This is a genomic window from Mediterraneibacter gnavus ATCC 29149 (assembly GCF_008121495.1).
Classification (GTDB): Bacteria; Bacillota; Clostridia; order Lachnospirales; family Lachnospiraceae; genus Mediterraneibacter; species Mediterraneibacter gnavus.
This window is the reverse complement of sequence record NZ_CP043051.1, coordinates 3,162,688-3,218,814: the sequence shown is the minus strand read 5'-3', so window position 1 is coordinate 3,218,814 and position 56,127 is coordinate 3,162,688. Positions and strand designations below refer to the sequence as shown.

The window sequence follows — 56,127 nt, the reverse complement described above, 5'->3', positions numbered from 1 at the left end:
CAAATCCAGCGTTTTCAAAGGTTTACAGTGAATTTAATAACAAAATATAACAGTTATTAAATTTCCTAAAACAGGTGAAATCTCAATCGGAATTTACGGAGGAAGACCAGTATGGAAGAGATTTATAGAAGTTGTCCTGAATTTGAGAATAATGACTATATTTTGAGAATGGTCAGACAGGAGGATAGACTGGATTTACTAAAAGTTTATTCAGATAAAGAGGCTGTCTCTTTCTTTAATAGTGATAATTGTGGCGGAGATGATTTTTATTATACAACTGAAAACAGAATGCAGCAGGCTATTGATTATTGGCTTTTTGAGTATAATCGACAGGGATTTGTCCGGTGGACGATTATATCAAAAGAAACGCATGAAGCAATAGGGACAATAGAACTTTTTCACAGAGATGCCGCAGATTATTTTACAGATTGTGGATTGCTTAGGCTTGATATTCGGAGCGACTATGAAATGTCTGATAAGATTATAAAAATATTAAGTTTGATTATCGCGCCTGCATATCGTTTATTCCATTGTAGTAAAATTGCCACAAAAGCAATTCCAGCAGCTACGGAATGTATTCAAGCGTTGAAAAATCTGGGGTTTGAGCTTTCGGCGGAAAAACTGGTAGGGCATGATGGAACAAAGTATGATTCGTATTTTGTGTTGAATCCTTAAAATAACAGTCAACGCATATAGCTATACGATTATTACAGCGCATATTATGCAATGATTTTAGATCTTTTCATGAGAATGACAAGAAGGGAGTGTCACTATGGGAACCATTTTTCAAAAAAATACAATAACAGAACCGGCACTTTTTACGCCTTTTGATACCACGAAAAAAATAGAGGGTTTTCCGGAAATCTGTGTTTCCACATTTTCGGAAAATATTATTCAGAAGTTTGCTTCCTTGAAAAGTGTAGAGAAGATTGCAGAACTATATACGGCCAATGGAGCTTTGCCTGTTTATAAAACTTATTACAAAAATCAGGATATTGCATTTTATTTATCCAGAGTAGGGGCACCGGCGTGTGTGGCAGGATTTGAGGAAGTTGTTGCCATGGGTGCAAAGAAGTTTGTAATGTTTGGTTCCTGCGGTGTGTTGGATGATGAGAAAGTGAAGGATAACATGATTATTCCGGTTTCTGCAGTCCGTGATGAAGGAACAAGCTATCATTACATAGCTCCATCAGAGGAAATTAAAGCGTCGGAACATTCCATTCGGGTACTGCAGAATGTATTGGAATTCTGTGGGTATTCCTATGTAAAAGGAAAAACATGGACCTCGGATGCAATTTACAGAGAAACCATTCCAGCGATTGAGGAACGCAGGCAGGAAGGCTGTCTTGCGGTTGAAATGGAATGTGCATCTATGCTGGCAGTTTCACAATACCGGCAGATTCCATTTATACAATTTCTGTATGGGGCGGATAGTCTCAGTTCGGAAAAATGGGAAATTCGAGATCTGGAATTGTATGGACTTACGAATGCTGAGAAATACATGCTGTTAGCGTTTGAGTGTGGATTAGCCTTGTAGATGTGAAAAAACAGATGGAAGCTGCTGAATCCGGTAAAAGCGACTCCTGATGTGTGATTACAAGAACTTCTTAGCAACTGCAGGTTGCTTGTTAAAACCATAGAGAGGCTTCATAATAGAGATAAGATATTACACAAAGGAGGGAACTAATATGGAAATGAAAGATGTGCTTAAAAAGCTGCGCGAGAAAAATAGTCTCACACAGGAGCAAATGGCGAAACGTGTGATGGTTACCAGACAGGCTGTCAGTCGTTGGGAAACAGGAGAGACACAACCTAATACAGATACATTAAAACTGTTATCACAGGAGTTTGAAGTTTCCGTCAATACGCTTCTGGGCTCTCCTCGTCAGCTCATTTGTCAATGCTGTGGAATGCCCTTAAATGAAGATGCATTCATCAGCCGGGAGAAAGATGGAAGCTACAACGAAGATTATTGTAAGTGGTGTTATGCAGAGGGGAAGTTTGTATATCAGTCAAGAGAGTCTTTATTGGATTATCTTGTGGAACATATGCCGAATCCTGATAATCTGGGAGTGGATGACAGACGAGCTCAATTTAATATATATCTTTCACAGTTAAAGCACTGGAAATGAATAAGCATTACATAGAGCCATTATGGAGAAAATCCGGAGTTTTTGGACTTTTTATAAACGGAGTTTATAAATGCTTTATCCAATTGTTTTTATTATAGGATTTTTATTAAGTGGAATATGGTTTTCCTTCCACATATATGTATCTCAAAAATTGAAGAATACAAAGAAGGCATTGATGTTTTCGCCCTTGCTTACCGCAATCATACCGACGATCATTATATGGCTGCTGATGGGTGATTATCCGTTTCATTTTGAAAAGTTGATTGATTATAAAGTCTGGGTTATCGCCGCTGTTACGTTAGTGGCAACATGTGCCATGGTAATGTTCGGATCACGAACAAAAGAAGCTTATAAACCGACTGAACTGATAGGAATGTGTATTGAAGCTGCCTGCATGGAAATACCGCAAAGAGCTATGATGCAGGCCATCGTCTTATGGTTGCTGTTGAAGTGGAACCTTAATTTGCTGAGTTGCATTCTGATCAATGCATTGATCTGGTGCGGAGACATCATTTTTCAAGCAGTTGTCATTCAAAAGCAGGTTTCTGTAAAGAAACTGCTGATTGAGGTGATATCATCCTTTGTGTTTTCCATCGGAATCGGATATGTTTTTTACGCTGCAAGATGCATCATTCTTCCAATGGCATTGCATTCATTAGAAAGGTTTGTGACAAACTATCACAGAAAGGCAAATTACAGTTTTTCGAACGAGTGATCTGACAGATCAAGAAAATCCCATTTCTGACCAATGTGGACAGAAATGGGATTTTAAAGTTCATGCCAAGAATGATTGTAAAAAGAACACATTTGGGGTGGGAGTGATATCACCCCACCCGATGGATGTTTCCGTCATCTGTCACGAAAATAGCTTCGATTTCGTCCAGTGATTTGATCAGTTTTGATCCCTCTTCCAGACCAAGTGCAAAACAAGTGGTACTTAAGGCGTCTCCATCTACAGAAGCATCCGAGATGATCGTAACCTGCTGCAGATGAGTCTCGTAAGGATATCCGGTAAACGGATTTAAAATGTGATGGTAAATTTTTCCGTCTTTTTCAAAATAGCGCTCGTAGGTTCCGGAAGAAACCACAGATTGATTTCTGATATCAAGACTTGTAAGGATATCATTTTGCTCGGCAAAGGGTTTTTGAACGCCGATCTTAAAAGGTGACCCATCCGGCTTTTCCCCGATTGCCACGGTATTTCCGCCAAGGGAAATCAGTCCGTGTTTAATCCCGGCGCTTTCCAGATACTCTTTCAGCTGATCTGCAATATAGCCCTTTGCAATCGCTCCAAGATCGATGGCAGCCTTTGGATCCAGAAGCTGAACGGTAGTACCGTCCACTTTGACGTTTTTGTAATTCACATGACTTCTGGCTTCCTCAATGGCAGCTGGATCTGGAATCTGTCCGTCATTATGTCCGAAATTCCAGAGCTCACTTAACGGAGCAATGGTGATATCAAATTTCCCATCTGATAAATCCCCATAGTGCAGTGCGGTTTTGATCAGATCAGCTGTTTCCTGATCTACAGTCACAGGCTGTCCGTTTGCCTGATTGATCCTGGAAACATCACTGGTATCAATGGTCCGGCTGAACAGATTTTCATATTTTTGACAAAGCTTTTCGCATTCTTCCAGAACAGAGCGATCGGAAGTATCCCATATGCGGATCGTAACGATTGTATCAAAATACATCCCGTTCATCTGGAGCGGTTCTGCAGATGAGGCACAGCCACTGAGAGAAAAAAGAAGCAGAAAGAGCAGCGGAATAAAGCATAATTTTCTAATCGATTTGATCTGGTTCATAAAGAAATCTCCTTGTGTTTGAGTGTTTCGCTTATTATAACGAAATTTCCCGTAAAATACAACAAAATAGCGTACTTGACTTTTGGGCAGGAGCGAACTATACTACCTCTTAACTATGGGGAAACAGAGAGGTGGCAGAGGTGAGAACATACGATTTAAAAACAGGAAAGAAAAAAATACGCTGGGGAAGATTTTGTCTGATCGCAGTTCTTTTGTATATCGCAGCACTGACGATTCCTTATGTTCAGCATAAAAAAGTATCGGATCATTATAAGAAACAGTTTGATCCACAGGAATGTTATTCTGAGGAGCCGGGAAAAGAACGGGCGGCTTACATTACGGATAATACAGAAGCTTTGGAATATCGATTGAAAATGATCCGGGAAGCGAAAGAAGAAGTGATCGTATCGACTTTTGATTTTAATGCGGATACCGGAGGAAAAGATGTGATGAGTGCGCTGATCGAGGCAGCACACAGGAATGTGCATGTTCGTCTGATCGTAGATGGAATCAGTGGATTTTTAGATATGCTGGGAGATCCGTATTTTCAGGCACTCGCCTCTACAGAAAATATAGAAGTGAAAGTGTACAATCCGGTTAATCTGTTGAAGCCGTGGACGATGCAGGCAAGACTCCATGATAAATACGTGATTACAGATTCTTCGATGTACCTTTTGGGCGGAAGAAATACGACCAATCTGTTTTTGGGAGATTATGGAAAGCATCAGAATATTGACAAAGAGATTTTTATCTATGCAAAGGAAGGAGAAAGTGCCTCTTTAAAACAGCTGAAGGCATATTTTGAACGCGTGTGGGAGCTTTCGGACAGTAAAGAATACCGCTGTAAAAAGAAGACTGACCGTGTACAGAACAGTCTGAAAGAACTGGAAGAACGATATCCGAAACTTGAAGCGTTATATCCGGACATTTTAAAAACCTGGGATTGGGAAGCGCGGACGGTAGAGACTGCAAAGGTAACCCTTCTTTCCAATCCGATTGAAGCAAAAAACAAAGAGCCTCATATGTGGTATTCTGTCAACCAGCTGCTTCAGACAGGGAAAAATACAGTCATTTGCACGCCTTATATTATCTGCGGAAAAGAGATGTATGCAGATCTGAAAAATACTTGTGAACAGGGAACGAATGTGGAGATTATTACCAATGATGTGTCAAGCGGAGCCAATCCGTGGGGGTGTACAGATTATTTGAACCAAAAAGAAAAAATCTGGGCAACCGGTGTGCAGGTGCACGAATATCTGGGGCCTCATTCCAATCATACCAAAGCAGTGCTCATTGATGACAGACTCAGTATCGTAGGTTCCTACAACCTGGATATGCGCAGTACGTATCAGGATACGGAATTGATGCTTGCGATTGATTCAGAAGCACTGTCAGCAGAATTAAGAGAAGAAATCGATCGCGACAAAACCTATAGCAGAACAATGACGGACAGCGGAGAATATCATTATGAAGAGAATTATCATCCGCGTGAAATGTCCACCGAGAAAAAGATTTTTTATGCAGTGCTCCGGGTGATTACCATCCCGATCCGGAGATTTTTGTAAAAGAATGCAACCCGAACATATGGTCGAATGAATGGTTGCATTCCTGAGTGCAGTGTGCTATGATAAAACTCTGAAAGGATACAACTATGAAAAAACGAGATTATATTTTGATTGGATGCATACTTTTGGTAGCAGCAGTGTGTGCGGGATTTTTTTTGCTGACAGGAAAAGAGGCACAGGAGGCAGTTGTCACCGTAGACGGAGAAGTGTATGGTACGTATTCACTGGCAAAGGATCAGACGATAGAGATTCAGGATGGGAATCGTCTGCGTATTCAGAATGGACAGGCGAAGATGGAGTGGGCAGACTGTCCGGATCAGCTCTGCGTACACCAGAAGGCAATCTCCAGGACGGGAGAGAGTATCATCTGTCTTCCGAATCAGGTCGTGGTGAGTGTACAGGGCAGTAAAGAGAGTGAACTGGATGGAATCGTGAATTAACATTTTAAAACAGGAGAGGACAGATGAAGAATAAGACAGCATATTTTGGTGTATTTACTTCGCTGGCGCTCATTTTGAGCTATGTGGAGACCTTGATTCCGATTTCTTTTGGAATCCCTGGGATAAAACTGGGGCTGGCAAATCTGGTAATCGTCATTGTTTTGTATACATATGGAGGAAAAGAAGCGTTTCTTTTATCTGTAACCAGAATTCTGCTGTCCGGATTTTTGTTTGGGAATCTGAGTATGATTCTCTACAGTATGGCAGGGGGCGTTTTCAGTCTCGCCATCATGGTGTTGCTTCGTAGGACCGGTGGTTTCAGTATCCAGGGAGTCAGCATCGCAGGAGGTGTATTTCATAACATCGGGCAGCTGTTGCTCGCGATGATGATCGTAGAGACCTATCAGGTCGGGTATTATTTCCCGGTTTTGCTCATATCGGGGCTGGTAACGGGGCTTCTGATTGGAATTGTATCCAGTGAAGTACTCAAAAGGACTGCTTTTTTGAAAAAAGCAGAATAAGTATAGAAGAAAAGGAAACAGAAGCTATGATTTCATATATTAGAGGGGAACTGGCAGGCTTGGAACGGGACAAGGCAATCGTAGATGTACAGGGAGTAGGATACGGAATTTATATGCCGGAGCAGTCCCTGAGCCTTTTGGGGCCGATTGGATGTGAAGTAAAGATTCACACGTATCTGAATGTGCGGGAAGATGCGATGCAGCTGTTTGGATTTCTGACAAGAGACGATCTTGAAGTGTTCAGGCTGGTCATCGGCGTGAGCGGAATCGGGCCAAAAGGCGGACTGAACATCTTATCCTGTCTCTCGGCGGATGAACTCAAGTTTGCGGTATTGTCAGGTGACGCCAAGGCAATCTGTGCAGCACCCGGGATTGGAAAGAAGACAGCCGAGAAGCTGATCATCGAATTGAAAGACAAGCTGGATCTTAAGGAGATGTTAGAGCCGCGAAGCGCAGCCGCCGCAGAGATTCCATCAGATGGGCGAAACGGTGATATCCAGACAGAGGCAGTACAGGCTTTAGTGGCTCTTGGATATGGCAATGCCGAGAGTCTGAAGGCAGTACGCCAGGTGACAGAGTATACCTCTGTGGAAGACGTACTCAAAGAAGCATTGAAAAAAATGTTATAGATATAGTAGAGGAAGCATATGGGAAGACGAATTATCACAACAGAAAATCTGGAAGAAGATGCGAAGATAGAGAATCATCTGCGGCCGCAGCTTCTTTCGGACTACATAGGACAGGCAAAAGCGAAGAAGATGCTGGAAGTTTATATCCGGGCGGCAAAAGAAAGAGACGAGGCGTTAGACCATGTATTGTTCTATGGACCGCCGGGACTCGGAAAGACGACGCTTGCAGGAATCATCGCCAATGAAATGGGGGTGAATCTCAAGGTGACTTCCGGGCCGGCGATTGAAAAGCCGGGAGAGATGGCTGCTATTTTGAATAATCTGCAGGAGCATGATGTGCTGTTTGTGGATGAGATTCACCGATTGAACCGGCAGGTGGAGGAAGTGCTGTATCCGGCGATGGAAGACTATGCGATTGATATTATGATCGGAAAGGGCGCGACCGCACGTTCGATCCGTCTGGATCTTCCGAAGTTTACCCTGGTGGGAGCGACTACGAGAGCAGGGATGCTCACCGCACCCCTGCGGGATCGTTTTGGAGTTGTGAATCGTCTTGAGTTTTATACAGAAGAAGAGTTGATGACGATCATCAAGCGTTCGGCCAGAGTGCTCAATGTCGAGATTGATACAAAAGGAGCGCTTGAGCTTGCCAAACGCTCCAGAGGAACTCCGCGGCTTGCCAACCGTCTGCTAAAGCGGGTGCGTGATTTTGCACAGGTCAAATATGACGGTGTGATCACGGAAGAAGTAGCAAATTATGCACTGGATCTTCTGGATGTGGACCGTTATGGACTGGACCACGGAGACCGGATGATCCTGCAGGTCATGATTGAAAAGTTTCAGGGAGGTCCGGTGGGGCTGGATACGCTTGCAGCCAGCATTTCAGAAGATTCCGGAACACTGGAGGATGTATACGAACCATATCTGCTGAAGTGTGGATTTATCCAGCGTACACCGAGAGGAAGAGTTGTGACAGATCTGGCATACCGGCATCTTGGAATTCTTCCTCCGGTTTCAAGGTGAGCGGTCACACAGAAACTTCAAAAAATAGTTGGTTTTTGTTTGCAGATAGTTTATAATAACAGATAAGAAATGCCAAGGAGGATGCTATGAGTTCAGCAAAACATTTTACAGAAGTTTTAATTGGAGGAAAAGTCTATACGCTAAGTGGATTTGAGGGTGAAGAGTATCTGCAGAAAGTATCTTCCTATCTGAACCATAAGATAACAGAATGTGCCAACAGCGAAGGTTACCGCAAGCAGAGTGCAGACACCAGAAATGTACTTTTGGCACTGAATATTGCAGATGATTATTTTAAGGCAAAGAAGCAGGGAGATTCACTGGAGAGTGACATCGAACTGAAAGATAAAGAGATGTATGACTTAAAGCATGAATTAATTTCCGTACAGATCAAGTTGGAGAATGCGGAAAAAGAGCTCGCTAAGATGAAAGAGGAAAACAACGATCTTCAGATGCAGATCGTGAAGCTGGAAACAGAGATGAAGAATCGCAGAAAGTAAAAGAATGAGGGTGCCCAAGAGACTGCAGAAGCAAGCAGCTTTTGTTTGGCCCTCTTTTTATGTAAATAGAAAAAGGAGTTATTGATTGATAGAAGAAAAGAAAAAACCACAGATAGAGATTTTATCTCCGGCAGGATCCTATGAGAGCTTTCTGGCTGCGATCCATGCGGGTGCGGATGCCGTCTATGCAGGAGGTCCCAGATTCGGAGCTCGCGCATTCGCAGACAATTTTACAGAAGAGACATTAAAGCAGGCCATTGATTATGCACACTTCCATGGAAGAAAAGTGTATCTTACAGTCAATACACTTCTGAAAGACCGGGAGATCGAGACACTTCATGACTATTTGGAACCCTTGTATCTGCATGGCTTAGATGCGGTGATCGTACAGGATGTCGGAGTGCTTGAATTAATCCGGCATGATTTTCCGGATCTGGAGATTCATGCAAGTACACAGATGTCCTCAGTTAATGTCAAGGCAGCGCAGTTTTTACAAAGTCAGGGAGTGACAAGAGTGGTCCCGGCAAGGGAGATTTCTCTGGAAGAGATTCAGGAGATTTATCGTGCAACAGGGATGGAGATTGAGTGCTTTGTCCATGGGGCGTTGTGTTACTGCTATTCCGGACAGTGCCTGCTCAGCAGCCTGATCGGAGGACGCAGTGGAAACAGAGGGCAGTGTGCCCAGCCGTGCCGTCTCCCGTACAGTGTGGATCAGAGCAGCAAAAAAGAATACGTGCTCAGTCCAAAAGACATTTGTACTCTGGATTTGATTCCGGAGCTGATCGAGGCGGGCGTCTATTCATTTAAGATTGAGGGAAGAATGAAGCGGCCCGAGTATGTAGCGGCCGTGACATCGATTTACCGGAAGTATACAGATTTGTATCTAAAAAAGGGAAAAAGTGGATATCGGGTAGAACAGGCAGACCGGGAAGCGCTGATGGATCTGTATAATCGGGGCGGATTCAGCCAGGGTTATTATAAAGAACGAAACGGCCGGGATATGATCGCCATTTCCCGCCCGAACCATGCAGGAGTACCTGCGGCACGTGTGCTCTCACAGAAAGGAAGAGAACTGACGGTGGAGACTTTAGCAGATATCCACAAGGGAGATCTCCTGGAGTTGAATCTGCAGCGTGAGAATTACTCTTTTGGAAAAGAGATTCCAAAGGGAACAAAGACTGTGATTCTGGTTCCCAAAAAGGAACAATATCAAAAAGGACAGATTCTAAATCGAATCCGTAACCAGAAACTGATGACAGAGATGAAAGAACAGTATCTGGAAGGGGCAACGAAAGAGCAGATATCCGGATACCTGCGTGCGGCAGTGGGAGAACCGGCAATGCTGACAGTCTGGACAGAAGATATAAGCGTTACCGTTTATTCCGAGCAGACTGTGCAGGAGGCACAGAATCAGCCGATGGAGGTGTCCAGAATCCAAAAGCAACTTTCTAAGACGGGAGCCACAGAATTTGTATTTGAACATCTGGAGATTGATCTGGAAGGAAAGGTGTTTCTTCCAATGCAGCAGCTCAATGAATTAAGAAGGCAGGCATTAGAAAAATTAGAACTGGAGATATGCGGGAAATTCCGGCGGACATCCACGGAACAACCTCTTCTGAAACAAAACTCAGAAGAAAAGAAAACGGAAGGTGTACTGCTGAGTGTTCTGACAGAGACTTTGGAACAGCTGGAAAGTGTGCTGGATTCAGAGGCAGCAGAACGGATTTATATTGACAGTAATATAGTACAGGATTTATTTGAAGATGCGAGACTGCAGCACCTCTGTAAAAAAGTGAAAAGAAGCAGTGCCAAGATTTTTCTGGCGATGCCCCATATTTTCCGGGCTGATGCAGTTCGAAAATTTGAACAACATTATGATCGGTTTCTGGAAATCGCACAGGACGGTGTATTGATCAGAAACTGTGAGAGTTTTCAGTTTTTAAAACAACACGGATTTGACAGGACGATCCTTCTGGATCATAATCTGTATGTATTCAATCAATACAGCCGGCAATTCTGGAAAAGGAACGGTGTAGAACTGTTTACAGCTCCGATGGAATTAAATGCAGAGGAGCTGAATGTTCTGGGACTTGAGGAAAGTGAACTTGTGATCTATGGAAGAATTCCGGTTATGACATCTGCGCAGTGTGTGGTGAAGACAACAAATGGCTGTACACACCACCCGGTCACGACAACACTGACGGATCGCAGAGGAAAACAGTTCCCGGTGAAAAATCACTGCGGATTTTGCTATAATATTGTTTACAATTCCGCTCCTTTATCGTTGTTTGATGAAAGAGAAGAGTGGATGAGGATGCATCCAAGAAGCATCCGTGTGCAGTTTTCGACAGAGACAGGCAGCGAGGTGACTCGCATCTTGAATGCGGCTCTTGCTGTGAATACCCGGAATGCGGTATCGGGAATGTCAGGAGAAGAATTTACGCGCGGTCATTTCAGACGCGGAATAACATAAAAGCAGGTGAAATTGTGGTTAACATCATAGTAGAATTATCAAAATATCTTATGATCCTTTTAATGGGAATTTACACGTTTTCGTGTTTCTCTATTTTCGCACATAATTATGAGAGCGAGCAGAAATGGATCCTGATCCGGCAGAATGTGCTGATGTTTTTACTTCAGCTGACAGCATATGTGGTCATGTATCTGAAGAAGGATGATCCCAAAATACTGACTCTTTATGCAGCCAGCGCGGGTTTTCTTCTGGCTGTGATTCTGTTGTACCGGATTTTATATCCGAAGGTGTCCAAGCTGATCGTTAATAATATGTGCATGCTTCTTTGTATCGGGATGATCATGCTGACCAGACTGGAAGAAGAAAATGCGATCAAGCAGCTGATCTTCGCCGCAGTAGGAGTTGTGATCGGTTTGGTGGTACCGGTTGCGATCCGTAAGCTGGATCGTTTAAAAGACTGGGGCTATATGTATGCAGGAGCCGGGATTCTGGCGTTGGTTCTGGTTTCCGTTCTGGCAGAGGTTTCCGGTGGAGCAAAGCTTGGATTTACGATCGCCGGATTCGGAATACAGCCGTCCGAGTTTGTGAAAATTTTATTTGTATTTTTTGTAGCGGCAAATTTAAACCGTTCTTTGGAGTTTAAGAACATTGTGATTACAACAGCACTGGCAGCAGCTCATGTGCTGATCCTCGTGCTTTCTACAGACCTTGGTACGGCATTGATTTTATTCGTAGTGTATCTGGTCATGCTGTACACGGCAACGAGACAGCCTCTTTATGTGGCAGCCGGTCTCGGAGGCGGTTCGGTCGCTGCCGTACTGGCATACCATTTATTTGCGCACATTCAGGTACGTGTAGCTGCATGGAAAGATCCGTTTGCAACCTATAGTGACGGCGGATATCAGGTAGCGCAGTCTTTGTTTGCCATTGGCACAGGAAGCTGGTTTGGAATGGGGCTGTTTCAGGGACTTCCGGATGAGATTCCTGTAGCTGATACAGACTTTATCTTTGCTGCGATTTCGGAAGAAATGGGACTGATTCTTTCCCTGTGTCTGATTCTGGTGTGTGTCAGTTGTTATGTGATGTTTTTAAACATTGCTCTGGCACTCCGCAATCAGTTCTACAAACTGGTAGCACTGGGACTTGGAACCTGTTATATTTTCCAGGTATTCTTAAATATCGGCGGAGTGACAAAATTTATACCTTCTACAGGCGTAACTCTTCCTCTTGTCAGCTACGGAGGAAGCTCAATTTTAAGTACGATGATCATGTTCGGCATCATACAGGGTCTGTATATTTTAAGAGAAGATGAGGAAGAAAATCTGGAAAGAAAGAGAGAAAGAGAGTTAAGAAATGGCACGAAGAGAAGAACCACAAAGAAGAAAAAGACAACCAAAGAGCCAGGCTTCGAAGAAGTTCCAAAACAAAGAGTTCGCTAAGATGACCTATTTGTTTGTTACGCTGTTTCTTGCCCTGATCTCCTATATTGTCTATTTTAATGTGTTCCGGGCAAAGACAATCGTCAACAGTCCGTATAATGTAAGACAGGATGCCTTTGCAGACCGGATCATCCGGGGAAGCATTACGGACAGAGACGGAGAAGTTCTTGCCGAGACACAGGTCGGAGAGGACGGAACAGAAAACAGAGTCTATCCGTACGGGGCAGCATTTGCCCATGTTGTTGGCTACAGCAATGAGACCGCAGGAAAAAGCGGACTGGAATCCATCGAAAACTCAGAACTTCTGACGTCCAATGCATTTTTTGCGGAAAAATTTCTCAACGAATTTAAGGATGAAAAAAATCATGGCGATACGGTCGTAACTACATTGGATGCGGGGCTTCAGCAGGCGGCATACAATGCATTGGGAGAAAATCGGGGCGCGATCATGGTTATGGAGGCCAGCACCGGAAAAATTCTTGCCATGGTGTCCGGACCGTCCTATGATCCGAATACAATCGCGCAGGATTGGGAAGCCTTAAATGCAGACAGTGCTTACAGTCCGCTTCTGAACCGGGTGACTCAAGGGGCATATGCTCCGGGATCTACCTTTAAGATCGTGACTGCACTGGAATATATGAGAGAACATCCGGACTATCAAAATTACAGCTATAATTGTGAAGGATCGATCACTTATGAAGACATCACGATCCGATGTTTTGACAGTACGGTACATGGATTGGAAGACTTGCGCAGTTCTTTTGCAAACTCCTGCAACTCTTCCTTTGCAAACATTGGTCTGATGCTGGATCGGAATTCTTACCGTGCGACGGCCGAAGAGCTTCTGTTTAACAAAAAACTGCCATCCGTGCTGGATTATTCAAAAAGCTCGTTTGTAGTGGATGAGAATACCAGTGACGGAGAGATGATGATGACAGCTATGGGACAGGGAAACACATTGGTCAGCCCGTATCACATGGCACTGATCACACAGGCGATCGCAAATGGCGGAACTTTAATGGAACCATATCTGGTTGATAAAGTCACAAACTATAAAGGAACCGAGATTCGGAAAAATGTACCGAAAAGTTATAAAAAACTGATGACATCGGAGGAAGCATCACAGTTGAAAGACTATATGCGGGCAGTTGTGGATGAAGGAACTGCCACGATGCTTTCCGGACAGTCTTATTCCGTGGCGGGAAAAACAGGAACTGCAGAATACAGCATGACAGATGGGGAAAAAACACATTCCTGGTTCGTAGGCTTTACGAATGTGGACAACCCGGAACTGGTCATCAGTGTGATCATCGAGGGCTATGACGGAAATGCCGGTGCAAAAGCAGTTCCAATTGCAAAGCAGGTGTTGGATTCTTATTATTATCAATAGAAAAGAACAAGCATAAAGGGGATGACAGACTGCATGAATATGGAGTTTTATAGAGAATTGTATGTAAGCCGTTCTCTGAAAAAACGTGAAAAAAGGATTATTGAGGGCTTGAAAAAGAAACGGTTTCGAAAGGATCTTTATCTGATCGTGTTAGCCCAGGGAAAACAAAATCCACTGGAATTTTTCTCTGTATTGTTGCTGAAGCAGCATATTTTTGAGGACGCTGGGCTGTTCGTAGTCGGTCTCGCGGATGGATACGAAGGGGCACTGGAGCTGACAGAAGAAATCGTGCAGGATGTGTACCAAAAAACAAATGATGTCAGACTAAGAGAGTTCATCTTAAATAATCAGAAACAATCTGGGGAAGGCAGTGTGTAGAATCATATGATACATATACTTCTGTTGATTTTAAAAATCATAGGCTGGATATTACTGGTAATATTGGGAATACTGATCCTGTTGGCAGGTATCTTTCTGTTTGTACCGGTCAGATATCGGGGAGATGTCCTGGGGGAAGGTGAATGGGAAAACCTGTTCGCCTTACTGAAGTTTTCCTGGCTGTGTTCCCTTGTAAAAGGAGAGGTGTCGTACCAAGGCGGAGCGTTAAAATGGAAGTTTCGAATCGCATGGAAGCGGTTTCTGGCGGATCAGCCCGAACAGGCGGCCCTACCTGTTTCCCGGGCAGAAGAGAAGAACTCTCAGAGTAGAGAAACGCTGAAGTCTCCGCCTTCTGAAAAAAGTATACAGAAAAAAGAGCCTTCAGAACAACTTAAAAAACAGCCGGAACCAATACAAAAGAAAATAACAGAACATAAGAAAACCGAAAACAAAAAGAAACAGGATTCAAGACCGGGACTTGGAGAGCGGATTTCTCAAAAAGCGGAACAGATAAAATGTACTTTTCATAAAATTTGTGATATGCTCAAATCACTGGCAGAAAAAAAGGAAAGATTGATGGAGTTTCTTACGGATGAAATTCATCGGTCAGCTTTTATGAAATGCCTCACAGAGCTTCGACGTTTGTTTTGCTTTTTGAAGCCGTCAAAGTGTGAGGCAGATCTGGAATTCGGGTTTTCAGACCCTTCTGTCACAGGATATGTTCTGGCGGGAGCGAGTCTTATCTATCCGTTTATCGGAGAATGTGTGGAGATCACTCCGAATTTTGACGAGAAAGTGCTCAAAGGAAAGGCCATGATCAAGGGGAGGGTGCATGCCGTTTATTTTGTGATTGTTCTATGGAATCTGCTGTGGAACAAGAATATCCGCACGACGATTTCCCATATCAGAAAATTACGCTTTTAGAATACAACCAAAAAGCCAAAGGAGGAAAACAGCAAATGGCAGAGAATAACAACAATTTTAAATCGACTGTGGAAGCATTGTTTCAGGGAATGGATGGAGTGATCTCATCTAAGACGGTTGTCGGTGACGCAATTCATGTGGGTGATACGATCATTCTTCCGCTTGTAGATGTTTCCTTTGGAATCGGAGCCGGTTCTTTTCGTGCTGAAAAACGCGAAAAAGGAATGGGTGGAATCGGTGGAAAGATTACCCCGAGTGCAGTTCTTGTGATCAAGAATGGAACGACCAAGCTTGTAAATGTGAGAAATCAGGATACGATGACAAAAATTCTGGATATGGTACCGGATCTGGTGGACCGTTTTACAGAGAAAAAAGAAGATAAAGTAACAGAAGCAGATGTGGCAGAGATTTTAGATTCTGCTGAAAAAGAAGAAAACGTATAAAATCAGAGTATTATTTTGAAATATCTGTCATATATTTGCAGTAAGAGGGCCGGTGGGTGTGATGTATTTTGAAACGGGTGATCGGATTTGCGCTGATTTTCGTCGCAGTGGGAATGCTGATCATGCTCCTGTTATCGAGTATTCCATGGGGGATTGCGATCATTACTGCGTTGCTTTTAATAGGATATTGTCTGTTTTGTAAATGAAGAGCAGGTGTCCGGCTGGGCATCTGTTTTTTCTGGCGAGTAAAGCATGAAAAAAAGACTCCATATTTACAAAGTAAATATCAAGCCTTTTTATTCCGTGTCGTCATATAACAGATTATGCACGCTCAACGCATCCTGATTTTAAACAAGAAGTACAAACGTACATTTTCTTAGCTCCGCCTTCTGTTTTCACTCTAACGGATTTCACATTTGATTTCCACATTTTTGGTGTTTTTCTATGAGAGTGACTTACGTTGTTTCCGAAGTGAGCACCCTTTTCACAAATAGCACATTTAGCCATCATTGCACCTCCTAACAATCTGAAATAGTCTTATACAGACTCACAACACTGTTATTTTAGCAGAAACCCCCTCTGAATGCAAGTCTTTTTTTGAAATTCTTTTTTGTAAAGATCAATATATGGGATTTTTTGTGAATTCTATCGGGTTTTTTGTTCACATCAATTTCATTTCATGATAAAATTAAAGTAACTTCAAATAACTTCAAACGCCTTGATGACAGGCAGAAAGCGGGGAATGATTATGAGCAGACGTATCATTACAATCGGAAGACAGTATGGCAGCAACGGACGCAGAATTGCAAAGAAGTTATCCGAAAAGCTGGGAATTCATTATTATGACAAAGAACTGATCAAGCTTGCCAGTGAACAGAATGATATTTCTTATGATGAGCTGGTTAAAGTAGATGAAAAAAGAGCGAATCCATGGCGTTACCCGGTAGAAGATCCGGCGCAGATGGAAAGCCGTTTTCGGTTTGAACCGATGAACGATGTGCTGTTCTACACACAGGCACAGATCATCACACGTCTGGCAGATACGGAGGATTGTATCATTGTAGGACGATGCGCCAATGATATCCTGAAATCCCGCCCGACATCCCGGAGTATTTTTATTCATGCACCATTGGACTACAGGCTTCAGACAGTGATGGAGCGTACCTCTCTGGAAGAAAAAGAGGCGCTTTCTCTGATCAAAAAGGTCGATAAACAGCGAAAATTCTATTATAACTACTATACAGACAAGAAGTGGGAAGAGATGTCCCAGTACGATCTGTGCCTGGACAGTTCGGCCATGTCAGAGGACGAGATTTTGAATGTTTTGACAGCACTTTATGAATCGATATTGTAAAATCCGGATAATGAGAGTATAATACGAATGTTAATTGTGCGAAGATCCATTAAGAATTGGAGGTAATATATGATGAAAGGTAGTATGAGTACAGAGCTTGGGATTATCACAATTAGCCCGGAAGTTATTGCTAAATACGCAGGCTCTGTTGCTGTAGAATGTTTTGGAATTGTAGGTATGGCTGCCGTGAACATGAAAGATGGTCTTGTGCGGCTGTTAAAAAGAGAAAGTCTGACCCATGGGATCCATGTGGATATTTCAGATGACAATATCCTGGTTCTGGATTTCCATGTGATCGTTGCATATGGAGTAAATATTCTTTCTGTTTCTGATAATTTGATGAACAACGTCAAATATAAAGTGGAAGAATTCACCGGGATGACCGTAGATAAGATCAACATCTTCGTTGAAGGTGTCAGAGTGATAGATTAAGGAGGATATTTGCTGTGGCAACAAAAACGATCAATGCAGAGCTGCTCGCAAAAATGTTTCTGGCGGGAGCGGCAAATCTGGAGGCAAAAAAAGAATTCATCAATGAACTGAATGTATTCCCTGTACCGGATGGAGATACAGGAACGAATATGACTTTGACGATCATGTCAGCTGCAAAGGAAGTCAGCGCCATGGAGAGACCGGATATGGAATCTCTGGCAAAAGCGATTTCTTCCGGTTCTCTTCGAGGAGCCAGAGGAAACTCGGGAGTAATCCTTTCTCAGCTTCTGAGAGGATTTACAAAGACGATCCGGGAAGAAAAAGAGATCGATACGATTGTACTTGCACAGGCATGTGAGCGTGCAAGAGCAACTGCTTACAAGGCGGTCATGAAACCGAAAGAAGGTACGATCCTGACAGTTGCAAAAGGAATCGCTCAGAAAGCAGCTGAGATGGCAGAGGTGACAGATGATCTGGAAGAGTTTTTGCCGGCAGTTCTGGCATATGCCAAAGAAGTGCTGGATCAGACACCGGAGATGCTTCCTGTACTGAAAGAAGCCGGCGTAGTGGATTCCGGCGGACAGGGACTTCTGGAAGTGTTACATGGCGCCTATGATGCATTTCTTGGCAAAGAGATCGATTACAGTGCGATCGAAGCAAGTGCAGGAACAAAGATGACCAAAGCAGGTGCGCAGGCTGAAGCGGACATCAAGTTCGGATATTGTACAGAATTTATCATTATGACAGATAAGGCCTTTACAGAAGCAGATGAAATGGAGTTTAAATCCTACCTGGAGTCCATTGGAGATTCCATCGTATGTGTGGCGGATGAAGACATTGTGAAGATCCACGTTCATACAAATCATCCGGGACTGGCCTTTGAAAAAGGACTCACATACGGACAGTTGTCCCGTATGAAGGTTGACAACATGAGAGAAGAGCATCAGGAAAAGCTGATCCGTGATGCGGAAAAAGTTGCAGCAGAACAGGCGAAAAAAGCGCCTCGCAAGCCGGTTGGGTTTATTGCAGTATCCATCGGAGAAGGGATGAACGAGATTTTCAGAGAACTTGGTGTGGATTATCTGATCGAAGGAGGTCAGACGATGAACCCAAGTACAGAGGATATGCTCACTGCGATCGATGCGGTCAATGCAGATCACATCTTCATTCTGCCAAACAACAAGAACATTGTCCTGGCAGCAAATCAGGCAAAAGATCTGACAAAGGACAAGGATATCATCGTGATTCCGACAAAGACAGTTCCACAGGGAATTACAGCGATCATCAACTATATGCCGGAAGAGGACGTCGATACCAACATGGAGACCATGCTGGAAGAGATCAAGAATGTAAAGACAGGACAGGTTACGTACGCTGTGCGTGATACCCATATTGACGATAAAGAAATCCATGAAGGAGATATCATGGGAATCGGTGATGCCGGAATCCTTTCTGTCGGTCAGTCTGTAGAGCAGACGACAAAAGAGATGCTTTCTCAGCTTGTGGATGATGATACAGAACTGATCAGTCTGTATTACGGACAGGATGTTCTGGAAGAAGATGCAGAGCGTTTTGCAGGCGAGATTGAAGAGATCTATCCGGATGTAGATGTTGATTTCCACTGCGGCGGACAGCCGATCTACTACTACGTATTATCTGTAGAATAGGAAGTTGTTTCATTTATGAGAGAATCTGAAAGAATCAGCGTCTTAAAAGGCGTTGGTGAAAAAACAGAACAATTATTTATAAAAGCAGGTGTCCATACCATTGGGGACCTGCTTGCGTATTATCCGAGGACCTATGATATCTATGAAGATCCGATTTCCATTGGAGAGATCCAGGAGGGAAAGACAGTCACTGTCATCGGCGCGATCTTCGGGAGGATCCAGGTCAGTCAGAATAAAAAAATGCAGATCACCACACTCTATCTGAAAGACATGACCGGCACTTTGAAAGTGATCTGGTTTCGGATGCCGTTTCTTCGCAACACACTGGGGCGGGGCGGCGTGATCACTCTGCGCGGAAGGATTGTGCGCAAAAAGGACGCACTGGTGATGGAGCATCCGGAGATTTTCTATCCCAGTGCCTCTTACGAGGAAAAAAGAAATACAATGCAGCCCGTTTATGCCCTGACGGCAGGACTGACCAATAATGCAGTAAAAAAAGCGGTCGCTCAGGCATTGGAGCAGGTGGAAGGAATCCGGGAATTTCTTCCGGAAGAGCTGATCTGCCGATATCACCTTCTGGATCGAAGAACTGCAATGGAAGGAATCCATTTTCCAGAGACAAAAGAAGAATTCTATGAAGCAAGAAAGCGCTTTGTATTTGAAGAATTTTTGATTTTCGTGCTTTCCCTGCGAATGATCAAGGAACGGGAAGACCGTGCCAAGAATCATTATGGATTCTGTGATCAGCCGAAGGTGGACGAATTTCTTTACGCACTTCCCTATGAACTGACAGGCGCACAGAAGAAAGTATGGCAGGAGATTTTGCGGGATATCTCCGGAGAATCTGTCATGTCAAGGCTGGTACAGGGTGATGTGGGATCCGGAAAAACGATTGTGGCACTTCTTGCTTTGATGTATACCGGCTTAAATGGATATCAGAGCGCGATGATGGCACCCACAGAAGTGCTTGCCAGACAACATTATGAAAATATCAGCGGAATGCTGGAAGCATACGGAATCCCGTTGAAAACGGAGCTCCTTACCGGTTCCATGACAGCAAAGGCAAAACGGGAGGCTTATGCCAGAATTGAAGCGGGAGAGGCAGATATTGTGATCGGAACTCATGCACTGATTCAAGAAAAAGTGCAGTATCAGAATCTGGCGCTGGTGGTAACAGATGAGCAGCATCGTTTTGGAGTCAAACAAAGAGAGACGCTGGCAGGAAAAGGAGTGTTGCCTCACATTCTGGTCATGAGCGCCACCCCGATCCCGCGGACACTGGCAATCATCCTCTACGGAGATCTGGATATTTCAGTCATCGATGAATTGCCGAAAAACAGACTTCCGATCAAAAATTGTGTGGTGGATACCGGATATCGGAATACAGCGTATACATTTATGAAAAAGCAAGTGCAATCAGGCAGACAGTGTTATGTGATCTGTCCGATGGTCGAGGAGAGTGAAGCGCTGGAAGCAGAAAATGTAACCGATTATTCCCAGATGCTTCAGGATATCATGGGTGAGTCTGTCAAAGTAGGGTGTCTTCACGGAAAAATGAAGCAGGCACAAAAAGATGAGATCATGGAAGCATTCGGGAAAAATGAGATCCAGATCCTTGTATCCACGACGGTGATCGAAGTCGGGATTGATGTTCCGAATGCAACAGTTATGATGATCGAAAATGCAGAACGTTTTGGCCTCGCTCAGCTTCATCAGCTCCGCGGCCGGGTAGGAAGAGGAGGACATCAGTCCTACTGTATTTTTATAAGTCCTTCCAAATCAAAAGAAACAAAAGAGCGTCTGGGTATCCTCAATCAGTCCAATGACGGATTTTTTATCGCGGGAGAAGATTTAAGACTTCGGGGACCGGGCGATCTCTTTGGAATCCGGCAGAGCGGTCTGATGGATTTTAAACTGGGAGATGTGTTCCAGGATTCTCTGATCCTAAAACAAGCTGCCGAAGCTGCAGGAGAACTGCTGCGGACGGATCCCGGACTGAAATCAGAAAGAAACCGGCGGCTGGCCGATCGCTTAAAACACTATCTGTCAGATGTGATGTTAGAAATGACACTTTAAAAATACCAGAACTTACCAGATTAAAAATAAAATTCCTCCATATACTATGGATGTAACACAAGCGAACGGAATGCAGACACATGAGACGAGCCGCATCACAATGCAGCAACTTTCATGTCGATGCGGCCCGGGCTTAGGTTATAAAACTACAAAAAGAGGTAACAAAAGAAGTTACGAAAAGGAGGAAATTATCATGGCAAGTCGTTCATCTAATCGAGCAGCAGTACCAGAAGCAAAGGGAGCACTGGACAAATTCAAATACGAGGTAGCAAGCGAGCTTGGAGTACCGCTGTCAGACGGTTACAACGGAGACTTAACTTCCAAACAGAACGGATCTGTAGGTGGTTATATGGTAAAGAAAATGATCGAGCAGCAGGAAAAACAGATGGCCGGTAAATAAGCAGTCACTGTTGCCAATGCGAAATCAGGCGGAAAAAAGCACTTGGGATTGACCTGAGTGCTTTTTTCTGCTAAAATTCAGCATAGTTGAGAAAGTGGAGGTGCGCAATGAGAGTGATCGCAGGAACTGCAAAGAGACTGCAGTTAAAAACTTTGGACGGAATGGAGACCAGACCAACAACAGACAGGATCAAAGAGACACTGTTCAATATGATCGCGCCGTCTGTTTTCGGAAGCGTTTTTCTGGACTTGTTTGCCGGAAGTGGCGGAATTGGCATCGAGGCATTGAGCAGAGGCGCCAAAGAGGCTGTTTTTGTCGAAAAGAATCCAAAAGCGATGGCCTGTGTCAAAGAAAATTTAAACTATACAAAGCTTTCTGAGAAAGCGATGACCATGACGAAAGATGTTCTGACAGCTCTGTATCAGCTGGAAGGCGAGAAAGTGTTTGATTTTGTATTTATGGATCCTCCGTATGATCAGGATCTGGAGAGACAGGTTCTTACGTATCTGTCCGGTTCCGAACTGATTTATGAGGATACCGTGATCATTGTGGAAGCATCAAAGCATACGGACTTTTCTTATCTGGAAGATTTGGGCTTCACACTGATCAAAGAGAAAGAATACAAGACGAACAAGCATGTTTTCATTGAGAAAGCTGGAAAGGAAATGATATGTTAAGAGCCATTTATCCGGGCAGTTTTGACCCTGTTACATACGGACATTTAGATATTATCCGCAGATCCTGTAAAATTGTGGATGAACTGGTTGTCGGTGTGCTGAATAATAATGCGAAAATGCCGTTGTTTTCTGTAGAAGAACGTGTTAAAATGTTAGAGGAAGCGACCAAAGATCTGACAAATGTCAGAATTGTTCCATTTCACGGACTTTTGATAGATTTTGCCCGTCAGATGGATGCCTTTGTGATCATCAGAGGACTTCGGGCAATTACAGATTTTGAATATGAATTGCAGATGTCGCAGACGAACCATAAACTGGAGCCGGATCTGGAGACGATGTTTCTGACTACCAGTATCGAATATTCTTACTTAAGCTCTACAACCGTCAGGGAGATTGCCGCTTATGGGGGAGATGTATCACAGTTTGTGCCAGAAGCGGTAGCAGGAGAGTTGGAAGCGAAGATGAAAGCAAAAAGGAGAGTGTAACTATGAGCAGCCGTATTGAACAGATTATTGAGGAGATTGAAGAGTACATTGACAAAGATTGTAAGTTTCAGCCGTTATCCTCGACAAAGATTATTGTAAATAAAGAACATCTGGATGAGCTTTTGAGAGAACTCAGAATGAAGACTCCGGATGAGATCAAGAGATATCAGAAGATCATCAGCAACCGGGATGCGATCCTTGCGGATGCAAAAGCAAAAGCCGATGCGATGATCGAAGAAGCACAGGTACAGACAACAGAGCTTGTCAGTGAGCATGAGATCATGCAGCAGGCATATGCACAGGCAAATGAGATCGTGACACAGGCGACTGCACAGGCTCAGGAGATCATCGACAATGCAACAATGGATGCAAATGAGATCCGTATGGGTGCGATTCAGTATACCGATGATCTGCTTGCCAATGCAGAGAGTATTATCGGTCATACATTAGACAGCTATACGACAAAATATGACGGACTGATCAACTCCCTTCAGGAGTGTTATGATGTTGTCCGCACGAATCGTGCAGAATTAGAGTCTCCGACTCCGGAAGAAGGACAGGAGTTCTCAGGCGAAGCATAAAAGATATAAGATGCCAAGCAGGCTGGTTACCAGAGTGGTAGCCAGCTTTTGTGTTATGTAGGAAAAGATTGAAAAACCGGCTTTTTGTATCATGCACTGTGTCTGGGCGGCGGCGCATATGCCTCCGAATGCTGTCAGAGAGAGCGCCAAAATGTATTTTACAGGAAAAGAAACGGCAGACATTCCAATCAGCTGAATCCCGTTTGTGATTTCCAAAACCGGCAGAAGAATTTGGACCGCCGGAAAGCAGGATGCCAGGTTTTCTGACAGTGCGATCAACACGGAGAAAAGAATCATATAGCCCCCCACTTTTGTGATTGCTTCAAAGCTGTCCATAATGCAGTGATCCAAAATGTCAAAGGACCAGAACGTATTTTTCTGCCAGCCTGAATCCGGAGCCTGAAATGCCTGTTTTCCCTTCAAATACGTTCTTCTCGTAAAAAAGCTGACCAGAATGGGCGCAGCTGTCAGGATCAGGATGGACGGAATCATCAGTTCGTTTTTTCCCAGTGTTTTCCAGACTACAAAATTGAAAATAAAGACCGGACTTGTATTGTTGCAAAAGGAGAGCAGATACGCTCCTTCCTGCGGTGAAATCTGTTTTGTATGTGTCAGGTCTGCGGAAATTTTGGCGCCCATAGGATATCCGCAGAGAAAGCCTGCAATGATCGCAAAGCTCCCGTTTGGAGAGACCCGGAAGATTTTGTTCAGAAGAGGGCCGAACAGGCGGGCAATCAGACGGATGCAGTTGGTGGACATCAGCAGGTTTGTGATGATCAAAAAGGGAAACAGTGTGGGAAAGACCGTATGAAACCATAGCAGCAGACCTTTGCTGGCTCCATTAAATACATCTTTTGGAAATAAAAGCATAAAGGCAAAACAGATCAGAACTCCGATTCCGGCCAGATTTTTTCTCATAGGAAAACTCCGATTCACTTGTTGTTATATGTATATGACGATATGGGACATTTATCAGTGGAAAGTTTTAGAAGAAACCGGCATACGATAATTTGAAACATCCAACGGGAGAAAGTTCTATGCGTCACAGATATATCAGCTATTTTGCGGGAATTTTTCTTCTGGCATTTTTTGCCGTATTAAATACCGGGGTTTTGATTTCTGTCAGTGGATTTCAGAGACTTCAAAAACCGGTGGTATCTCAGCCTGATTTTCGCAGGCAGCCTGTTTCTGAAACCATGCAGGTTTATTTGAAACAGGCTGCAGATCCGGGACGGGACGTGGGACTCTACTGGATGGCAACAGACTTTGAAAACCGCAGATTTCCAGGAAAAGTCTCACCTTCCGGATTTCAGAAGCTGTACCGCCAATGGCGAAACCAAACGGGCTGGGATGCTTATGTGCAATCATGCAGGGCAATCTGGAATGATGTAAAATATTTCCCCATCCCGCAGTCTCTGGATGATACCGAGGATAAGATTTCTTATGTTGATTCCTGGATGTTTGAACGAAATTACGGAGGAAAACGGGGGCATGAGGGAACAGATATTATGGCAGAGAAAAATACGCCCGGGTATTATCCTGTTGTAAGCATGACGGATGGTGTCGTAACCGAAAAAGGCTGGCTGGAAAAGGGCGGCTGGAGGATTGGGATCACGGCACCGACGGGAGCGTATTTTTATTATGCACATCTGGATTCTTATGCGGAGCTTGAGAAGGGAGATCCGGTAAAGGCAGGAGATCTGCTCGGCTATATGGGGGACAGCGGATATGGAGAGGAGGGAACAACGGGGGAGTTTCCGGTGCATCTCCACCTTGGAATTTATCTGAAAGAAGGAACGGAAGAAATCAGTGTAAATCCGTATCCGGTGCTGCGGTATGCAGAAAATGCCAGAATAAAATGTGTGTATTCCAGGTAGTCTTACTATAGGAATTATGGTATAATCATGTTCATGTGGAGGAATGAATATGAATTTACCAAATACATTTGAAGAAAAGATGAAACACCTTTTGGGTGAAGAATATGAGGATTATTTAAAATGCTATGAGGAGCCGCGTCATTACGGACTCCGTGTTAATACAAACAAAATTTCCGTGGAGGATTTCTTGAAAATCGCTCCATGGCCGCTGCGTCCGGTTCCATGGATCTCAAATGGATTTTATTATGACGGAGATCAGATCCAGCCGGCAAAGCATCCGTACTATTTTGCAGGACTGTATTATCTGCAGGAGCCAAGCGCGATGACACCGGCAGACCGGCTTTTGATCGAGCCGGGAGACCGGGTGCTGGATGTATGTGCCGCTCCCGGAGGAAAGGCGACAGAGCTTGGGGCAAAGTTACAGGGAAAAGGAGTTCTGATGGCAAATGACATCAGCAATTCCAGAGCCAAAGGTCTGCTGAAGAATATTGAATTATTCGGAATCGGAAATATGCTGGTGCTCAGCGAAGAGCCGGGCAAGCTGACCGAGTATTTTCCGGAATATTTTGACAAGATCCTGATCGATGCTCCGTGTTCCGGAGAAGGAATGTTTCGAAAAGATAAAAAGATGGTCAAAGCATGGGAAGAGCATGGTCCGGAGTTTTTCTCAAAAATTCAGCGAAGTATCATCACGCAGGCGGCATCCATGCTGCGTCCGGGTGGAATGATGCTGTACTCTACCTGTACCTTTGATCCGTCAGAGAATGAGCAGACCATCGAATATCTGCTGGAAGAATATCCGGAGTTTGAGATTTGTGAGATGGCAGGATATGAAGGCTTTGCACCGGGAATGCCGGAAGTGACAGACAGCAAAAACCCAAATCTTGCAAAGACAGTCCGGATTTTTCCGCATCGAATGGAAGGGGAAGGACATTATCTTGCACTGTTGAAAAAGGGGGAAGGCTCTCCGATTGCTCTGAAAGAAAAGGATTCTAAAAAAGGCGGAAAACTGCCGGAAGAGCTGGAAGAGTTTTTCCGGAACGTTTCCTGGAAACCGGAAGCATCAAGACTGGATATCCATGGAGAGAGAGTCTACTATATGCCGAAGGGACTTCCAAAGCTGAACGGTGTCCGCTTTTTAAGAACCGGATTGCTGCTCGGAGAACTTAAGAAAAAGCGGTTTGAACCGAGTCAGGCGTTTGCAATGTCACTGAAAAAAGAAGAGTATGCCAATATTCTGGATTTGTCCGTACAGGATGAACGTGTGATCAAATATTTAAAAGGAGAGACTCTGGATGTAGAAGATCTTGTCTCCCGCAAGGAGAAAGGATGGTATCTGGTCTGTGTGGACGGATATCCGCTCGGATTCGGAAAACTGGCAAACCAGACGCTGAAAAACAAATATCTGCCGGGCTGGCGCTGGCAGTCATAAGGATGAAAAGAGATGAAGATAAGACTGGATAAATATCTCGCAGATATGGGAGTGGGCACAAGAACAGAAGTAAAGCGGGCGATTTCCAAAGGCAGAGTGTCTGTGGATGGCGCTTGTGTGAAAAAGCCGGAAACAAAGATCGATACCGAAGAGACAACCGTTGTATTCGACGGTCAGATCGTCGAATACACAAAAAAAGAATATTATATGCTGCACAAGCCTGCAGGGGTGATTTCGGCAACAGAGGATGCCAGAGAAAAGACCGTGATCGACCTGATTGTTTCCCGCAAAAGAAAAGATCTGTTTCCGGTAGGACGTCTGGATAAAGATACTGAAGGGTTGCTGCTGATCACCAATGACGGGGAACTGGCGCATCGGCTGCTTTCCCCGAAAAAGCATGTAGATAAGACGTATTATGCGAAAGTGCAGGGGATCGTTACGCAGGAAGATGTCCGTAAATTTGCAGAAGGCGTGGATATCCATGAGAAAAAGCTGACTGCTCCTGCAGTGTTGGAGGTAGTAAAGTCGGGAGAAGTTTCAGAGATTCTTCTGACGATCTGCGAAGGAAAGTTTCATCAGGTGAAGCGGATGTTTGAAGCAGTCGGTAAGAAAGTCATTTATCTGAAGAGGCTCAGTATGGGACCGCTTCAGCTGGATGAAACTTTGATGCCCGGCGAATACCGAGAATTGACAGAGAAAGAGAAGGATACACTATGCTCAGTGGAAAAAAAGCAGTAATTTTTGATATGGATGGGACGCTGACGGATTCCATGTGGATCTGGCCGGAAGTGGACCGGATCTTTTTAAAGAAATACCATCTGACCCCGCCGCCCGGATTCGCCAAGGCATTGGAGGGAAAAAGCTATACAGAGACCGCACAGTATTTTCTGGATGTATTTCCAGAGCTCTCCTGTTCGCTGGAAGATGTGCAAAAGGAGTGGATCGATATGACACTGCATCTGTATCAGACCCAAGTGGAGCTAAAGCCAGGGGCAAAAGAATTTCTGGAATTTTTAAAACAGGAGCAGATTCTGATGGGAATTGCTACGAGCAATGCAAAGGAGCTGGCGCTTGCCGCCCTGGATGCGCTGCAGATCTGGGAGTATTTTTCTTCTGTACGCACCGGATGTGAAGTGAAAAAAGGAAAGCCTGCACCGGATGTTTATCTGAAAGTGGCAGAGGACCTCGGTGTACGGCCGGAAGAGTGTCTGGTATTTGAAGACGTTCCAAAGGGGATCGAAGCCGGGCGCAATGCGGGAATGACAGTGTGTGCAGTGGATGATGCATTCTCGGCAAGTGATGAAAAAGAGAAAAAAGAAAAGGCGGACTATTTTATCCGCAGTTATGATGAAATCCAAGCAAAAACATATGAAAGATGTGGAGTATAAATACATGAGAGAAAGGTTTTTACCAATTTGCAGACAGGATATGAAAGACAGAGGATGGGACCGGGTTGATTTTGTCTATATTACCGGAGATGCGTATGTCGATCATCCGTCTTTTGGTCCTGCCGTGATCACAAGACTTCTGGAATCCAGAGGCTATCGGATCGGGATCATTTCCCAGCCGGACTGGAAGGACAAAGACAGTGTGACCATATACGGAGAGCCAAGGCTTGCATTTTTAGTATCTGCCGGCAATATGGATTCCATGGTGAATCACTATTCTGTCTCCAAAAAGCGCAGAAAATCCGATGCCTATACGCCCGGAGGCGTGATGGGCAGGCGTCCGGATTATGCAACCGTGGTCTATGGAAACCTGATCCGTCAGACCTACAAACAGACGCCGGTTATTCTCGGCGGAATTGAAGCGAGCCTTCGAAGGCTTGCACACTATGATTACTGGTCTGACCGGCTGAAACGTTCCGTCCTTCTGGATTCCGGAGCAGATATGATTTCCTACGGGATGGGTGAACACTCGATCGTAGAGATTGCGGAAGCCCTGGATGCAGGAATTGCCGTGTCAGATATCACTTACATCAGCGGGACAACAGTCAAGACAAAATCTCTGGATTCGGTTTATGATGCCGTGATGCTTCCGTCTTTTGAAGAATTAAAAGCGGACAGGCTTTCTTATGCCAGAAGTTTTTACACCCAGTACTGTAATACGGATCCATTTTCCGGAAAACGTCTGGTCGAACCGTATTCCGAACATTTATATGTGGTACAGAACCCTCCGGCAAAACCGCTGACACAGATGGAGATGGATGATGTCTATGCACTGCCGTTTACCCGCTGTGCCCATCCGGATTATGAAAAACTGGGAGGAGTTCCGGCGACCGCAGAGATCAAGTTCAGTCTGATCAGCAACAGGGGCTGTTTTGGCGGATGCAGCTTCTGCGCACTGACCTTCCACCAGGGGCGGATCGTACAGACACGAAGTCACGAATCTCTGCTGCAGGAGGCAAAGGAGATCACGCAGGATCCTGATTTTAAGGGATATATCCATGATGTGGGCGGACCGACTGCAAATTTCCGGCATCCATCCTGTGAAAAGCAGATGACCAAAGGCGTGTGTAAGACAAAGCAGTGTCTGTTCCCGACACCTTGCAAAAACCTGAATGCAGATCACAAAGACTATGTAGCACTTCTGCGAAAGCTGAGAAAAGTTCCGAAAGTGAAGAAAGTCTTTATCCGTTCCGGAATTCGTTTCGACTATCTGCTGGCGGACGCAGATGATACGTTTTTGAAAGAATTATGTGAGTATCATGTCAGCGGACAGTTAAAGGTGGCACCGGAACACGTTTCAGATCCGGTTCTTTCTATGATGGGAAAACCGGCCAACAATGTGTATGAGACCTTTACGAAAAAGTTTTATGCCATGAACCAGAAAATCGGAAAAGAGCAATATCTGGTGCCGTATCTGATGTCCTCTCATCCGGGATCGACGTTAAAAGAAGCAGTGGAACTGGCAGAATACTGCAGAGATCTTGGATATATGCCGGAGCAGGTGCAGGATTTCTATCCGACTCCGTCTACAATTTCTACCTGTATGTACTATACCGGTGTGGATCCGCGGACAATGAAACCGGTCTATGTTCCGAAAAATCCGCATGAGAAAGCCCTGCAGAGAGCGTTGATCCAGTATCGGAATCCGGAAAACTATGATCTGGTTGCAGAGGCGCTGAAAAAAGCCGACAGAACAGATCTGATCGGATTTGAAAAGAATTGTCTGATCCGCCCGCGCAGATTGAAAAAGGAACAGCCTGTCAAAACGGGCAGACCAAAACAGAAGAAAAAGACCATACGGAATGTACAGAAAAAGAAGACAGAAAAGAGGCGTGGAAGATGAAAATTGCAGTGATCACCGGGGCATCCTCCGGTATGGGGCGGGAGTTTGTCCGCCAGATTCCGCATTTCTATATGAACCTGGATGAATTGTGGATCATTTCACGCAGAAAAGACCGACTGGAAGCGATCGCGAAGACCTGTTCGGTTCCGGTCCGCATCTTTGCAGGAGATCTGACAGATCCGATGTTTCTTCAAACGGTCAAAGATACACTGCAGCGTCTAAGACCCGATATCCGGATGCTGGTGAATGCAGCAGGCTTCGGAAAAAGTGGTACTGTTTTGGATATCGCAAAAGAAGAGTGGCCCGCACAAAGTGAGATGGTGCGTCTCAACTGTGAGGCATTGACAAACATGACGCTTTTGTGTATGCCCTATCTGTCACAAGGAAGTCGGATCCTGCAGATTGCATCTGCTGCGGCATTTGCTCCGCAGCCCCAGTTTGCGGTTTATGCAGCCACCAAATCTTATGTACTCAGCTTTTCCAGAGCTCTTGGCGCAGAGTGGAAGAAAAAAGGAATCTATGTCACTGCAGTCTGCCCGGGACCTGTGGACACAGAATTTTTTGAGCGGTGCGGGCAACCTGAAAATCCGCTCAAAAAAATGACAATGGCAAAGGCTCCAAACGTAGTAAAACAGGCACTTCTGGATGCGAGACGAAAAAAAGCAGTCTCAATCTTCGGGTTTTGGATGGGGGCACTGTACATACTGGTCAGGATCGTTCCGGTCAGTTGGATTTTAAACGTACAGACCATTGGGAAAAAGTAGGAGAGAAGAACAAATGAAGCGAATCGAAAAAGGAACTCCAGGTTATCTGGATTATAAGAAAAAAGTAGAAATCATCCGGACTGTGATTTATTTTCTGCTCGTAGCTGCCATTTTTACACTGGGCTACGTACAGACAAAAACAAGAAGCAATCTTCTGACAGTGGTGGCAATTCTTGGCTGTCTTCCTGCCGCAAAAGCGCTGGTGGGAGTTATCACCAGGTTTCCTTATGCTTCTGTAGATCAGAAGCTGGTTCATGAGGTTGATACAAAAGCACCGCATACGACCAGAGTATACGATCTTGTCCTGACAACCCGTGAAAAAATCATGCCGGTGGAGTGTGTGGTGATCTCCAACGGAACGGTATTTGGATACACAGACAGCAAAAAGGTCGATTTAAACGTCCTTTCCAAACATATCAGGGATATGATGACGCAGAATCGTCTTTCGTATTCCACTGTGAAATTTTATCAGGATTATAAGGTTTTTCTCTCCAGGATCGAAGGACTGGAATCGATCGCCATGGTAGAAAATGCCAAAATAAACGGAGAGGAAGAAGCGCAGACCAGACAGCTTCTTTTAAATCTCTCCATGTAATGAGGAGTTACAAAACATGCAGGAAATCAAGATTACAGAACAGGAAGCCGGGCAGCGGTTTGACAAGCTGCTTGGCAAATACTTAAATAAAGCCCCGAAGAGTTTTTTGTACAAAATGCTCCGGAAAAAAAATATTACGCTGAACGGGAAAAAGGCGTCCGGCAATGAAAAGCTGGCAAAGGGCGACTGTGTAAAATTATTTTTATCAGATGAAACGATTCAAAAATTTTCGGAAACGTTTTCCGGCTATACAAATGTCAGTCTGGACATTCTCTATGAGGATGAGGATATTATTCTGATCAATAAGCCTGTGGGGATGCTCTCCCAGAAAGCAGCAAGGTCAGACGAGTCTTTGGTGGAGCATCTGATTTCTTATCTGATCCAGAGCCATGCACTTACAGAGGAGGATCTCCGGACATTCAGACCTTCCATCTGCAACCGTCTGGACCGCAATACAAGCGGAATTGTAGCGGCAGGGAAAAGCATGGCAGGACTGCAGTCACTCAGCCAGATGTTTCATGACCGCACCATTGGAAAATATTATCTCTGCCTGACAGCGGGAATCATCGAAAAACCGAGCCGGGTAGAAGGATGGCTTTTTAAGGACGAGCGCACCAACAAAGTAGAAATACTGTTTCAGGAAAGACCTGGAAGTGCACGGATCATCACCGAATACCGTCCGATAAAGTCCCATGACGGTGTAACGCTTTTAGAAGTGCATCTGATCACCGGAAAGACCCACCAGATTCGTGCCCATCTGGCTTCGGTCGGACATCCGCTGATTGGAGACCACAAATACGGAGCATCGCAGATCAACCGGGAATACGAGCAGAAATATCACTTGCAGTCACAGCTTCTTCATGCTGCCAGACTGCAGTTTCCGGTATGTACGCAAACCTTATGCAACGTATCCAAGAAAGAGTTTACAGCGCCGCTTCCGAAACAGTTTTACAGGATTGCAGCCGAAAAAGGGGTGTTGTAATGGGAACCTGGAATTCAAGGGGACTTCGTGGTTCTACCCTGGAAGATATGATCAATTACACAAATACCCGGTATGAAGAAATGGGACTGGCGCTGATCCAGAAGGTGCCGACCCCGATCACTCCGGTTCGGATTGACAAGGAACGGCGTCATATCACACTTGCCTATTTTGACAAGGTCAGCACCGTGGATTATATCGGAGCTGTTCAGGGAATTCCCATTTGTTTTGACGCAAAAGAGTGTGCCGCAGATACATTTCCGCTTCAGAATGTTCACGAGCATCAGGTTTCTTTTATGGAGAAGTATGAAAAACAGCAGGGGATTTCTTTTCTGATTATTTATTACAGTCAGAAAGAAACGTTGTATTACATGAGATTTGAAGAACTTTTGAAATTCTGGAAACGGGCACAGTCCGGCGGGCGCAAAAGTATCCGGTTTGAAGAACTTTCCCCGGAATATTTTATGGCTTTGAAAAATCATTGTTTTGTCCCGTATCTGGATTATATTCAAAAAGATTTGGATGACAGGGATTGACAGAAGAAATGAAAGTTCGTATAATTACAGAATGATTTAATGTATTAGCATAGTAAAGTGAAAGGGTGTTATGAATTATGGAACAAAAGTTACATACTCCCGAAGGAGTTCGAGATATTTACAGTAATGAATGCAGAGCAAAGCTGGCAGTACAGGATAAACTTCATCAGGTGCTGCATCTTTACGGATATCAGGATATTCAGACTCCGACTTTTGAATATTTTGATGTGTTCCGCAAAGAGATCGGAACGATTTCATCCAGAGAGCTGTATAAGTTTTTTGACCGGGAGGGGGATACACTGGCACTTCGGCCGGATATCACTCCTTCGATCGCAAGAGCGGCAGCAACCCTGTTTGAGACCGAAGACTTTCCGATCCGTCTTTGTTATGTGGGAAGTACCTTTATCAATCACAGCAGTTATCAGGGACGCTTAAAAGAGAGTACACAGCTTGGTGCTGAGCTGATCGGAATCGATTCTGTGGAAGCAGATGCCGAGATGATCGCCATGGTCGTAGATGGTCTGAAAAAAGTAGGACTCAAAGAATTTCAGGTGAATATCGGGCATGTGGATTTTCTGCAGAGCCTCATGGAAGCTACAGGACTTTCAAAAGAGCAGCAGGAAGAAATCTATAATCTGATCGCAAACCGGAATTTCTTTGGAGTCGAGGAACTCTTAGAGCAGGCGGATGCCTCCCCGGAATTAAAAGAGACGTTCCGTCTGCTTCCGGAGTTCGCAGGAGATGTGGATGTGCTGAAAAAGGCCGTTGAGCATGCACCTACCGATCAGGCAAAACAAGCGGTGGGACGGCTTTTGAAGATTTATAAACTGCTTGCATTGTATGGGGCTGATGATTATGTGACCTTTGATCTGAGTATGAGCGGTCATTATGGATACTATACCGGGATTGTATTTCGGGCCTATACTTACGGAACCGGTGATGCCATTGTGACAGGCGGACGTTATGACCATCTTCTGGAAAAGTTTGGAAAGCAGACGCCGTCGATCGGATTTGCCATTATCATTGATGAGCTGCAAAACGCTCTGTCCAGACAGAAGATCACTGTGGAGACCGGTCACAACAATCTCATCGTCTATACCGATGCCACAGAAAAATGGGCCATTGCACTGGCAAAAGATTTCCGTGAAAAAGGAAAATACATGGAACTTTTGAAACGGACTGAGGAAGATTCAAAAGAGACCTTTATCGCTTACGGAAAACGGACACATGCGGTCAGCATGCTGTATTTGAACGAGAATCTGACGATTGACATGGTAAACCTCTCTACCGGAGAAGAAAAGAAGGTAAATGCCAGAAAAAAAGCGAAAGCGAGGGAGAACAGATGAAATATTTAACCTTTGCCCTGACCAAGGGACGCCTGGCAAGTAAAACACTGGAGATGCTGGAACAGCTTGGAATCACCTGTGAAGAAATGAAAGAGAAGGATTCCAGAAAACTGGTGTTTGTCAATGAAGAATTAAAATTAAAGTTTTTCCTCGCAAAAGGGCCGGATGTTCCGACTTATGTCGAATATGGAGCAGCAGATATCGGAGTTGTCGGCAAAGATACGATCGTGGAAGAAGGACGCAACGTACATGAGGTACTGGATCTTGGATTCGGCTCCTGCAGAATGTGTGTATGCGGGCCACAGGATGCCAAAGAGCTTTTGGAGCATCGTGAGGTGATCCGCGTGGCAACCAAATACCCAAAGATCGCAAAGGACTATTTTTATAATAAGAAGCATCAGACCGTAGAGATCATCAAGATGAACGGCTCCATTGAGCTGGCACCGATCGTCGGGCTTTCTGAAGTGATCGTTGATATTGTGGAGACGGGATCCACCTTAAAGGAAAACGGACTGACGGTGCTTGAAGAAGTGTGTCCGCTTTCTGCGCGCATGATCGTAAATCCAGTCAGCATGCGGATGGAGAATGACCGGATCCGTGATCTGATTGGAAGGATCCGAAATCTTTTGGAGGGGGAAACAGTATGAGAATTGAACGATTAGATGAAACAACCAGAAAAAATCTGCTCGAAGATCTGCTCAAAAGAAGTCCCAACAGTTATGGAACGTATGAAGCAAGTGTCCGCGAGATTCTGGATGAAGTAAAAAACAGACGTGACGAAGCCGTGTTCGCTTATACGGAAAAATTTGACGGTGCAGCACTTAATGCGGATAATATTCAGGTAACAGAAGAAGAGATTCAAAAAGCCTATTCCCAGGTGGATTCCTCTCTTCTGAATGTCATCCGAAAATCACTGAAAAATATCGAATCCTATCATGCAAAACAGATGCAGTACAGTTGGTTTGACAGCAAACCGGACGGTACGATCCTAGGACAGAAAGTGACGCCGCTTCAAAGGGTTGGTGTGTATGTACCGGGAGGAAAGGCTGTTTATCCGTCTTCTGTTCTGATGAATATCGTTCCCGCAAAAGTGGCTGGTGTGGATGAGATCATTATGGTCACGCCGCCGGGAAAAGACGGTAAAGTCAATCCGGCAACGCTGGTTGCGGCAAAGGAAGCGGGTGTGGATGCAGTCTATAAAGTGGGCGGTGCACAGGCAATCGCAGCACTTGCTTATGGAACCGAGAGCATCCCGAAAGTGGATAAGATTGTGGGACCGGGCAATATCTATGTAGCACTTGCCAAAAAAGCAGTGTACGGTCATGTCAGCATTGATTCGATCGCAGGACCGAGTGAGATCCTTGTTCTTGCAGACGAGACTGCCAATCCACGTTACGTGGCAGCGGATCTTCTGTCCCAGGCAGAACATGATGAGCTGGCATCTGCAATTCTTGTGACGACCAGTGAAGAGCTGGCAGAAGAAGTATCCCGGGAAGTGGACGGATTTGTAAAAGAGCTCTCCAGAGGTGAGATCATTCAGAAATCTCTGGATAACTATGGGCATATTCTGATCGCCGAGACACTGGATGACGCGATCGACGCGGCAAACGAAATCGCATCTGAGCATCTGGAAATCGTGACAAAAGATGCATTTACCGTGATGACCAAGATTCGCAATGCGGGTGCCATCTTTATCGGAGAATACAGCAGTGAGCCTCTTGGAGATTATTTTGCAGGACCAAATCATGTCCTTCCGACAAACGGGACTGCCAAATTCTTCTCTCCGTTGTCTGTAGATGACTTTTTGAAAAAATCCAGCATTATTTCTTACTCAGAAGAAGCACTGGAGACCGTACATCAGGACATCGAGCAGTTTGCAAAAGCAGAACAGCTCACGGCACATGCAAACTCCATCCATGTCCGCTTTGAAAAGAGGGATTAAAAATGGAACAGCGCGCAGCAACAATCGAACGAAAAACAAAAGAGACGGACATTTCTCTGACGATCAATCTGGATGGAACCGGGGAAAATGAGATTGCAACCGGAATTCCGTTTTTTGATCATATGCTGAATGGATTTGCCAGACATGGTCTGTTTGATCTGAAGGTGCACGTAACAGGAGATCTGGAGGTGGATTCCCATCATACGATCGAGGATACCGGGATCGTACTGGGGCAGGCAATCGCAGCAGCACTGGGAGAAAAAAAAGGGATCAAGCGTTACGGAAGCTTTCTGCTTCCTATGGACGAGACACTCGCCATGTGTGCAGTAGACTTATCTGGTCGCCCTTACCTGAATTATCAGGCAGAGTTTACAGTGGAAAAACTGGGAACTCTGGATACAGAGATGATCCGTGAATTCTTTTATGCAGTCTCTTACAGCGCAGCGATGAACCTGCATTTAAAGATCGTAGACGGAGGGAACAATCACCATATGGCAGAAGCCTTGTTCAAGGCATTTGGAAAGGCTCTGGATATGGCAACCATGGAGGAACCACGTATGAACGGGGTATGGTCTACGAAAGGCAGCTTATAAAGGAGAACAAAACGATGAGTTATAAAAGATTGATCCCCTGTATCTTTATTTACAAGGGAAAAGCAATAAAATGGTTTGATGATAAAGAAGTCATCTCAGACGATGTGATCGGGCTTGCAAAGCAGTACTGTGACAAAGGGGCAGATGAGCTGATCGTATTCGATCTGTCCAATACGGATGACGAGCATGATGAAGCGATCGATCTGATGAAAAAAGTAAACCGTGCCATCAGTATTCCAATGGTTGCAGGCGGAAATGTACGCAGACAGGAAGACGTGAAAAAGATTCTGTACACCGGTGCAAAACGGGCAATCCTGAATTTTTCCAAACCGCTGTCGTTTGAACTGATCGAAGAAGTATCCAAACGATTTGGAAAAGAACGGATCGCAGTATCTTTAAATGATTTTGATGCTTTGTTCAAACAGCAGCATCTGATCGACAAATTCAGTTCCGAGATTATTTTCATGCATCGCCTGGATCTGCTTTCTGTGATGAATATCACAGAGATTCCGTGCGTTGTTCTGACTGATACAATGGAACAGGAAGAGATTTTAAAAATCTTAAAATGCAAGGGTGTCAAGGGCGTTTCCGGTATGCTGATCAGCGAACCTGCACTTGATATCGATGCATTCAAAAATCATTGCATTTCTGAAGGAATTCAGATGACTTCTCTGGAAAGTACGATGAGTTTTTCTGATTTCACGCTGAATACGGACGGACTTCTTCCGGTTGTTGTACAGGATTATAAAACCAACGAGGTTCTGATGATGGCCTACATGAATGAAGAAGCATTTGAGCATACACTCAAATCTGGAAAAATGACCTATTACAGCAGAAGCAGACAGTGCCGCTGGGTAAAAGGAGAAACCTCCGGACATTATCAGTATGTAAAGGCGCTGTCAGCCGACTGTGACAACGATACGTTGCTGGCCAAGGTAGAGCAGATCGGAGTGGCCTGCCATACCGGAAATCATACCTGCTTTTATCGGCAGATTGTAGGAAATGAGTACGATTCTAAAAATCCGCTTCAGGTTTTTGAATCTGTATATGCAACGATTGCAGACAGAAAGCAGCATCCGAAGGAAGGATCTTATACCAACTATCTGTTTGATAAGGGGATTGACAAGATTCTGAAAAAGGTGGGAGAGGAAGCAACAGAGATCGTGATCGCTGCCAAGAATCCGAACCCGGAAGAGATCAAATATGAGATTTCTGATTTTCTGTATCATGCCATGGTACTCATGGTGGAACGCGGTGTCACATGGGAAGATATCGTAAAAGAACTGGCAGACAGATAAGTTCTAGTTCTTAAAAAAAAGACATATGATGGGGGTAAGAAGCCCGTCATATGTCTTTTTTACAGGAGGAACCTTTATGAACGAATCAGATGCACGCCGAAGAGAACTGCTCAGACAGACACGCAGACTTTATCATGAGACAGGCAGAAGCACGCCTGTGATTCATCCGAGATATGGAAATCTTACAACTTCTGTCACAGAGGACGATGCAGCAGAGGATCACTCTTTTTTGTTTCGTCTGGGACTTTCCATCCTTTGTTTTGCCTGTTTTGTCTGGATGGATTATGGCAAGATCGAGGTGGCAGAAGTCAACAGCGGCAGGATTTTAAATGGGATTGAGAAGCAGATTACACCGAAGGAAATGAAAGAAGAATTAATTCAGGTATGGAAAGCATTGTAGGAATGTGGTATTCTGTTACCGGAGGTTGAACTATGGCATACCAAAGAAGAAAAAGAAGATTTGACAGAAAAAAGGTCGTTCTGGTAGAACGAACGATCTGTATCCTGATTTTGCTCGCTTTGCTGGCACTTGCAGGACGGTGGATCGCAGGACAGCTGTCAAAAGAAGATTCGCAGAAAAAAAAGCAGACAAAGACGCAGACTGATAATACGGCTCAAAAGGAAGATAAAACTGAAGCGGAAAATACGCAGACTCCGGTCTATGATTTCGTATGCAGTGACGGCACCTTATCAGCAGAATTTCAGCAGACACTCTCTGATCGTGCAAAAGAAGATAAAAAAGTACAAAAGATTCTTGCAGATTCCCGCAATTATCCGGTGAGTATGCTGGAGCTTCTGGCAAAAAATGCAGAGACAACAGATTTCGTGGCAGATTATCCGGAGAAGAAAGATGAGGCACCTGCTGAATCCATCGGAGAAGTAAAAGAAGGTGAGATTCCGCTCTTGATCCAGTGGGATGAACGGTGGGGGTATATTCATTATGGAGATGGAATCATAGCGAACAGTGGATGTGGTCCGACAGCGCTTGCTATGGTAGCTGCAGGACTCACCGGAGATAACAGTATTACCCCGTATAAGATCGCATCCTATGCAGGCGCCAACGGATATTATGTGGCAGGCTCCGGAAGCAGCTGGAGTCTGATGACGGAAGCCGCTTTGAATTTTGGAGTAGCAGGAACAGAGATTGCATTGTCAGAAAGCTCTGTCACAGAAGAATTGAATGCAGGACATCCGATCATCTGCAGTATGAAGCAGGGCGATTTCACAACAGACGGACATTTTATCGTGCTGACAGGCATGGCAGACGGTAAGATTCAGGTGCATGATCCAAACAGTAAAGAACGAAGCAGCCGTACCTGGGATTATGCGACACTGGAACCACAGATTGAGAATTTGTGGAGTTTTACGAAATTATAATATTTTTTACGCAGGAGATGTAACAGCATGAAATTAAAAAACACAGTCCGGGAATTTGCAGTGATCACATTTGCCATGCTGATTGTATCGGCAGCCGTTTATTTTTTTATGGTTCCCAGTAAAATCGTCATGGGAAGTATTTCCGGTCTGGCGCTGGTATTTTCCCAGCTCACCGGGATTTCCATGTCGATCCTTACGTTCTTTCTAAATGCCATTTTGCTTGTGATCGGATTTTTGCTGATTGGGAAGGATTTTGGGGCGAAGACAATTTACACTTCGATCCTGCTTCCAATCTTTCTCTGGATCTTTGAACGATTGATTCCGGTCACAGAATCCGTTACAGGCAATCAGGTATTTGATCTTGTTACGTATACTCTGATCGTAGCGCTTGGACAGGCCATGTTGTTTCATGTCAATGCCTCTTCCGGCGGGTTAGATATTGTGGCAAAAATTCTCAATAAATTTGCACACATGGAACTTGGAAAAGCTGTCATGCTGTCCGGATTTGTAACAGCAATGACATCTATCCTGGTGTATGACGTACCGACACTCATTGTCAGTCTGCTTGGAACGTATGCAAACGGTATGGCTGTGGATTATTTTATTGATGGATTTAATAAGCGAAAACGGGTGTGCATCATTTCTGATGATTATAAGGAAATACAGAATTATATCATCCATGATCTGAAACGCGGTGCCACCCTCTATGTCGCCCAGGGCGCCTATGATGAAAAACACCGTACAGAACTTGTGACGATTCTTGCACAGCAGGAGTACCGGCTGCTTCTCAACTATCTGCACACCACAAAAAAGGACGTGTTTGTAACCGTTTCAACTGTCAATGAAGTGATCGGACAGTGGAATGCAAAGTAACAGGAAAACAAAAGCAAATCAATCCCCCACACCGAAATCGGTTTTTTCATACAGGACTTCCACAGACGGATCTTCCAGAAGGTCGGCATATTTTTGCATAAACCAGTCAACCAGTTCCTGATCCCGTTTGACGTCCGTGCTGTTGTTCGTAAACACATTGACAGTTCCCAATTCAAAATGTGTCTTTAACATCCGAATATCATAATCGATCATTTCTTTTGTCTGGCCTTTGATGCCGACCATCAGGCAGGGTGAATCAAAGTATTTGCGGACTTCTTCCGGAGAGTCAAAATCTGCATGCTTATTTAAATACTCCTCCCGGAAGGTTTTATCAAATGTTTCCACACCAATTTTAAAAGTAATGGGAATTCCCATATAATCCCGCATTTTCTGCAGATGTTTCCGGTACATCCAGTGGGATTCAAAAAACAGACGGTGGATCTGCTTTTCCGCAATAATTTCTTTGATCATTTTCAGAGTCTCTTCGGGAAGCTCAAAACAGCTTCCCGAATTGATGACTTCCAATACACCGAGTTCTCCGGTGACATGGGAGAGGACTTCCTGATTCAGAGCGTTCATTTCCTGAACATCCCGTGAATTATCCTCAATATAATCACAGAAACGGCATTTTCCCCAGGCACAGGGTCTGCCTTTTAACAGCACGATTTCCCGCGGATTTTTATTTGTAATCTTATTGTATCTTTCCATGAATATTCTCCTTACTTATTTACTGCTGCTTTAACGGAAGAAGGAAGCAGTGCCAGAAGTACGGCTGTCAGTGCCAGAACGATCGCTCTGTCTGCATAGTCGGTCAATCCCTGAACCATGCATACACTTGCAGTCAGCCCCAGACCAAGATGATGGAACAGCTGCACCAGAAGTGTAGATCCGGACGAGGTGATTCCACCGAATACGATTGCAGTAATAGAAGAGCTGACCAGCGTTCCCGGAATACTGATCATTCCGGCTCCAAACAGGATTTTTCCCAGATCTTTTCCGCCATGAGGCGGCATTTTCCGGAAAACAAAACCGGCCATACATCCGGTGATCATCTGGACCGGAAGGTAATAAAGCGCGTAAATATCAGTTGTCACGCCTCCGATCAGATTACTGACGATTCCGGGAATCATTCCATAAAAAGGCCCCATCACAGCGGCCGCAAACACCGTTCCAAAAGAATCCAGATAAATCGGAAGGCGAAGCAGCAGTGCGATCTGACCTCCGATCAGGTTGATCACCGAACAAAGGGCGAGGATACAAAGTTTATTGGTTGAAAATTTTCTCATAATACGTCTCCTTTCATGATCTGTTCCAGCATGGGCAGGCTTGTTTTGTCTGGTACACCAAGAACTCTGTCAAAAAACATCTGCATAAATGACAATGGAGATGTCCTGGTCAGAATATAGCTGTTTTTATGTCCTTTCCAGAAGTCAAATCTGTCTACAACGCTCTGTCCGATACACAGACCTTCCGTTGCAATTCTCGTACAGGCTTCCATTCCGCTGCAGAGAGTACGGTCGATAAAGTAAGCGACTGCAAGCGGATCATTGATGACACAGCCGATGATTCCTTCCTGTTTCCAGTGAAAATCAAAATAGAACCGGGTAATATTTCGGATACGTTCGCCCATCTGCGGATTCACACAACACATATATTCTAAAATGTCAGGAGTCAGGACGATTTTTCTTGTCACATCCAGTCCCACCATGTGAATCTGTTTGTCCTGTAAAACAGGCAGTTCTTCAAATGCACGATATACAATTTCTGCGGCATGCGGATCGCACCAGTAGTTGTACTCTGCGACCGGAGAGCAGTTTCCATGGCTCTGGCAGCTGCCGCCCATACTGATCAGTTCTCCAAGACCGGCAAGACTTTCAGGATCATTTTGAACCAGTCTGGCCAGGTTTGTCAGAGGTCCCAGAGCAATGATCGAAACCGGCTCCTCCTTTTGGGCAGCTTCATGCAGTGTACGGGCAAGAAAGCCCACACCATCCGTATTGATTGTTCCATCTGTGATTTCGGGGTAATGAGATTCGCCGAGACCGTCTTCCCCGTGGGTATCCATAGCATCCACATAAGGACGGACAAGCGGCAGTTCTTCTCCAAGATAAACAGGAATGTCCGGTCGGTTCATCCAGTGCAGAACTTTTTGCGCATTTGACGCGCCTTTTTTTGCCGGTACATTTCCAGAGACAACTGTGATCCCTAAAATCTCAAGTTCCGGTGATCGCAGCGCCAGCATCAGGGCGAGTGCGTCATCGATCCCGGGATCGCAGTCAATGATGACTTTTTTTGCATTCATTCTCCAATCTCCTTTACTTTTTTATTCCGTGGCAAAGACCACCTTACGAGATACTTGGTTTTTTATACTGGGAAGTTCACGAACCAGTCCAGAGGGCAAAATGCACCTCTGATTTGATAAATGCGAGGTAGAGTATAGCATACCGGAATCTGACTGTACAGAGTTTTCGGGAAAATAATTGAAAAAAATTCACGTAAAGTTCATGTTTATCCTGTATGCTATTGGAAGGAACGCATGATAAGGAGGGATTTCATGTCCAACACAACGAAACAGGCCCTGGAAGCATCTTTAAAGAAAGTAATGCTTCAAAAACCTCTGGACAAGATTACGATTTCTGATATTACATCGGATTGCGGAATCAGCAGGATGGCTTTTTATTATCACTTTAAAGATATTTACGATCTGGTTGAATGGTCCTGTCTGGAGGATGCAAAAAGAGCGCTGCAGGGGAAAAAGACCTATGATACATGGCAGGAAGGCATCCTGCAGATTTTTGAAGCAGTTTTGGAAAACAAGCCGTTTATTCTCAATGCATACCATTCTGTCAGCAGGGAACAGATTGAAAATTATCTGTTTCATCTGACCTATGATCTGCTGAAAGCAGTTGTGGAAGAGAAAACAGCCGGAATGCAGATTCGGGAGGAACAGAAAGAATTTATCGCAAATTTTTACAAATATAGTTTTGTGGGAATCATGCTGGACTGGATCAAACAGGGCATGAAGGAGGACTACAGTGAAATTGTAGACAATATGGCGCTGACGCTACATGGCAGTATTACGAATTCCGTCCAGAATTTTTTATCAAAAACCGATCCGTGATAAAAATTTTATCAAACGTCCTGATTTGTAAATTGAATTTCATGAATAAAAATCATAGTATATGGGCAGAAACAAAGATATCCGATCTGAATCGGACGACATTTCTGGAAAGGTGGTCATTACTATGGCAAAAAAACACGTTGGGATTGGAATTGCTGCGATCGCTGCAGGTGCAGGAGCTGCCACATATATGAAGAAAAAATCTCAGAAAAAGCAAAAGAAGGCACAGATGGATGCCCGGTATCAGGATTACCGGAACACAGAACGCGGAAAACAGGTGAAAAATAAAAAAGGGATCTATTATTCAAATGGAAATTATGAAGCATTTGCCAGACCGGAAAAACCGGAGGGGGTGGAAGAGAAGAGTGCTTATATCGTAGGAAGCGGGCTCGCCTCTCTTGCAGCTGCCTGCTTCCTGGTAAGAGACGGACAGATGCCGGGAGATCATATCCATATCCTGGAAGCAATGGATATTGCAGGAGGCGCATGTGACGGTATCTTCGATCCGACCAGAGGTTACGTGATGCGCGGAGGACGTGAGATGGAAAATCATTTCGAATGTCTGTGGGATCTGTTCCGCAGTATTCCGTCGCTGGAAGTGCCGAATGCATCCGTTTTGGATGAGTTTTACTGGTTGAACAAGCACGATCCGAATTACTCTCTTTGCCGGGCAACTGTCAATCGCGGAGAAGATGCCCATACAGACGGCAAATTTAATTTAAGCCAGAAGGGCTGCATGGAGATCATGAAGCTGTTCCTGACTCCGGATGAAGATCTGTATGATAAGACGATCGAGGATGTTTTTGATGAAGAAGTCTTTGACTCTACATTCTGGCTTTACTGGAGAACGATGTTTGCTTTTGAAAACTGGCACAGTGCACTGGAGATGAAGCTGTATTTCCAGAGATTCATTCATCATATTGCAGGACTGCCGGATTTCAGCGCTTTGAAATTCACAAGATACAATCAATATGAATCTCTGATTCTTCCTATGCAGAAATATCTGGAAGCAGCAGGTGTTGATTTTCAGTTTCATACCGAAGTAACGAACGTCGTATTTGAGAGAAAAGACGGAAAGAAGGTAGCTTCGGCCATTGAATGCAAAGTCAATGGTGTGGAGAAAGGAATCCTTCTGACTGAGAAAGATCTGGTATTTGTGACAAACGGAAGCTGTACAGAAGGAACTGTCTACGGAGATCATCATCACGCACCGAACGGAGATGCAGAAGTCCGTACAAGCGGCTGCTGGTCACTCTGGAAAAATATTGCCAGACAGGATCCGGCCTTTGGACATCCGGAGAAGTTCTGTTCTGATATTTCAAAGACTAACTGGGAATCTGCTACGATCACAACGCTGGATGATAAGATTATTCCTTATATTACAAATATCTGCAAACGGGATCCACGCAGTGGAAACGTTGTGACCGGAGGAATTGTAAGCTGTAAAGACTCCAAGTGGCTGATGAGCTGGACGATCAACCGTCAGGGACAGTTCAAACAGCAGGATCCGGAAAAAGTATGCGTCTGGGTTTACGGACTTTTCACGGATGTTCCTGGAGATTATATCAAAAAACCGATGAAAGACTGTACCGGAGAGGAGATTACGGCAGAATGGCTGTATCACATCGGCGTGCCGACAGATGAGATTCCGGAACTCGCAAAAAACAGTGCACTTTGTGTACCGACGATGATGCCTTATATTACAGCATTCTTTATGCCGAGAACAAAAGGAGACCGGCCGGATGTCATTCCGGATGGCTGCATCAATTTCGCATTTCTCGGACAGTTTGCAGATACGCCGAGAGATACCGTATTTACGACAGAATATTCTGTCCGTACAGCAATGGAAGCTGTCTATGGACTGCTCGGTGTAGACCGCGGGGTACCGGAAGTGTGGGGCAGTGTGTATGATGTACGAGAACTTTTAGACAGTTCCGTTAAATTGATGGACGGAAGATCTCCGCTGGAGATTGAACTGCCGGGACCGCTCAATGCATTGAAAAAGCCATTGATACGGATCGTAAAAGGAACTGTGATTGAAAAACTGCTGAGAGATCATGATATTTTAAGGGACAGTATGTTTTAAACAGCAGAAATATGCGATTCTACCGACAGTCGATTGCCAAAAATTCAGGGATTCTTTATACTGAAAATATCAAAACAATAAGGAGTGATGTTTTTCACGTATGAAATTGACAATCAAAAGTTTGGGGGATTCGTAGCAGCGCTGAGGAAAGAAAAAGGTTACACACAGAAGGAACTGGCAGAAAAACTGTTTCTTTCTAATAAGGCGATATCAAAATGGGAACGTGGACTGAGTCTCCCAGATATCGCCTTATTGGAACCTCTGGCAGATATCCTGGGAGTAACAGTCGCAGAGCTGCTAAAAGGTGAGCGGATTCATGCCGCACTTGAGCCGCAGGAGATGGATGAACTGCTGGGAAAAACCATTCATTTGTCAGACAATCAAAAACACGTACATTCTGGTTTTCACAAAATGTGGTATTTGTTTGTCCTGGGATTCAGCATATTGGAATTCGGAATTTTAATATGGCAGGATGTAAATCTGATCCAGAAGGACATCTTTGTTTTAGAAGCTTTATTTGCCTTATTTGGTGCAGGGTTCTGCTTATTTGCAAAAGAACAGCTTCCGACTTATTATGATGAAAATGAACTTCATTATGTGTCCGACGGGGTCTTCCGAATGAATATTCCGTTTATTCGGATTCACAACAGTAACTGGCCGTATATTGTAAAATGCTGCCGATACTGGATGCTGGGATCCATGATCCTATTTCCTGTTGTCAGCTTTCTCCTGGTTACGGCAGGCTTGTGGGAATCGTCTCAAAAAGCGGTTACTTTGATTTGGGTATTCGGGTTGTTTGGTACCATTCTTGGAACTGGAAAATATTATGAATAGATGGGGATTGGTGTAAAATTATATCCCATTCGCTCTTGACAAATCTTTTTTAAAATAGCTATGATTCAAATTGTTTGAATCATAGCTATTTTATTAGAAAATCAGATAATGTTGCTTCTCATTCCAAGCGTACAGTGCGCCAGTAATTTTTCTTCATCAAGTATCTCTATTTGTTTTCGGGAGGTATCTAAGATCCCTTCTTTTTTCAGGATCCGAAATCGAGCGCTCCATCTGGGCAGTGGACGCTCCCGCAATGCTGGCAAGTTCTGACTGCGACAGCGGGATTTTCGCAGAGAGCGGGTGGACTTTTGTAAGATAGAGGTATAAGATATCGCAAATTCTGGCCAGACATGGTTCAAATGTCTGATTGATACTGTCAAAGAACATATATCCGATAAAATCACAATTCTCACGAAGCAGCTCCCCGGCAAAGGTTCCGTTTTCTGTTGCTATCTTTTTCAAAGTGGGATACGACATCTTGTATACCTCACAGTCTGTCAGTGCCTGTATGATCATTTCATATTCCACACGAAATTCATGAATCTCGACGCCTACCGGGAAAATAGTCCGGGGCCAAACATATTCAAAGACTTCTTCCCCTGTTCATGCCCAAGTGAAAGATGGACAATTCCGTTTTTGATATAGTAAGCAGTGTTATTGATCACTCCATATTGTGTCAGATAACTGCCTTTTCTGATCTGCGTCTTCTGCACCTCATAATTTAAGATTACATCCTCAAAATCATTCAGATAATTTGCCAGATAAATACTCGGAATGATATGCGGTTCAATGTCAGCCATTTTTTTCATCCTTTCAGCGGTTCTTAAGATCTGTTTATTTTATTCTAATTTCCATCGGTCCTGTGAGTCAAGAAAAAAGAAGAAAAAATCGTTCTTTTCCCTCATATGAGGGGGGAACTATTCAGAAGGAACTTTTATAGTATAAATCAGAAAGATTCAAGGAAATAGAAAGGATGACAAACATGAAAGTTTTTGAACCTATGAAGATCAATGGTCTGGAACTGAAAAACAGGATGGTCGTATCAGCCATGGTGACCAATTATTGTACACCGGACGGAAAGGCAACCGAAAAATTTATTGCCTATCACGAACACAAAGCAAAAGGCGGATGGGCAGATTGAAAGCCATCGGAAGCTGACCGAACGCGTTCACGCCGCAGGCGGAAAAATCGCAGCTCAGATTTATCATGCCGGAAGAGAGACAAGCAGTGCCGTGACCGGAGTGCAGCCCGTAGCCCCTTCTGCAGTCCGGGAGCCAAGTATGCCGGAAACACCCAGAGAATTGACGATCCCGGAAATCCATACTCTGGTAGAGCAATTCGGTGACTGTGCAAAAAGAGCCAAAGCAGCCGGATTTGATGCAGTAGAAGTGCATGGAGCGCACGGATATCTGGCAGGCGCTTTCGCATCCCCGTTTTCTAACAAACGAAGTGACGAATATGGCGGAACGATCCGCAATCGTGCAAGATTTGGCATGGAGATTATTCGGAACATCAAAGAAAAATGCGGAAAAGACTATCCGGTGTTGTATCGGATCTCTTCTGTAGAATATGTGCCGGGCGGGCTGGATATCGAAGAGTCAAAGGTCATCGCAAGGTTGATGGAAGAAGCGGGCGCAGACTGTATTCACTGTTCCCAGGGTGTATACGCATCCACGCACACGATCATTCCGCCCTCCGTATTTCTGCGGGCGGGTTATGTGGAACATGCCGCAGAAATGAAAAAAGCAGTTCAGATTCCTGTTATCGCTGTAGGACGAATCAATGATGTAGAGATTGCGGAAAGTGTTCTCCAGTCCAAAAAGGCAGATCTTGTGACCATGGCAAGAGCCTCCCTGGCGGATCCAGAACTGCCAAACAAGGTTCTGAAAGGACGGGGAGATGAAGTGATCCGTTGTATCGGCTGTCTGCATGGCTGTATCGGAGAGAACGGAAAAGGAAACGGTATCCGCTGCCTGGTAAATCCGCTTACCGGAATGGAAGATGAATATGATTTGACTCCTGCCGAAAAGGCAAAACAGGTCCTCGTTATAGGCGGTGGTATTGCAGGATGTGAGGCTACGATCTCGGCAGCGTTAAAGGGACATAAAGTCACTTTGATCGAAAAAAATGACCGATTGGGCGGACAGTGGATTCCCGCATCGGTTCCGATTGGAAAAAGCGAGTTTACTTCGTTTTTGTGCTAGCAGAAGAGTATGCTGGAGAAAATGCATGTACAGATCCTTCTGAATACAACCGCCGATGCAGAACTGATCAAACTCTATGAACCGGATACGGTCATCATCGCAACCGGAAGCAGACCGTTTATTCCGCCGATTCAAGGTGCAGATCAGGATTTTGTCGTAGCTGCTCATGATGTACTCCTTGGAAAAACAGAGCCGGGCAATCGTGTTGTAGTCATCGGCGGCGGTCTCGTAGGAGCTGAAACTGCCGATATGCTCGGTCAGCAATGTGAACAGGTAACCATTATAGAAATGCTTCCGCAGATTATGAAAGATGGAGAAGCAGCTCCAACAAAATACATGAAAGAGCGGTTTTTCCAAAACGGAGTTCAGATTCATACTTCTACAAAACTTTTGGAAATCGGAGATCATACGGTAACCGCAGAAAAAGACGGGGAAAGATTTGTACTTGAAAATATTGATACGGTTATTATTGCAGTCGGCGTGAAAACAGACAGAACCCTTCTGGATTCCATGGAACATGTTTCCTGCAAAGTATTAAAAGTGGGAGATGCCAATGGGGTGAAAAACGGATATCTTGGAATCCGGGAAGGATACGAGGCAGGATTGAATGCGTAAAGAAAAGGAGAGGGAAAAATGGCAGAAGCAGTAAAAGATTATCAAAAGCTGGAACATGATATCATTCGTCTTGCAGGCGGTGCAGACAATATTGCCAGTGCACAACGGTGCGCGACCAGACTCCGTCTGGTTTTGAAAAATACACCCGGACAGGCAGAGGAAAAAATCAAAGCCCTGCCCGGCGTGATCACGGTTGTACAGAAACAGGGACAGTTTCAAGTCGTGATAGGAAATCATGTGGGAGATGTATTCGAGGCAGTTTCGGCAGAACTTGAAACAAACAAAAAAGCAGAACAGGAAGAACGCCCAAAAGAAAAAGAAAACCTGTTAAACCGCCTGCTTCAGATGATATCAGGAGTATTTGCACCTGTCTGTTATGTCCTTGCAGCCGGAGGACTTTTACAGGGATTGCTGATCATTCTTACAATGGCAGTACCATCCGTGACAGAAACCGGAGTCTATCCGGAAATCACCTATACCTCTTCTGTACTGCCGCCTTTGATTTTAGTTGCACTGCTGTCCAAGCTGGAGAAATTTCTAAATAAACATTTGCCGGAATTGATCAAATCCTTATTTACTCCGCTTATCTGCCTGGCAGCGCTGGTTCCACTGACCATCGTTGTGATCGATCCATTGATCCAGTGGCTGTCCAATGGAGTTGCCGCCGGATACAATCTTCTGTATCAGATGGCGCCTCCGATCGCAGGTGCAGTTGTCGGCGGGGTGTGGCAGGTGATCGTAATCTTTGGCATTCACTGGGGGATGGTTCCGATTGTAATTGCCAATTTTGCGCAGAACGGACAGGACACACTGCAGATTTTTATTCAGATTGCTGTAATTTCACAGATGGCAGCTGCATTTGGAGTATTTTTAAAAGCAAAAGACAAGCAGCTGAGAACAGATGCACTGTCCGCCGGAATCACAGGAATTTTCGGAATTACAGAACCGGCAATCTATGGGATTACACTGCCGAGAAAGAAACCGTTTATTTATGGCTGTATCTGGGCTGCAATCGGAAGTGCAATCGCTGCGATACTGGGAGCAACACAGTATGTGTATGCAGGACTTCCGGGACTGATCTCCGTGGTAAATTCCATATCTGTGGAAAATCCGGGTTCATTTCCAGCCTGTGCCACAGGAGCAGCAGTGACGATTACAGGAACAATCGGAAGTATCCTGCTGTTTGGGTGCGAACCAAAGCAAAAGGAAAACGCAGAGCATTCTATTTTGGGACAAACTGTTTTCAGTCCGCTGACAGGAGAACTCAAATCTCTAAAAGACGTCAATGATCCCACATTTTCAGAAGAGATACTTGGAAAAGGAATTGCAATTCTTCCAAAAGAAGGAATCGTCTATGCGCCTTTTGACGGAGTAGTGTCCGCTCTTTTTGATACAAAACATGCAATTGGACTGACAGACGATCAGGGAATGGAGCTTTTGATCCATGTAGGACTGGAAACGGTAAATTTGGGCGGAACTCATTTTGAGGTGCATATTTCTCAGGGGGATCTGGTGAAAAAAGGTGATCCGCTGATTACATTTGATCTGCAGGAAATCCAGAAAACACATGATGTCATTACACCGGTTCTTATTACAAACGCAGATGATTTTTCAGAAATCGTGGTACAAAAAGAATTCGGTCCGGTAAAAGCAGGAGATGCAATTTTAACAGTCAAAAAATAGAGAAAGGATAAAAAAGAGATGAATCGAGTAATATTTCCAAAGGATTTTTTATGGGGCGGGCAGTGGCAGCCAACCAGTGTGAAGGAGCGTATTTGGAGGATGGAAAAGGGCTGTCCATTCAGGATATCATGCCAAAGGGAATCAAGGGGGCACCTACAGAAGAACCTACAGCGGACAACATGAAGCTTGTGGCAGTCGATTTTTACCATCGTTACAAAGAAGATATTGCCATGCTTGCAGAGATGGGATTTAAGGTGTTTCGATTTTCTATTGCATGGTCCAGAATTTTCCCAAATGGAAATGACAAAGAGCCAAATGAAAAAGAACTTCACTTCTATGATGATGTACTGAATGAGTGCAAAAAGTATGGTATTGAGCCATTGGTGACGATTTCCCATTACGAGACTCCATTGCATCTTGCAAGAGAGTATGACGGATGGAGGAGCCGAAAGCTCATCGACTTTTATATGAATTTCTGTAAAGTAATCTTTGAACGCTACAAAGGAAAAGTAAAGTACTGGCTTACTTCTAATGAAATCAATTCTGTGCTGCATCAGCCTCTGATCAGCGGTGGAATCCTGACTCCAAAGGAACAGCTCACAAAGCAGGAGCTGTATCAGGCAATCCATCATGAACTGGTTGCATCAGCAAAAGCAGTAAAGCTGGCGCATGAGATTATGCCGGACAGTCAGGTTGGCTGCATGATTCTGGCAATGCCGACATACCCGCTGACACCAAAGCCGGAGGATGTACTGGCAGCAATGCAGGCAGAACAGAAAAACTATTTCTTTGCAGATGTTCAGGCGCGCGGTGCATATCCAAAATATCTGGACAGCTATCTGAAAGAACAGAATGTCAGGATCAAGACAAAAATCCTGACGGGAACTATTGCTGTCTATATCGGAATCGTCTGTTATCTGTCCACAAAATTTGCACAGGGATCCACAACTGTTGGTATGATCGTATCCATCAAATTTATGAATTACAGCCGCTTTCACACACATCTGTATTGTTTCCACACTGTCTTCATGATAAACTGTCTTTATAAATGATAAAAATCACGGAGCTGAAACACGCATGGAAAAACTACAGAATACCAAAGAACCTTCCAGGGATCCGGAACGTATGAAATACCGGCTTTCGGAAGCGATGAAAGAATGTATGAAATATGCGCCGGTAGAAAAAATCACAGTAAAAGAAATTGTTGAAGTATGCGGTACAACAAGGCAGACCTTTTACCGAAACTTTCAGGACAAATACGATTTGATCAACTGGTATTTTGATAAGATTCTTTTGAAATCTTTCGAGTACATGGGAAAGAGCGAAACAATCTACGAAGGACTTGTCAATAAATTTTATTATATCCAGCAGGAGAATCTGTTTTTTCGTACTGCCTTTAAGAATGATGATCAGAACTGCCTGAGGGATCACGACTTTCATCTGATCCTTCAATTTTATACAGACCAGATTGAACAGAAGACCGGAGAGAAAATTTCAGAGCATTTGCGTTTCTTACTGGAAATGTATTGCCAGGGTTCCATCTATATGACTGTACAGTGGGTTCTTGGAAAGTTGAAAGGAACTCCAGAAGAAATTGCACGCTCTCTGGTTGATGCTATGCCTCTGAAACTAATGGAAGTATTTAAGGTATTAAATCTATTGTAAAGTGACAAATTTGACAGTTTTTCACTTTCTATTTTTGTGAAAATTGTTAAAATCAAAACAAAGGAGAGTGATACAAATGGCAAATAGAATTATGCTGAACGAAACATCTTATCATGGGGCAGGAGCAATCCAGGAAATTGCAGCAGAAGCAAAGGCAAGAGCTTTCAAAAAAGCATTCGTCTGCTCGGATCCGGATCTGATCAAATTCGGAGTCACAGGAAAGGTGACAGACGTTCTTGACAAAGCTGGGCTTGCTTATGAAATTTATTCTGACATCAAAGCAAACCCGACCATCGAAAATGTACAGAATGGTGTTGCCGCATTCAAAGCTGCCAAAGCAGATTACATTGTTGCAATTGGCGGCGGTTCTTCTATGGATACCGCAAAGGCAATCGGTATTATCATTGCAAATCCGGAATTTGAAGACGTAAGAAGTCTGGAGGGTGTGGCGCCTACAACAAAACCCTGTATTCCAATCATTGCCGTTCCGACAACTGCAGGAACAGCTGCAGAAGTTACCATCAACTATGTGATCACAGATGTGGAAAGAAAAAGAAAATTGGTCTGTGTGGATCCGCATGATATGCCGATCATTGCGATCGTTGATCCGGATATGATGTCCTCTATGCCAAAGGGACTGACTGCCTCTACCGGTATGGATGCACTGACACATGCCATCGAAGGTTATACAACCAAAGGAGCATGGGAGATGACAGATATGTTCCACTTAAAAGCGATCGAGATCATTTCCAGATCTTTGAGAAGTGCAGTAGCAAATGAAAAAGAAGGACGGGAAGGAATGGCTCTCGGACAGTATATCGCAGGGATGGGATTTTCCAATGTCGGCCTTGGAATTGCGCATTCCATGGCACATACATTAGGAGCTGTTTATGATACGCCTCATGGTGTCGCATGTGCGATGATGCTTCCAATTGTTATGGAATACAATGCAGATTGCTCCGGAGAAAAATATCGCGAAATCGCATGTGCTATGGGCGTGAAAGGTGTAGATGAGATGTCTGCTGACGAGTACAGAAAAGCTGCTGTGGATGCAGTACAGAAACTTTCTGTAGATGTAGGAATCCCAACAAAACTGGAAGCACTCAAAGAAGAAGATCTTCCGTTCCTTGCCGAATCTGCGCACGCAGATGCATGTGCACCAGGCAATCCAAAAGATGCCAGTGTAGAAGATCTGAAAAACTTATTCAGAAAACTGATGTAAACAGAACCAGACAGGACAGCCGTTGAAAGAGATGGCAATCCTGTCTTTTTTACTTTTAAAAGTTTATTAAGCTAAAGCGTTAATTTGCCAGTTCTTTAAAAAAATAAAGAAAACAGTGCAAAACCTATTGACAATTTATTAAAAAAGTATAAAATATCTATAAAACAGAGTGCACTCTATTATAAAGGAATGGGAGATGAAAATTTTATGGCAACTTTTATAACAGGGCTTGTAATACTTTTACTTGGAGGCTGGCTGTACGGGAAATTTGTAGAGCATGTCTTTAAACCTGACGATCGCGAGACTCCAGCCGTACGAATGAAAGACGGTATTGATTATGTTCCTATGAATAAATGGAAGAACGCATTGATCAACCTCTTAAATATCGCAGGTACTGGTCCGATTTTTGGGCCGATTCAGGGGATCTTGTTTGGACCAATCGCATTTATTACCATTCCAATCGGATGTGTGATCAGCGGTGCAACACATGACTATTTAAGCGGAATGATGTCACTTCGCCAGAATGGTGCACAAATGCCGGGAATCATCCGGAAATTTCTGGGAAATAAAACCTATCAGGTGTATAATATTTTCCTTTGTTTTCTGATGCTTCTTGTTGGTGCTGTTTTCACCTATACCCCGGGAGATCTATTCGCAGGACAGATTTGCGGATTTCAGGATGTCAATGTATGGACATGGGTAATTTACGGAGTGATCTTACTTTACTATCTGGTCGCAACTTTGTTCCCGATTGATAAGATCATTGGTAAGATTTATCCGATTTTCGGTGCGATTCTGCTCTTATCGGCAGTCGGAGTATTTGCTGGAATCTTTATTCAGGGATATCAGCTTGATAATATTGATTTCAGCCATGGTCTCAAAGGAATTTTTGATGTGTATCCGATCTTTGATGCAGAAGGAAATTCGGGAGCAGGAACAAAATTCATTCCTGTCTTTTTCGTAACAGTAGCCTGTGGAATTACATCTGGTTTTCACTCTACACAGTGTACTTTAATTGGACGCTCTGTAGAACATGAAAAAGAAGGACGCACAGTCTTTTATGGAATGATGATTCTGGAAGGCCTGATCGCCATGATCTGGGCAGCAGCAGCTATGGGACTTTACAACAGCGGTTCTACTGCCGGAGCTACCGCAGCAGTTGGCGAAGTTGCAAAAGGTCTGCTTGGTCCTGTGGGAGGAATCATCGCAATCCTCGGTGTGATTGTTCTTCCAATCACATCCGGAGATACAGCCCTTCGCTCCTGCCGTCTGATGGTTGCAGATTACCTGCACATTGATCAGAAAACCAGAAAAAATCGTGTACTTGTGACATTGGGAATTTTTATTCCTGTCATTTTGATCCTTGTTTTTGCAAAAATGAATACAGAAGGATTTAATATCCTCTGGAGATATTTTGCATGGAGCAACCAGACCATCGGAGTTTTCGCATTTGCTGCAATTACTATTTATCTGATGGCGAAAAAGGGGGCAAAAAAAGGAATCTATCTGATTGCATTGATTCCAGGAAGTTTTTATATGTTCATCATATCTTCTTTCATTTTGAGTCAGAAAATTGGATTTGGTCTGCCAATGACAGTTGCTTATATTATCGCAGGTGTTTTGACCGCTCTCTATTTTGCCGGTCTGATCAAGCTTGGCAGAAAATATGCTGCCAGCCATGAGGAAGAGTAACCTTTTCTCTATGAAACTGTTTTCTTAATATTTACATAAAAGTTCCTTCTGCGTTATAATATTTATTATAAGCTCAAAAGAAAGAAGGAATTGAAAATGAAAGTTTTGATGTTAAATGGAAGCCCGAGAAAAGAAGGCTGCACGTATACCGCACTTATCCAGATTGCCGGGGTTTTAGAGAAAAACGGAATCGAAAGCGAAATTTTTCAGGCTGGAACCCCGGAACTTGAAAATGTAAGAGCAGCTGCCGAAAAGATGAAAGAGGCAGATGCTCTGATCGTCGGCTCTCCGGTATACTGGGCATCTCCAAGCGGGCAGATCATCGAATTTATGGATAAGTTCTGTTCTCTTGCCGGAAAAGATATGTTGCTGAAACCTGCTGCCGCCATTGCATCCGCAAGACGCGCCGGCACCACAGCAACCTTGGATGTCCTCTTAAAATACTTTTCATTCCACCAGATGCCAATCGTTTCTTCCAACTATTGGAATATGGTACACGGCAACACTCCGGATGAAGTACTTCAGGACAAAGAAGGAATTCAGATCATGCATGTTCTCGGCAAAAATATGGCATGGCTTCTGCATTGTCTGGAAGCCGGAAAAAATGCTGGAATTTCAAAACCGGAATCAGAAGAGAAGGTAAAGACAAACTTTATCCGTTAAATCTCTGATTTTTCAACACATCCCGGATCGTATTTCATCCGGGATATGTTTTTTAATACAAAAACTTACTAAATTTCTGATTATCTTTTCATAAGTTGGTAAATGCCG

General features: G+C 44.2%; 61 protein-coding genes, 1 pseudogene and 1 riboswitch. Of the genes and pseudogenes, 54 read left to right on the top strand and 8 right to left on the bottom strand.

Going from position 1 to position 56,127, the window contains the following annotated elements; all coding sequences use genetic code 11:
- Positions 1–111 precede the first annotated feature (111 nt).
- The 4 genes from FXV78_RS16095 to FXV78_RS16080 all read left to right on the top strand — a co-directional run bounded on the left by FXV78_RS16095 (position 112) and on the right by FXV78_RS16080 (position 2,847).
- Positions 112–675: a GNAT family N-acetyltransferase gene (locus FXV78_RS16095; protein WP_004843442.1), complete on the top strand. Its 564-nt coding sequence runs from the start codon at positions 112–114 to the stop codon at positions 673–675.
- A 97-nt stretch (positions 676–772) separates the two neighbouring features.
- Positions 773–1,537, top strand: coding sequence for a nucleoside phosphorylase (locus tag FXV78_RS16090; RefSeq protein ID WP_004843441.1), 765 nt, complete (start codon positions 773–775; stop codon positions 1,535–1,537).
- A gap of 151 nt (positions 1,538–1,688) precedes the next feature.
- The gene (locus tag FXV78_RS16085) at positions 1,689–2,132 is read left to right on the top strand and encodes a zinc ribbon domain-containing protein (protein WP_004843440.1); all 444 of its coding nucleotides are present in this window, start codon (positions 1,689–1,691) and stop codon (positions 2,130–2,132) included.
- 175 nt (positions 2,133–2,307) lie between these two features.
- Positions 2,308–2,847, top strand: a complete 540-nt coding sequence (locus tag FXV78_RS16080; RefSeq protein WP_131588782.1) for a hypothetical protein — start codon at positions 2,308–2,310, stop codon at positions 2,845–2,847.
- A 109-nt stretch (positions 2,848–2,956) separates the two neighbouring features.
- On the opposite strand, the gene FXV78_RS16075 is transcribed toward FXV78_RS16080, so the two are convergent.
- Complete coding sequence (locus FXV78_RS16075; RefSeq protein WP_004843438.1) at positions 2,957–3,937, bottom strand: FAD:protein FMN transferase; 981 nt, start codon at positions 3,935–3,937, stop codon at positions 2,957–2,959.
- Between the two features lie 131 nt (positions 3,938–4,068).
- Here FXV78_RS16075 and FXV78_RS16070 point away from each other — a divergent pair, with 131 nt between their 5' ends.
- The 13 genes from FXV78_RS16070 (at position 4,069) to FXV78_RS18020 (ending at position 15,865) form a co-directional block, all read left to right on the top strand.
- Positions 4,069–5,502, top strand: a complete 1,434-nt coding sequence (locus tag FXV78_RS16070; protein WP_004843437.1) for a phospholipase D-like domain-containing protein — start codon at positions 4,069–4,071, stop codon at positions 5,500–5,502.
- Between the two features lie 86 nt (positions 5,503–5,588).
- Entirely contained in the window at positions 5,589–5,942 is a 354-nt protein-coding gene (locus FXV78_RS16065) for a NusG domain II-containing protein (RefSeq protein WP_004843436.1), read from the top strand.
- 23 nt (positions 5,943–5,965) lie between these two features.
- Positions 5,966–6,463, top strand: a complete 498-nt coding sequence (locus FXV78_RS16060) for a Gx transporter family protein (protein ID WP_022037377.1) — start codon at positions 5,966–5,968, stop codon at positions 6,461–6,463.
- Positions 6,464–6,489: 26 nt separating this feature from the next.
- On the top strand, positions 6,490–7,092 hold the full coding sequence (ruvA, locus tag FXV78_RS16055) for a Holliday junction branch migration protein RuvA (protein ID WP_009244739.1): 603 nt from the start codon (positions 6,490–6,492) through the stop codon (positions 7,090–7,092).
- An 18-nt stretch (positions 7,093–7,110) separates the two neighbouring features.
- On the top strand, positions 7,111–8,115 hold the full coding sequence (gene ruvB, locus FXV78_RS16050; protein WP_004843434.1) for a Holliday junction branch migration DNA helicase RuvB: 1,005 nt from the start codon (positions 7,111–7,113) through the stop codon (positions 8,113–8,115).
- Between the two features lie 86 nt (positions 8,116–8,201).
- The gene (locus FXV78_RS16045) at positions 8,202–8,612 is read left to right on the top strand and encodes a cell division protein ZapA (RefSeq protein ID WP_004843433.1); all 411 of its coding nucleotides are present in this window, start codon (positions 8,202–8,204) and stop codon (positions 8,610–8,612) included.
- 85 nt (positions 8,613–8,697) lie between these two features.
- On the top strand, positions 8,698–11,085 hold the full coding sequence (locus tag FXV78_RS16040) for a peptidase U32 family protein (protein ID WP_004843432.1): 2,388 nt from the start codon (positions 8,698–8,700) through the stop codon (positions 11,083–11,085).
- Between the two features lie 14 nt (positions 11,086–11,099).
- Positions 11,100–12,524, top strand: a complete 1,425-nt coding sequence (locus FXV78_RS16035) for an FtsW/RodA/SpoVE family cell cycle protein (protein WP_039959819.1) — start codon at positions 11,100–11,102, stop codon at positions 12,522–12,524.
- A gap of 1 nt (position 12,525) precedes the next feature.
- The gene (locus FXV78_RS16030) at positions 12,526–13,914 is read left to right on the top strand and encodes a peptidoglycan D,D-transpeptidase FtsI family protein (RefSeq protein WP_004843430.1); all 1,389 of its coding nucleotides are present in this window, start codon (positions 12,526–12,528) and stop codon (positions 13,912–13,914) included.
- Between the two features lie 33 nt (positions 13,915–13,947).
- Complete coding sequence (locus FXV78_RS16025; protein WP_004843429.1) at positions 13,948–14,292, top strand: hypothetical protein; 345 nt, start codon at positions 13,948–13,950, stop codon at positions 14,290–14,292.
- Between the two features lie 6 nt (positions 14,293–14,298).
- Entirely contained in the window at positions 14,299–15,216 is a 918-nt protein-coding gene (locus FXV78_RS16020; RefSeq protein WP_004843428.1) for a DUF2953 domain-containing protein, read from the top strand.
- Between the two features lie 35 nt (positions 15,217–15,251).
- Entirely contained in the window at positions 15,252–15,659 is a 408-nt protein-coding gene (locus FXV78_RS16015; protein WP_004843427.1) for a GerW family sporulation protein, read from the top strand.
- 68 nt (positions 15,660–15,727) lie between these two features.
- Positions 15,728–15,865: a hypothetical protein gene (locus FXV78_RS18020; protein WP_004843426.1), complete on the top strand. Its 138-nt coding sequence runs from the start codon at positions 15,728–15,730 to the stop codon at positions 15,863–15,865.
- A gap of 115 nt (positions 15,866–15,980) precedes the next feature.
- Here FXV78_RS18020 and rpmB read toward each other — a convergent pair whose 3' ends face one another.
- Positions 15,981–16,166, bottom strand: coding sequence for a 50S ribosomal protein L28 (gene rpmB, locus FXV78_RS16010; RefSeq protein WP_009244733.1), 186 nt, complete (start codon positions 16,164–16,166; stop codon positions 15,981–15,983).
- A 241-nt stretch (positions 16,167–16,407) separates the two neighbouring features.
- Here rpmB and FXV78_RS16005 point away from each other — a divergent pair, with 241 nt between their 5' ends.
- The 8 genes from FXV78_RS16005 (at position 16,408) to FXV78_RS15970 (ending at position 23,331) form a co-directional block, all read left to right on the top strand.
- Positions 16,408–17,013, top strand: coding sequence for a cytidylate kinase-like family protein (locus FXV78_RS16005; RefSeq protein WP_009244732.1), 606 nt, complete (start codon positions 16,408–16,410; stop codon positions 17,011–17,013).
- Positions 17,014–17,085: 72 nt separating this feature from the next.
- Positions 17,086–17,445: an Asp23/Gls24 family envelope stress response protein gene (locus FXV78_RS16000; protein WP_039959835.1), complete on the top strand. Its 360-nt coding sequence runs from the start codon at positions 17,086–17,088 to the stop codon at positions 17,443–17,445.
- A 14-nt stretch (positions 17,446–17,459) separates the two neighbouring features.
- Positions 17,460–19,112, top strand: coding sequence for a DAK2 domain-containing protein (locus FXV78_RS15995; RefSeq protein WP_004843422.1), 1,653 nt, complete (start codon positions 17,460–17,462; stop codon positions 19,110–19,112).
- A gap of 15 nt (positions 19,113–19,127) precedes the next feature.
- A complete protein-coding gene (gene recG, locus FXV78_RS15990; protein WP_004843421.1) occupies positions 19,128–21,188 on the top strand; it encodes an ATP-dependent DNA helicase RecG in 2,061 nt (686 codons plus the stop codon).
- A gap of 193 nt (positions 21,189–21,381) precedes the next feature.
- A complete protein-coding gene (locus FXV78_RS15985; RefSeq protein WP_009244730.1) occupies positions 21,382–21,588 on the top strand; it encodes an alpha/beta-type small acid-soluble spore protein in 207 nt (68 codons plus the stop codon).
- A 107-nt stretch (positions 21,589–21,695) separates the two neighbouring features.
- Positions 21,696–22,265, top strand: coding sequence for a 16S rRNA (guanine(966)-N(2))-methyltransferase RsmD (gene rsmD / locus FXV78_RS15980; RefSeq protein WP_004843419.1), 570 nt, complete (start codon positions 21,696–21,698; stop codon positions 22,263–22,265).
- Complete coding sequence (gene coaD / locus FXV78_RS15975) at positions 22,259–22,750, top strand: pantetheine-phosphate adenylyltransferase (protein ID WP_004843418.1); 492 nt, start codon at positions 22,259–22,261, stop codon at positions 22,748–22,750. Before rsmD ends, coaD begins: the two co-directional genes overlap by 7 nt.
- 2 nt (positions 22,751–22,752) lie before the next feature.
- Positions 22,753–23,331: an ATP synthase subunit B family protein gene (locus FXV78_RS15970; protein ID WP_004843417.1), complete on the top strand. Its 579-nt coding sequence runs from the start codon at positions 22,753–22,755 to the stop codon at positions 23,329–23,331.
- Here the strand turns inward: FXV78_RS15970 and FXV78_RS15965 are convergent.
- On the bottom strand, positions 23,317–24,249 hold the full coding sequence (locus FXV78_RS15965) for a nucleoside recognition domain-containing protein (RefSeq protein WP_004843416.1): 933 nt from the start codon (positions 24,247–24,249) through the stop codon (positions 23,317–23,319). The two genes, FXV78_RS15970 and FXV78_RS15965, sit on opposite strands and share 15 nt — an antisense overlap.
- Before the next feature lie 119 nt (positions 24,250–24,368).
- Here FXV78_RS15965 and FXV78_RS15960 point away from each other — a divergent pair, with 119 nt between their 5' ends.
- From FXV78_RS15960 to FXV78_RS15880, 17 genes are all read left to right on the top strand, one after another.
- Positions 24,369–25,208, top strand: coding sequence for a M23 family metallopeptidase (locus FXV78_RS15960; RefSeq protein ID WP_004843415.1), 840 nt, complete (start codon positions 24,369–24,371; stop codon positions 25,206–25,208).
- Between the two features lie 49 nt (positions 25,209–25,257).
- Positions 25,258–26,640, top strand: a complete 1,383-nt coding sequence (locus tag FXV78_RS15955) for an RsmF rRNA methyltransferase first C-terminal domain-containing protein (protein ID WP_009244727.1) — start codon at positions 25,258–25,260, stop codon at positions 26,638–26,640.
- A gap of 12 nt (positions 26,641–26,652) precedes the next feature.
- A complete protein-coding gene (locus tag FXV78_RS15950; protein ID WP_004843413.1) occupies positions 26,653–27,378 on the top strand; it encodes a pseudouridine synthase in 726 nt (241 codons plus the stop codon).
- Complete coding sequence (locus FXV78_RS15945; protein ID WP_004843412.1) at positions 27,354–28,028, top strand: HAD family hydrolase; 675 nt, start codon at positions 27,354–27,356, stop codon at positions 28,026–28,028. The genes FXV78_RS15950 and FXV78_RS15945 overlap by 25 nt, the downstream gene beginning before the upstream one ends.
- Positions 28,029–28,032: 4 nt before the next feature.
- Positions 28,033–29,931, top strand: a complete 1,899-nt coding sequence (locus tag FXV78_RS15940) for a YgiQ family radical SAM protein (RefSeq protein ID WP_039959834.1) — start codon at positions 28,033–28,035, stop codon at positions 29,929–29,931.
- Positions 29,928–30,695, top strand: a complete 768-nt coding sequence (locus FXV78_RS15935) for an SDR family NAD(P)-dependent oxidoreductase (RefSeq protein WP_004843410.1) — start codon at positions 29,928–29,930, stop codon at positions 30,693–30,695. The genes FXV78_RS15940 and FXV78_RS15935 overlap by 4 nt, the downstream gene beginning before the upstream one ends.
- Before the next feature lie 13 nt (positions 30,696–30,708).
- Positions 30,709–31,290, top strand: a complete 582-nt coding sequence (locus FXV78_RS15930; RefSeq protein WP_022037364.1) for a hypothetical protein — start codon at positions 30,709–30,711, stop codon at positions 31,288–31,290.
- Positions 31,291–31,306: 16 nt separating this feature from the next.
- Positions 31,307–32,272, top strand: a complete 966-nt coding sequence (locus FXV78_RS15925; protein WP_004843408.1) for an RluA family pseudouridine synthase — start codon at positions 31,307–31,309, stop codon at positions 32,270–32,272.
- On the top strand, positions 32,272–32,805 hold the full coding sequence (locus FXV78_RS15920) for a Holliday junction resolvase RecU (protein ID WP_004843407.1): 534 nt from the start codon (positions 32,272–32,274) through the stop codon (positions 32,803–32,805). The genes FXV78_RS15925 and FXV78_RS15920 overlap by 1 nt, the downstream gene beginning before the upstream one ends.
- A 77-nt stretch (positions 32,806–32,882) precedes the next feature.
- Positions 32,883–34,151 (top strand): ATP phosphoribosyltransferase regulatory subunit, encoded by a 1,269-nt coding sequence (hisZ, locus tag FXV78_RS15915; protein WP_004843406.1) that lies wholly within the window; start codon positions 32,883–32,885, stop codon positions 34,149–34,151.
- Complete coding sequence (gene hisG, locus FXV78_RS15910) at positions 34,148–34,798, top strand: ATP phosphoribosyltransferase (protein WP_004843405.1); 651 nt, start codon at positions 34,148–34,150, stop codon at positions 34,796–34,798. The genes hisZ and hisG overlap by 4 nt, the downstream gene beginning before the upstream one ends.
- Positions 34,795–36,093 carry a histidinol dehydrogenase gene (gene hisD / locus FXV78_RS15905; protein WP_004843404.1) on the top strand — a complete coding sequence of 433 codons (1,299 nt, stop codon included), beginning with the start codon at positions 34,795–34,797 and terminating at the stop codon, positions 36,091–36,093. The genes hisG and hisD overlap by 4 nt, the downstream gene beginning before the upstream one ends.
- Before the next feature lie 2 nt (positions 36,094–36,095).
- Complete coding sequence (gene hisB / locus FXV78_RS15900; protein WP_004843403.1) at positions 36,096–36,686, top strand: imidazoleglycerol-phosphate dehydratase HisB; 591 nt, start codon at positions 36,096–36,098, stop codon at positions 36,684–36,686.
- A gap of 14 nt (positions 36,687–36,700) precedes the next feature.
- Positions 36,701–37,984, top strand: a complete 1,284-nt coding sequence (gene hisIE / locus FXV78_RS15895; protein ID WP_039959818.1) for a bifunctional phosphoribosyl-AMP cyclohydrolase/phosphoribosyl-ATP diphosphatase HisIE — start codon at positions 36,701–36,703, stop codon at positions 37,982–37,984.
- A gap of 76 nt (positions 37,985–38,060) precedes the next feature.
- Positions 38,061–38,384 carry a hypothetical protein gene (locus FXV78_RS15890; protein ID WP_009244717.1) on the top strand — a complete coding sequence of 108 codons (324 nt, stop codon included), beginning with the start codon at positions 38,061–38,063 and terminating at the stop codon, positions 38,382–38,384.
- 32 nt (positions 38,385–38,416) lie between these two features.
- On the top strand, positions 38,417–39,361 hold the full coding sequence (locus FXV78_RS15885; RefSeq protein ID WP_004843400.1) for a C39 family peptidase: 945 nt from the start codon (positions 38,417–38,419) through the stop codon (positions 39,359–39,361).
- A 27-nt stretch (positions 39,362–39,388) separates the two neighbouring features.
- Positions 39,389–40,234 (top strand): YitT family protein, encoded by an 846-nt coding sequence (locus FXV78_RS15880; RefSeq protein ID WP_004843399.1) that lies wholly within the window; start codon positions 39,389–39,391, stop codon positions 40,232–40,234.
- Between the two features lie 18 nt (positions 40,235–40,252).
- Here FXV78_RS15880 and FXV78_RS15875 read toward each other — a convergent pair whose 3' ends face one another.
- The 3 genes from FXV78_RS15875 to FXV78_RS15865 are packed head-to-tail and all read right to left on the bottom strand — an operon-like array spanning position 40,253 to position 42,536.
- Positions 40,253–40,942, bottom strand: a complete 690-nt coding sequence (locus FXV78_RS15875) for a hypothetical protein (protein WP_004843398.1) — start codon at positions 40,940–40,942, stop codon at positions 40,253–40,255.
- 11 nt (positions 40,943–40,953) lie between these two features.
- A complete protein-coding gene (locus FXV78_RS15870) occupies positions 40,954–41,520 on the bottom strand; it encodes an ECF transporter S component (RefSeq protein WP_004843397.1) in 567 nt (188 codons plus the stop codon).
- On the bottom strand, positions 41,517–42,536 hold the full coding sequence (locus FXV78_RS15865; protein ID WP_009244715.1) for a nucleoside hydrolase: 1,020 nt from the start codon (positions 42,534–42,536) through the stop codon (positions 41,517–41,519). The genes FXV78_RS15870 and FXV78_RS15865 overlap by 4 nt, the downstream gene beginning before the upstream one ends.
- 48 nt (positions 42,537–42,584) lie before the next feature.
- Positions 42,585–42,629, bottom strand: a riboswitch (PreQ1 riboswitch).
- 159 nt (positions 42,630–42,788) lie between these two features.
- Between FXV78_RS15865 and FXV78_RS15860 the strand changes: the two genes are divergently transcribed.
- From FXV78_RS15860 to FXV78_RS15850, 3 genes are all read left to right on the top strand, one after another.
- Positions 42,789–43,355, top strand: a complete 567-nt coding sequence (locus FXV78_RS15860) for a TetR/AcrR family transcriptional regulator (protein WP_009244714.1) — start codon at positions 42,789–42,791, stop codon at positions 43,353–43,355.
- A 124-nt stretch (positions 43,356–43,479) separates the two neighbouring features.
- Positions 43,480–45,441 carry an oleate hydratase gene (locus FXV78_RS15855; RefSeq protein ID WP_023923586.1) on the top strand — a complete coding sequence of 654 codons (1,962 nt, stop codon included), beginning with the start codon at positions 43,480–43,482 and terminating at the stop codon, positions 45,439–45,441.
- Between the two features lie 87 nt (positions 45,442–45,528).
- A complete protein-coding gene (locus tag FXV78_RS15850; RefSeq protein ID WP_004843391.1) occupies positions 45,529–46,275 on the top strand; it encodes a helix-turn-helix domain-containing protein in 747 nt (248 codons plus the stop codon).
- A 156-nt stretch (positions 46,276–46,431) separates the two neighbouring features.
- Here the strand turns inward: FXV78_RS15850 and FXV78_RS18360 are convergent, their stop codons facing one another.
- Both FXV78_RS18360 and FXV78_RS18355 read right to left on the bottom strand, forming a co-directional pair.
- The gene (locus tag FXV78_RS18360; protein WP_225084182.1) at positions 46,432–46,803 is read right to left on the bottom strand and encodes a cyclic nucleotide-binding domain-containing protein; all 372 of its coding nucleotides are present in this window, start codon (positions 46,801–46,803) and stop codon (positions 46,432–46,434) included.
- 23 nt (positions 46,804–46,826) lie between these two features.
- Positions 46,827–47,075 (bottom strand): hypothetical protein, encoded by a 249-nt coding sequence (locus FXV78_RS18355; RefSeq protein ID WP_009244697.1) that lies wholly within the window; start codon positions 47,073–47,075, stop codon positions 46,827–46,829.
- Positions 47,076–47,248: 173 nt separating this feature from the next.
- On the opposite strand from FXV78_RS18355, the pseudogene FXV78_RS18995 reads away from it, so the two are divergent.
- The 9 genes and pseudogenes from FXV78_RS18995 to FXV78_RS15805 all read left to right on the top strand — a co-directional run.
- Positions 47,249–48,116 (top strand): annotated as a pseudogene (locus FXV78_RS18995) (NADH:flavin oxidoreductase); the annotation flags it as partial.
- The gene (locus tag FXV78_RS18990; protein WP_408631348.1) at positions 48,114–48,479 is read left to right on the top strand and encodes an FAD-dependent oxidoreductase; all 366 of its coding nucleotides are present in this window, start codon (positions 48,114–48,116) and stop codon (positions 48,477–48,479) included. The pseudogene FXV78_RS18995 and the gene FXV78_RS18990, both read left to right, overlap by 3 nt.
- 9 nt (positions 48,480–48,488) lie before the next feature.
- Entirely contained in the window at positions 48,489–49,094 is a 606-nt protein-coding gene (locus tag FXV78_RS18725) for an FAD-dependent oxidoreductase (RefSeq protein ID WP_004843386.1), read from the top strand.
- A gap of 18 nt (positions 49,095–49,112) precedes the next feature.
- Positions 49,113–50,777 (top strand): glucose PTS transporter subunit IIA, encoded by a 1,665-nt coding sequence (locus FXV78_RS15830; protein ID WP_004843384.1) that lies wholly within the window; start codon positions 49,113–49,115, stop codon positions 50,775–50,777.
- A 50-nt stretch (positions 50,778–50,827) separates the two neighbouring features.
- Positions 50,828–51,829, top strand: a complete 1,002-nt coding sequence (locus tag FXV78_RS15825; RefSeq protein WP_004843383.1) for a glycoside hydrolase family 1 protein — start codon at positions 50,828–50,830, stop codon at positions 51,827–51,829.
- Positions 51,830–51,854: 25 nt separating this feature from the next.
- Positions 51,855–52,442, top strand: coding sequence for a TetR/AcrR family transcriptional regulator C-terminal domain-containing protein (locus FXV78_RS15820; RefSeq protein ID WP_004843382.1), 588 nt, complete (start codon positions 51,855–51,857; stop codon positions 52,440–52,442).
- 76 nt (positions 52,443–52,518) lie between these two features.
- Positions 52,519–53,664, top strand: coding sequence for a lactaldehyde reductase (gene fucO / locus FXV78_RS15815; RefSeq protein ID WP_004843381.1), 1,146 nt, complete (start codon positions 52,519–52,521; stop codon positions 53,662–53,664).
- Positions 53,665–53,871: 207 nt separating this feature from the next.
- Complete coding sequence (locus FXV78_RS15810) at positions 53,872–55,356, top strand: carbon starvation CstA family protein (protein ID WP_039959814.1); 1,485 nt, start codon at positions 53,872–53,874, stop codon at positions 55,354–55,356.
- A 96-nt stretch (positions 55,357–55,452) separates the two neighbouring features.
- Entirely contained in the window at positions 55,453–56,019 is a 567-nt protein-coding gene (locus FXV78_RS15805) for a flavodoxin family protein (protein WP_004843379.1), read from the top strand.
- Positions 56,020–56,127: the final 108 nt, after the last annotated feature.

Excerpts from the sequence above, each read along its gene's own strand:
- FXV78_RS16095 (WP_004843442.1), top strand. The coding sequence starts at position 112 with ATGGAAGAGATTTATAGAAGTTGTCCTGAATTTGAGAATAATGACTAT.
- FXV78_RS16090 (WP_004843441.1), top strand. The coding sequence starts at position 773 with ATGGGAACCATTTTTCAAAAAAATACAATAACAGAACCGGCACTTTTT.
- FXV78_RS16085 (WP_004843440.1), top strand. The coding sequence starts at position 1,689 with ATGGAAATGAAAGATGTGCTTAAAAAGCTGCGCGAGAAAAATAGTCTC.
- FXV78_RS16080 (WP_131588782.1), top strand. The coding sequence starts at position 2,308 with ATGTTTTCGCCCTTGCTTACCGCAATCATACCGACGATCATTATATGG.
- FXV78_RS16075 (WP_004843438.1), bottom strand. The coding sequence starts at position 3,937 with ATGAACCAGATCAAATCGATTAGAAAATTATGCTTTATTCCGCTGCTC.
- FXV78_RS16065 (WP_004843436.1), top strand. The coding sequence starts at position 5,589 with ATGAAAAAACGAGATTATATTTTGATTGGATGCATACTTTTGGTAGCA.
- FXV78_RS16060 (WP_022037377.1), top strand. The coding sequence starts at position 5,966 with ATGAAGAATAAGACAGCATATTTTGGTGTATTTACTTCGCTGGCGCTC.
- ruvA (WP_009244739.1), top strand. The coding sequence starts at position 6,490 with ATGATTTCATATATTAGAGGGGAACTGGCAGGCTTGGAACGGGACAAG.
- ruvB (WP_004843434.1), top strand. The coding sequence starts at position 7,111 with ATGGGAAGACGAATTATCACAACAGAAAATCTGGAAGAAGATGCGAAG.
- FXV78_RS16045 (WP_004843433.1), top strand. The coding sequence starts at position 8,202 with ATGAGTTCAGCAAAACATTTTACAGAAGTTTTAATTGGAGGAAAAGTC.
- FXV78_RS16030 (WP_004843430.1), top strand. The coding sequence starts at position 12,526 with ATGACCTATTTGTTTGTTACGCTGTTTCTTGCCCTGATCTCCTATATT.
- FXV78_RS16025 (WP_004843429.1), top strand. The coding sequence starts at position 13,948 with ATGAATATGGAGTTTTATAGAGAATTGTATGTAAGCCGTTCTCTGAAA.
- FXV78_RS16020 (WP_004843428.1), top strand. The coding sequence starts at position 14,299 with ATGATACATATACTTCTGTTGATTTTAAAAATCATAGGCTGGATATTA.
- FXV78_RS16015 (WP_004843427.1), top strand. The coding sequence starts at position 15,252 with ATGGCAGAGAATAACAACAATTTTAAATCGACTGTGGAAGCATTGTTT.
- rpmB (WP_009244733.1), bottom strand. The coding sequence starts at position 16,166 with ATGGCTAAATGTGCTATTTGTGAAAAGGGTGCTCACTTCGGAAACAAC.
- FXV78_RS16005 (WP_009244732.1), top strand. The coding sequence starts at position 16,408 with ATGAGCAGACGTATCATTACAATCGGAAGACAGTATGGCAGCAACGGA.
- FXV78_RS16000 (WP_039959835.1), top strand. The coding sequence starts at position 17,086 with ATGAAAGGTAGTATGAGTACAGAGCTTGGGATTATCACAATTAGCCCG.
- recG (WP_004843421.1), top strand. The coding sequence starts at position 19,128 with ATGAGAGAATCTGAAAGAATCAGCGTCTTAAAAGGCGTTGGTGAAAAA.
- FXV78_RS15985 (WP_009244730.1), top strand. The coding sequence starts at position 21,382 with ATGGCAAGTCGTTCATCTAATCGAGCAGCAGTACCAGAAGCAAAGGGA.
- rsmD (WP_004843419.1), top strand. The coding sequence starts at position 21,696 with ATGAGAGTGATCGCAGGAACTGCAAAGAGACTGCAGTTAAAAACTTTG.
- coaD (WP_004843418.1), top strand. The coding sequence starts at position 22,259 with ATGTTAAGAGCCATTTATCCGGGCAGTTTTGACCCTGTTACATACGGA.
- FXV78_RS15970 (WP_004843417.1), top strand. The coding sequence starts at position 22,753 with ATGAGCAGCCGTATTGAACAGATTATTGAGGAGATTGAAGAGTACATT.
- FXV78_RS15965 (WP_004843416.1), bottom strand. The coding sequence starts at position 24,249 with ATGAGAAAAAATCTGGCCGGAATCGGAGTTCTGATCTGTTTTGCCTTT.
- FXV78_RS15960 (WP_004843415.1), top strand. The coding sequence starts at position 24,369 with ATGCGTCACAGATATATCAGCTATTTTGCGGGAATTTTTCTTCTGGCA.
- FXV78_RS15955 (WP_009244727.1), top strand. The coding sequence starts at position 25,258 with ATGAATTTACCAAATACATTTGAAGAAAAGATGAAACACCTTTTGGGT.
- FXV78_RS15950 (WP_004843413.1), top strand. The coding sequence starts at position 26,653 with ATGAAGATAAGACTGGATAAATATCTCGCAGATATGGGAGTGGGCACA.
- FXV78_RS15945 (WP_004843412.1), top strand. The coding sequence starts at position 27,354 with ATGCTCAGTGGAAAAAAAGCAGTAATTTTTGATATGGATGGGACGCTG.
- FXV78_RS15940 (WP_039959834.1), top strand. The coding sequence starts at position 28,033 with ATGAGAGAAAGGTTTTTACCAATTTGCAGACAGGATATGAAAGACAGA.
- FXV78_RS15935 (WP_004843410.1), top strand. The coding sequence starts at position 29,928 with ATGAAAATTGCAGTGATCACCGGGGCATCCTCCGGTATGGGGCGGGAG.
- FXV78_RS15930 (WP_022037364.1), top strand. The coding sequence starts at position 30,709 with ATGAAGCGAATCGAAAAAGGAACTCCAGGTTATCTGGATTATAAGAAA.
- FXV78_RS15925 (WP_004843408.1), top strand. The coding sequence starts at position 31,307 with ATGCAGGAAATCAAGATTACAGAACAGGAAGCCGGGCAGCGGTTTGAC.
- FXV78_RS15920 (WP_004843407.1), top strand. The coding sequence starts at position 32,272 with ATGGGAACCTGGAATTCAAGGGGACTTCGTGGTTCTACCCTGGAAGAT.
- hisZ (WP_004843406.1), top strand. The coding sequence starts at position 32,883 with ATGGAACAAAAGTTACATACTCCCGAAGGAGTTCGAGATATTTACAGT.
- hisG (WP_004843405.1), top strand. The coding sequence starts at position 34,148 with ATGAAATATTTAACCTTTGCCCTGACCAAGGGACGCCTGGCAAGTAAA.
- hisD (WP_004843404.1), top strand. The coding sequence starts at position 34,795 with ATGAGAATTGAACGATTAGATGAAACAACCAGAAAAAATCTGCTCGAA.
- hisB (WP_004843403.1), top strand. The coding sequence starts at position 36,096 with ATGGAACAGCGCGCAGCAACAATCGAACGAAAAACAAAAGAGACGGAC.
- hisIE (WP_039959818.1), top strand. The coding sequence starts at position 36,701 with ATGAGTTATAAAAGATTGATCCCCTGTATCTTTATTTACAAGGGAAAA.
- FXV78_RS15890 (WP_009244717.1), top strand. The coding sequence starts at position 38,061 with ATGAACGAATCAGATGCACGCCGAAGAGAACTGCTCAGACAGACACGC.
- FXV78_RS15885 (WP_004843400.1), top strand. The coding sequence starts at position 38,417 with ATGGCATACCAAAGAAGAAAAAGAAGATTTGACAGAAAAAAGGTCGTT.
- FXV78_RS15880 (WP_004843399.1), top strand. The coding sequence starts at position 39,389 with ATGAAATTAAAAAACACAGTCCGGGAATTTGCAGTGATCACATTTGCC.
- FXV78_RS15875 (WP_004843398.1), bottom strand. The coding sequence starts at position 40,942 with ATGGAAAGATACAATAAGATTACAAATAAAAATCCGCGGGAAATCGTG.
- FXV78_RS15870 (WP_004843397.1), bottom strand. The coding sequence starts at position 41,520 with ATGAGAAAATTTTCAACCAATAAACTTTGTATCCTCGCCCTTTGTTCG.
- FXV78_RS15865 (WP_009244715.1), bottom strand. The coding sequence starts at position 42,536 with ATGAATGCAAAAAAAGTCATCATTGACTGCGATCCCGGGATCGATGAC.
- FXV78_RS15860 (WP_009244714.1), top strand. The coding sequence starts at position 42,789 with ATGTCCAACACAACGAAACAGGCCCTGGAAGCATCTTTAAAGAAAGTA.
- FXV78_RS15855 (WP_023923586.1), top strand. The coding sequence starts at position 43,480 with ATGGCAAAAAAACACGTTGGGATTGGAATTGCTGCGATCGCTGCAGGT.
- FXV78_RS15850 (WP_004843391.1), top strand. The coding sequence starts at position 45,529 with ATGTTTTTCACGTATGAAATTGACAATCAAAAGTTTGGGGGATTCGTA.
- FXV78_RS18355 (WP_009244697.1), bottom strand. The coding sequence starts at position 47,075 with ATGGCTGACATTGAACCGCATATCATTCCGAGTATTTATCTGGCAAAT.
- FXV78_RS18990 (WP_408631348.1), top strand. The coding sequence starts at position 48,114 with ATGGCAAGAGCCTCCCTGGCGGATCCAGAACTGCCAAACAAGGTTCTG.
- FXV78_RS18725 (WP_004843386.1), top strand. The coding sequence starts at position 48,489 with ATGCTGGAGAAAATGCATGTACAGATCCTTCTGAATACAACCGCCGAT.
- FXV78_RS15830 (WP_004843384.1), top strand. The coding sequence starts at position 49,113 with ATGGCAGAAGCAGTAAAAGATTATCAAAAGCTGGAACATGATATCATT.
- FXV78_RS15825 (WP_004843383.1), top strand. The coding sequence starts at position 50,828 with ATGGGGCGGGCAGTGGCAGCCAACCAGTGTGAAGGAGCGTATTTGGAG.
- FXV78_RS15820 (WP_004843382.1), top strand. The coding sequence starts at position 51,855 with ATGGAAAAACTACAGAATACCAAAGAACCTTCCAGGGATCCGGAACGT.
- fucO (WP_004843381.1), top strand. The coding sequence starts at position 52,519 with ATGGCAAATAGAATTATGCTGAACGAAACATCTTATCATGGGGCAGGA.
- FXV78_RS15810 (WP_039959814.1), top strand. The coding sequence starts at position 53,872 with ATGGCAACTTTTATAACAGGGCTTGTAATACTTTTACTTGGAGGCTGG.
- FXV78_RS15805 (WP_004843379.1), top strand. The coding sequence starts at position 55,453 with ATGAAAGTTTTGATGTTAAATGGAAGCCCGAGAAAAGAAGGCTGCACG.